The organism is Aeromonas sp. 5HA1 (genome assembly GCF_029237245.1).
Classification (GTDB): Bacteria; Pseudomonadota; Gammaproteobacteria; order Enterobacterales; family Aeromonadaceae; genus Aeromonas; species Aeromonas salmonicida.
On the sequence record NZ_JAACFW010000008.1, the window covers coordinates 1 to 57,671 of the forward strand.

Here is a 57,671-nt window from a genome sequence, read left to right on the forward strand (position 1 = left end):
CTCGCCGGCAAAAGTAGCAAGCTACTTTCCCGCTGCCGCTCGACTTGCATGTGTTAGGCCTGCCGCCAGCGTTCAATCTGAGCCATGATCAAACTCTTCAATTTAAGTTTGGTTTGCGTTCATTCATTACCGAGGCAATGAACTTCAGCGGCTCAATGAATTGCTGAAATAAACTGTTCGGCTTGTTATTGCTAACAAGTCGTTTTGGTCACTTCACCAGACATTGAAAATCAACAAAATTGTTTGATGTTCGATGCTGTGAGTGCCCACACAGATTGCTTGATTCAAATTGTTAAAGAGCGACGCAACAGTGTGTTGCTGCGGGAGTGGAATTCTACTCAACCGCCTTCTCGAGTCAAGCCTTATTTTCAAAGGCTTTTCGAGGTTATCGACTTGGCTTTCTGCGTTGCCGCTTGCCCTGTCGATGTGGCGCATTATAGGGATCTGGATCACGCTTGCAAGGGGCGTTTCGAATTAAATTCGAATTATTATCTCAACAGCTCATCAATTCACCAAAAAGACTGTTTATCCCGCAACAACACACTCATATGACGACATATGCCTATCTTCAATGATGTCTTGGCAGCGATAGATCAAACTTGTAGCGAATTGGCACCGCCCACTTCTATATGCATGGTGATCGAGGTCACGCCTTCGGGTAACATAGCGCCCCTTTGCGATTCACACACTCTTGGGCTTTGGAGAGTTTAATGCCTTTTGCACTTGGCCAGCGTTGGATTAGTGATACAGAGACGGATCTGGGGTTGGGGACTGTCGTTGCTGTTGAAGGACGCATGGTTACCCTGTTGTTTCCGGCTACCGGTGAAAACCGCATGTATGCCAAAGAAGAGGCGCCGGTAACCCGGGTCAGCTTCAATGTGGGCGATCAGATCGCCACTCACGAAGACTGGACCATGACGGTCGAAGAAGTGCAGGAAAAAGACGGTCTGCTTATATATGTAGGTGTACGCACCGACAATGATGAGCCCGTTGCCCTCAAGGAAGTGTTTCTCAGCAACTTTATCAAATTCAACAAGCCGCAGGATCGCCTGTTCGCCGGTCAGATTGACCGTATGTCCCGCTTTACTCTGCGTTACGAAGCGCTGATCAACCAGCATAAACGTCGCCTTAACCCGACTCGCGGTCTGGCCGGTGGCCGGGTCAGCCTGATCCCGCACCAGCTTTATATCGCCCATGAAGTGGGACACCGCTATGCTCCGCGCGTACTGCTGGCCGATGAAGTGGGCCTGGGCAAGACCATCGAAGCGGGCATGATCATCCATCAGCAACTGCTCTCCGGTCGCGCCCATCGCGTGCTCATACTGCTGCCCGAGACTCTCCAGCACCAGTGGCTGGTCGAGATGCTGCGCCGCTTCAACCTGCACTTCTCCCTGTTTGACGAGGAGCGATGCATCGAGGCCTTCGCCGACGCGGAGAACCCCTTCGAGACCGAGCAGCTGGTGATCTGCAGTCTCGACTTCCTGCGCAAGAAGCGTCGTCGTTTCGAGCAGGTGCTGGAAGCCGAGTGGGATCTGCTGGTTGTCGACGAGGCGCATCATCTTGAGTGGAGCATCGATGCCCCAAGCCGCGCCTACGAAATGGTGGAAGCGCTGGCCGAACAAGTGCCGGGTGTGCTGCTGCTGACCGCCACCCCGGATCAGTTGGGCCACCAGAGCCACTTTGCCCGTCTGCGCCTGCTCGACCCGGAGCGCTTCTACGATTACGAGGCCTTCCTCGCCGAGGAGCAAGCTTACGGCAAGGTCGCCAGCGCGGCGCAAGAACTGCTGGATGGCGAGACCCTGAGCGATGAAGCCAGGCAGATCCTTGCCAGCCAGCTGGAAGGGCTGGATATGAGCGATGCTGCTGCCCGCCAACAAGCGGTCGCCAAGCTGCTGGATCAGCACGGCACCGGCCGGGTGCTGTTCCGCAACAGCCGCGCCAATATTCAGGGTTTCCCCGAACGCCACCTCAATGTCTACCCCATGCCACTGCCGGAGCAGTACAAGACTGCTATCAAGGTGATGGGCATGATGGGTGGCAATGGCGGCGATCTGCAGACCCGCGCCCTGCGCTATCTCTATCCAGAGAAGATCTTCCAGCAGTTCGAAGGGGAAAACGCTACCTGGACCCAGTTCGATCCCCGCGTCGACTGGTTGCTGGAGCTGCTGCTCTCTGCTCGCCAGCAAAAGGTGCTGGTGATCTGCTCCGAAGCGGCCACCGCCATAGCACTGGAAGAGGCGCTGCGCACCCGTGAAGGGATCCGCGGCACTGTATTCCATGAAGGGATGTCCATCCTCGAGCGGGATAAGGCCTCTGCCTATTTTGCGCAAGAGGATGGTGGCGCCCAGGTGCTGCTCTGCTCCGAGATTGGTTCAGAAGGTCGCAACTTCCAGTTTGCCAGTCATCTGGTGCTGTTCGATCTGCCCCTCAATCCGGATCTGCTGGAACAGCGCATCGGTCGTCTGGACCGTATCGGTCAGCAGAATACCGTCGAGATCCACGTTCCTTATCTGGAAGGGACTGCCCAGCGCGCCCTGCAGCTCTGGTATCACGATGGTCTGGATGCGTTCGAGCAGACCTGCCCGACTGCCCGCCCGGTATTCGAAGCTGTGCGTGACGAGCTGTTCGAGCTGCTGGCCGCCAACACCGGCGAGCAGGCGACCCTCGACGCCCTGCTGATCAAGACCCGCGAGCTGCACGAGCCGCTCAAAGCCAGACTGGAGCAGGGTCGCGATCGCCTGCTGGAGATCCACTCCAGCGGTGGCGCTGCAGCCCAGCAACTGGTTGACAAGCTGGCCGCCGAAGATGATGACACAGGCATGGTCTCCTTCGCCCTCAAGATGTTCGACGAGATCGGCGTCAATCAGGATGACAGAGGCGAGAACGCGCTGGTGCTGACCCCGGGGGATCACATGCTGGTATCCAGCTTCCCGGGCCTGCCGCAGGATGGCATGACCATCACTTTCGATCGCCCGACCGCCCTGTCACGGGATGACATGGCGCTGCTCTCCTGGGATCACCCCATGATGCGCGGCGGTATAGACCTCATTCTGGGCTCCGAGATCGGCGCAACGTCTGTGGCCCTGCTCAAGAACAAGGCGCTGCCCATCGGCTCCATCCTGCTTGAGCTGATCTTCGTCGCCGAGTCTGCGGCCCATCCCCAGCTCTACCGCTTTATGCCGCCGACACCGATCCGCCTGCTGATGGACAAGAACGGTCAGAATCTGGGCGAGAAGGTGGCATTCGATGCCTTCAACCGCCAGCTGACCCCGGTCAACCGTCACCTTGGCAGCAAGCTGGTCACCGCCTCCCAGCCGGTGATCCACGGTCTGATTGGCAAGGGCCAGGTCATTGCCGAAGAGCTGAAAGCCGGGATTGTCGACAAGGCCCGTGCCCGGATGGCACAGACCCTGCAGCAGGATCTCGATCGTCTGGAAGCGCTCAAGGCAGTCAATCCGAACGTGCGTGACAGCGAACTGGATTATCTGCGCAATCTGCAGGCAGAATTGCACCACCTGATCGATCAGACCCAACTCAAGCTGGATGCAATCCGCTTTATCGTGGTCACCCATAACTGACGCGGCAATGAAGAGACATGACCTGATCCGGCTCAGGCTGGATGCCATGCACTTTATTATCGTGGTCATCCATAACTGGCGCGGCAATGAAGAGACATGACCTGATCCGGCTCAGGCTGGATGCCATGCACTTTATTGTCGTGGTCATCCATAACTGACAAGGCAGTGAAGAGGCATGACCGGCTCCGGCTCACGCGGGATCCCATGCCCTTTATGATTGTGGTTACCCATAACTGATGGGGGCTTGCCCCCACCTTTTGATGCGAGACATTTATGTTTGAATACTCACCGCCTCTGGAACCCTGGCTCGATATCCTGTTTAAGGACAAGGACATCATGGTGGTCAACAAGCCCACCGGCCTGCTGAGCGTCCCCGGGCGCGGCCCCGAGAATGAAGACAGCGTCCTGCATCGGGTGAAGCAGCAACACCCCAAGGCGGCGGCAGCCCATCGCCTCGACATGTCCACCACTGGCGTCATTGTCATACCCCTCACCCCCAATTCTCATCGGGAGCTGAGTCGGCAATTTCGCGAGCGGGAGACCGAGAAGCACTACCTCGCCTGGGTGTGGGGCGAGCCAGAAGCAGACTCGGGTCAGGTCGACCTGCCGCTCTGCGTCGACTGGCCCAACCGCCCGAAACAGAAGGTGGATTTTGAGGAGGGACGCCACGCCCTGACCCTGTGGGAAAAACTGAAGGTGGAGAACGGCAACAGCCTGATCAAGCTGACCCCCATCACGGGTCGCTCCCACCAGCTGCGCGTCCATATGCTGGAGCTGGGGCACCCCATTCTGGGTGACAACCTCTATGCCCATCCGGATGCACTGGCGGCCGCCCCCCATCTCTACCTCCATGCGGCCATGCTGACCATCAGCCACCCCCGCAGTGGCGAGCGGATGACCTTCGAGGCGCCAGCTCCCTTCCCGCTCTGATCCGAAGGGATGCGAAGCAAATCGCAGATATAAAAAAGCCCCCATCGCGAGATGGGGGCTTTTTCATTAGGGTCAGACGCGAATATCGATCTTGCTTCCCAGCGAGCCGCTGGCCGATGTCGGTGCAACCGGCGCGGATTGGGCTGCATTTTGCAACAGCTTCAGCGCAGCTTCGCCCTCTTGAGTCTGCTGTTTTTTGGCCAGACTGGCCGTCATCAACGCAGAACCAAACGACGCATTAGCAGAACTAGATATATCCATGGTGTACCTCCTGCCCTAAGACTATCGGCCATCTTGCGCCAAACATGAACTGTTTTGGCTAAATTAAATACGCCTTACCCGGCTGGCTCCGCTTTAACCACGCCTCCTCCATCTCCAGAAGAGTCTGATATATCTTCTCGGCCTGCTCGGGGCGACTGAACAGATAACCTTGTCCATACAGATGCATATCCGTGAGTGTACGCAAAACATCGAGCTGCGCCTGGGTTTCAATCCCTTCGCACACCAGACTCTTGCCCAGCATGGAACCCATACGGCAAATGTTGGCGACCAATTCAGATGCTTCTATCGAGGTATCGATCCCCTGGATAAAGGAGCGATCGATCTTTACCTTGCTGACCGGCAGTTTCTGCAGATAGCTGAGAGATGAGTAGCCGGTACCGAAATCATCCAGCGCCAACTGCACCCCTTGTTGATTCAGATCCTGCATCAGCTGCAGGGAATTCTTCACCTCGCGCATTGTGGTGTCTTCCGTCACCTCCAACACCAGGCTGGCGGCCGGGATATGGTGATCCATCAACGCCTTGGCGACCAGTTTCAACAAATTGCGCTGGTACATGCCAGGCGAGATATTCACGCACATTTGCAAGTCGACCAGCCCGAGCTGCTGCCACTGATAGAGTTGCTCACAGGCGGTGTTCAGCACCCAGCTGCCCAGTTTCTCGGCCAGCTGGAACTCTTCCGCCACCTGGATCACCTCGTTGGGTGGAATGAACCCCAACTCAGGATGCCGCCAGCGCAGCAGCGCTTCGACTGCCTCACAGCGACCGCTTTCAAGATTGACTATGGGCTGGTAATACAGTTCGAGTGCGTTGTGCTCCAGCGCCATGATCATGTCGCTTGCCAGATGCTTGCGCCGCGCCGTTTCATTGAGCAGCGAGTTGTCATAGATGACATAAGGGACATGGGTCTTGCGACTGTGGAACAGCGCCTGCTCGGCCCGACTGAGCAGCTCCTGGGTCAGTTTGCTGTCCATCGGGAAGAAGGCGATACCTATCCCCACCTCCAACCGGAAGGGGTAGTTGTCGATAATGATGTCCTGCTTGAGCGCATGAAGCAGGCGTACAACAAGCTCTCTCACCTGCCGCAGGTCACTGCTCTCGCGCTGAATAATGGCAAACTGATCTCCACCCAGACGCGCCACCCACTCACCGTTTTCACACAGGCTGCGAACCCGCTTTGCCATCTCCTGCAGCAAAAAGTCGCCGGTGTTGTAACCAAACTTGCTGTTGATATCCCGAAAATCGTTGATATCAACCAGTACCAAACCAAATGGTATCTCCTTGGTTGCGTACGATTCCATCTTCTCCAGCAACGCCAGCCGATTGACCAGTCCGGTCAGGGGGTCGACTCTTGCAGCCCGGAAATGGCGGCGCGCCTCGCGGATCAGCAGGCCACTGAGCAACATCACGGACAACACCAGACCGGAAACCATAAACAGCAAGGCGTTGCGCAGCTGGCCAAAGCGCTTGTCATTACCGGAATAGACATTGATGTTCTTTTGCATCACAGAGGCGAGGGAGTAGGAGAGAGGTTCTTGCAGAGGGGCCAATCGCATCATGATTTGCTGATACTCTGGCGTGCCCGACTTCAGATTGGTGATGTTGGACTCCATCTCGCGGATGTTGCTTTCAATCAGCTGCACCAGACGCAGGGTCTTTTGCTTGTCTTTCATGCTCTGGCGCAACTGCCCGCTGAGCAGGATTGGCGTGCGGCTCCAGAGGATGTCGTAACGCAGCATCAGAGTGTCGTGATCGATGCCACCATAATGGTAGATCTCGACGGAGTTGAGGAAGCGCCCCAACTCCAGCTGCAACTGCATCAGCGCCCAGGAGACGTCATAGGTGTACTTTTCCATCACCCGGGTCGCATTCTGTATCTGCGCGAGGCAATACAGGGTACTTCCCGTAAACAACAGGATGGATAGGTAAAGAACGACAAGTAAAGGCCACGCCTTGGTCTTTGCTTTCACTCGCACTCCCGCACGCCGTTATATCAATGTTGAACGTCAACCGCATTCAACTGCCAGATCATCATGTCAGTGAACTCTGATCGTTTCAGCTCCGGATGCTGATCAAGCGGTAGGATAAACCAAAGCGGTCCCTTATTCCGTACCCGCATGGTCACACCGTCATCTTGCCAAGCCAGAATGGGATCGTATTTGCTGACCTTGTCCCAGTTGATCCGTATCTGAAAACTGTTCAGGGCTGTCAGGGTAATGGATTTGCCATCCGCTCCGACGGCAGCCAGCACATCTGCCAGCTTGGGCCCCACATACTTGTGCGGTTTGTCGACCCAGGGATTTCCCGTCACTATTTCATGCTGGGGCAAGGCCTTGAGCATGGCCAGATCGAAAGCCACCTCCCCCTCTGTTGCCTCGGCAGGCTTTACATTGCCGGTCACAGTCAAGATAACGGGACCCTGCGGCGCCTCAAGGGCCATGACCGGCATCGCCAGAGAAAACAGTAATGGAATCAAACCCAGTGCACGCATACTCACCTCAGAAAAAGTCACCAACAATAGACTCAGTTTAGTCGCCATAAAAAAAACGGCCCGCAAAAGCGAGCCGTTTGGTAACCAGGACTGAATTACATCATGCCCATGCCGCCCATGCCGCCCATGTCAGGCATGGCAGGGGTATCTTTCTTCGGCAGCTCGGTGATCATGCACTCTGTGGTGATCATCAGGCCGGCGATGGAAGAGGCGAACTGCAGAGCAGAACGGGTGACCTTGGTCGGATCCAGGATACCCATGGCCAGCATGTCACCGTACTGTTCGGTGTAAGCGTTATAGCCGAAGTTGCCTTCACCATTTTTCACGGCGTTGGCAATGACGGAAGCTTCTTCACCAGCGTTGATGACGATTTGACGCAGCGGGGCTTCCATGGCGCGCAAGGCAACCTTGATACCCACATTCTGATCTTCGTTGTCACCACGCAGGCCGGCCAGTTTGGCAGCAACGCGTACCAGCGCCACACCACCACCAGCAACAACGCCTTCTTCTACGGCAGCGCGGGTTGCGTGCAGGGCATCGTCAACACGGGCTTTCTTCTCTTTCATCTCGACTTCGGTCGCAGCACCGACCTTGATCACGGCAACGCCACCGGCTAGTTTGGCTACGCGCTCTTGCAGCTTCTCACGGTCGTAATCGGAAGAGGTCTCTTCGATCTGCTGACGGATCTGGGCCACACGACTTTCAATCAGGGCAGCATCACCCACGCCATCGATGATGGTGGTGTTCTCTTTGGTGATGACGATACGCTTGGCACGGCCCAGATCTTCCAGAGTCGCTTTTTCCAGCTCCATGCCTACTTCTTCGGAGATCACGGTACCACCGGTCAGCATGGCGATATCCTGCAGCATGGCCTTGCGACGATCACCGAAGCCCGGCGCCTTGACGGCAGCTACTTTCACAATGCCACGCATGGTGTTGACCACCAGGGTAGCCAGCGCTTCGCCTTCCACGTCTTCGGCAACGATCAGCAGCGGCTTGCCTGCTTTGGCAACGCCTTCCAGCACCGGCAGCATTTCGCGGATGTTGGATACTTTCTTGTCCACCAGCAGGATGAAGGGATCATCCAGCTCAACGGCACCGGTTTCCGGCTTGTTGACGAAGTAGGGGGAGAGGTAGCCACGGTCGAACTGCATGCCTTCTACCACAGCCAGCTCGTCGTCCAGGCCCTGACCATCTTCAACCGTGATGACGCCATCACGGCCGACTTTGTCCATGGCTTCAGCAATCAGTCTGCCCACTTTCTCGTCGGAGTTGGCGGAGATGGTGCCTACCTGAGCGATGGCGTTGTTGTCAGCGCACGGCTGGGACAGCACTTGCAGCTCGGCAACGGCGGCGATCACTGCCTTGTCGATACCGCGCTTCAGGTCCATGGGGTTCATGCCGGCAGCAACGGCCTTCAGACCTTCGTTGACGATGGCCTGAGCCAGTACGGTTGCTGTAGTGGTACCGTCACCGGCAGCATCGTTGGCCTTGGAAGCAACTTCCTTGACCATCTGGGCGCCCATGTTCTGGAACTTGTCTTCCAGTTCGATTTCACGCGCCACGGAGACGCCATCCTTGGTGATGGTCGGTGCACCGAAGGACTTGTCCAGTACCACGTTGCGGCCTTTCGGACCCAGGGTAACCTTGACGGCATCGGCCAGGATGTTTACGCCTTCCAGCATCTTGATGCGGGCTTCGTTGCCAAATTTGACTTCTTTAGCTGCCATTTTCTTCAATCCTTCAATCAATTCGCAGGGGAAAGGGTGGATTACGCTTCGACAATCGCCAGGATGTCGGTTTCAGACAGGATCAGTACATCCTGACCATCCAGCTTCTCGGTCTTCACACCGTAGCCTTCGTTGAAGATCACCTTGTCACCAACCTTGACGGCGAGGGCTTTGACATCGCCATTATCCAGAATTCGGCCAGTCCCCACGGCAAGTACTTCACCACGGGTGGACTTCTGGGCCGCAGTACCAGTCAAGACAATGCCGCCAGCGGATTTGGCTTCAGCTTCGATGCGCTTGATGATGACGCGGTCGTGCAGTGGACGAATTTTCATCGATAACTCTCCCAAAATGAGTCTCTGTGTTGCTTTGAGGAATGGCCATTCCTGGCCAAATTAGATATGCCTCTGATGTGGGGCGTTTTTGTTAACCCTTCAAGGGCAAATACAAAAAAAATATTTTCACGTACTATGAATATCTTCGATGGATCGCCCGTGTCCCGGTCAGGAAACCGGGTTTGTGCTGCCTGCAGCCAGAACTCACTTCGCCAGATGTATAGAGACGAGCTCGTGACCCGACCCAACCCCCTGCTGACCGCCCCCATGACGTCCGTGCTGCTGCGCATGACGGGCCCCATGATCCTCGGCATCATCGCCATACTGGCATTCAATCTGGTCGATACCTTCTTCATCGGCATGCTGGGCACCGAGGCACTCGCCGCCATCAGCTTCACCTTCCCGGTCACCTTCGTGGTCACCTCGCTGGCAATGGGGCTGGGGGCCGGACTCTCCGCCGTCATCGGCCATGCCCTCGGTCAGGGCAAACATGACGAAGCCGCCCGCATCACCACCGACTGCCTGTTTCTGGCCGTGGTGCTGGTTACGCTCCTCTCGCTGCTGGGAGCATGCACCATACAGCCCCTGTTTCGGCTGCTCGGCGCCAGCGATCAGCTGATCCGCCTCATCTATGACTACATGCTTATCTGGTATCTGACCGTGCCCATGCTGGTGCTGCCCATGGTGGGCAATGCCGCCATTCGGGCCACCGGGGATACCAAAACGCCCAGCCTGGTGATGACGGTGGCGGGGCTGGTGAACGGCGTGCTGGATCCCCTGCTCATTTTTGGCATAGGCCCCTTTCCCGAATGGGGGATCCGCGGGGCGGCCATCGCCACGTCGATCTCCTGGTTGATGGCCATGCTGGTCAGCCTCTACATATTGCGCCATCGGGAAGGCTTGCTGCGATGGCGCCTGTCCCCTCGCCCACAATTGCTGGCCCACTGGCGCGCCTTGCTCCACGTGGCCGTGCCGGCCTCTTTCACCAACATGCTCAACCCCCTGGCCAATGCAGTGCTGATGATCATCTTCGCCGGTCTGGGCACCGAAGTGGTGGCCGCCTACGGCGCCGCCTCCCGGGTCGAGGCACTGCTGCTCATAGTGATGATGGCGCTCTCCTCAGTGCTGGCCCCCTTCATCTCGCAAAACTGCGGGGCTGGCAATCCGGCGCGCGCCAGGGCAGCACTGCAATTTTGCATGCGCTTCGCTTTGCTGTTCCAGCTCGGCGTATACGGGCTGACCTGGTTGCTGGCACCGCTTATCGCCAATCTGTTCAGCGATCATCCGCAGGTCATTCGCCTGATTATTCTCTATCTGCATCTGGTGCCGATCGGTTACGGTTTTCAGGGCATGGTGATGCTGCTGGCCTCGGCACTCAACGGCGTCAGGGCATCGAGCATCTCGTTTCTGTTCAACGGATTGCGGCTGTTTGTCTTCTTGTTGCCAGGGGCCTGGCTGGGGGCGGAGCTGGGAGGGGAACAGGGAGTCTATCTGGGGATACTGCTGGCAAATCTGGCAGCGGGCACTCTGGCATGGTGGTATGCCCGCCACCGTTTCGAGCGATTGTGCCATCAGGGCAAACCCTGACAGGCACAGCTTCGCTACAGAGGCTTACTCTTTACGCTCGAATTCGCCTTCGATGGTGGTCCCGCCACGATTGACCTGACTCGGTTGTTCCTCGCCTGGACGCGCCTCGAATGGGGGCTGCTGGGCATGAAAACCGCCCATCTGCATCCGTAACTGATTGCTGCCAATGAGTTTGTCAGCCAGCTTGTTGCGCAGCCATGGCTGCAGCAACAGGATACCGAAGAAGTCGGTCACAAAGCCCGGGATGATCAGCAGCAAGCCGGCCAGCGCCAGCATCATGCCCCCCATCACCTCACGACCAGGCATCTCCCCTTGCTGCATTTTTTGCTGCGCATTGAGCAGGGTCTTGATGCCTTCACTGCGAACCAGCGATGACCCGAGCACGGCGGTCAGCACCAGCAAGCCTACGGTTGGCAAGGCGCCAATCACGGAGCCCACCTCGATCATCACGGTGAGCTCGAGCAGCACCAGACCGACCAACAACAGAAATAACTTGCCCATAACAACCTCAGTGCGAGTGAATTTGGATGAACCCGTGAACTCTTGCAGCAAACGCATATTTCGCTGCCAACACGCTACAAAGCCGGTTCCTGAATATTAAAGTGGGGGTCGACACCCATTTTTCAAGTGTGAAGGGTGACAGAGCGCCAGATATTCAGAAAAACCGGCATGGCAGACTGTGATTGAAGTCCTTGTTCTGTCAAAGTTAATCGCTCAATTGCAATATCTGTTTAATGACCACAAGTTATTTGAGGTTGTCTCAAATTTAGTGATCCAGGTCTAATATCAGATACCTCAATTGAGGTAATATCGACGCTAGTAATTAAGGGAGCAAAAAACGCTCCCAACTGCCCCACTCGATGTGTGGTGCTTCAGGATGAGCCGTGCGTAAGGAACTCGCGACCACTCGGTGAGGATCGTTTCCATTTATCTGATTTCTGAGGCATTACAATGAGCGACATCAAGAACGTCCGCATTGAAGAAGACCTGCTGGGCACCAAAGAAGTTTCCAATGAACTCTACTACGGCGTGCATACCCAGCGCGCAGTCGAAAACTTCAAGCTGAGCACTCAGAAGATTTCTGACGTTCCGGAATTTGTCCGCGGCATGGTGCTGACCAAGAAGGCCGCCGCCCTGGCGAACGGCGAACTGGGCACCATCCGTCCTGAAATTGCTGACAAGATCGTAGAAGCCTGCGACCTGATGCTGAACACCGGCAAATGTTTCGACCAGTTCCCGGTCGACGTTTACCAGGGTGGTGCAGGCACCTCCGTCAACATGAACACCAACGAAGTGCTGGCCAACATCGCCCTCGAGATCATGGGGCTGGAGAAGGGCCGTTACGACGTCATCAACCCCAATGACCACGTCAACAAGTGCCAATCCACCAACGACGCCTACCCTACCGGCTTCCGCGTTGCCGTGGTAAACAGCACAGACACCACACTGCATGCCCTGGAAGCACTGATCGCCGCCTTTGATGGCAAGGCCAAGGAATTCAAAAGCATCCTGAAGATGGGTCGTACCCAGCTGCAGGATGCCGTACCTATGACACTGGGTCAGGAGTTCCACGCCTTCGCCGTTACCCTGCGTGAAGAGATCAAGTCCATCAAGCGTTGCCAGGAGCTGCTGCTGGAAGTGAACCTGGGTGCAACCGCCATCGGTACCGGCCTGAACACCCCGCCCGAGTACTCGGCGCTGGCCATCAAGCGCCTGGCCGAGATCACCGGTCGTGCTTATGTTCCGGCAGAAGACCTGATCGAAGCAACCTCCGACTGCGGCGCCTATGTGATGCTGCACGGTGCCATCAAGCGTCTGGCCATGAAAATGTCCAAGATCTGTAATGACCTGCGTCTGCTCTCCTCCGGTCCGCGCACTGCACTCAAAGAGATCAACCTGCCGGAAATGCAGGCGGGTTCTTCCATCATGCCGGCCAAGGTCAACCCGGTTATCCCGGAAGTGGTCAACCAGACCTGCTTCAAGGTATTCGGTAACGATGTCACCATCACTTTCGCCGCCGAAGCTGGTCAGCTGCAGCTGAACGTCATGGAGCCTGTGATTGGTCAGGCCATGTTCGAATCCCTGAGCCTGATGGAAAAAGCCTGTATCTCCCTGCGCGAGAAGTGTGTGGAAGGGATCACCGCCAACCCGGAAATCTGCATGAACCACGTGCTGAACTCCATCGGCATCGTGACCTACCTGAACCCCTTCATCGGCCACCACGAAGGGGATATCGTCGGCAAGATCTGCGCCCAGACAGGCAAGAACGTCCGTGAGGTCGTGCTGGAACGCGGCCTGCTGACCGCCGAACAGCTGGACGAAATCCTCTCCATCGAGAACCTGATGAACCCGCAATACAAAGCCAAGCGCTACACCCGCGAAGCCACCGTATAAGCGAGAAAATGGGCCGGGTTTATCCCGGCCCATAAAGTCAGTTCCCGATCGGTCTCACCCAGTCCCATCGGGAATTGGCTTTTCTGCCAAATAAAACCTAAAAAAACTGGAAAATGGAGTGTTCGCTATGATTGTTATCGAGTTACTTGTCGTGCTCGCCGCTATCTATCTGGGTGCCCGGATAGGCAGTATCGGTATCGGCTTTGCCGGTGGTCTGGGTGTGCTGGTGCTGACCTGGGGCCTGGGGGTACAAATTCCGAGCGACCAGCTGGTCACCTTCATCCCCTGGGACGTGATCATGATCATCGCGTCCGTCATCTGTGCCATTGCCTGTATGCAACTGGCCGGTGGCATGGACTACCTGGTGTCGCTGGCAGAAAAGGCTCTGCGCAAGAATCCCAAGTACATCACCTTCGCCGCCCCCATCGTCACCTATCTGATGACAATGCTGGCTGGTACTGGTCACACCGCCTTCTCCACCCTGCCGGTAATCGCCGAAGTGGCCAAGGAGCAGGGCATTCGTCCTTCCCGTCCGCTCTCCATCGCGGTCGTCGCCTCCCAGATTGCCATCACCGCTTCCCCGATCTCCGCGGCCGTGGTTGCCTTCTCCGGCATGCTGGAGCCGTTCGGTGTCGACTACCTGACCCTGCTGGCCATCTGCATTCCGTCCACCTTCATCGCCTGTATCCTGGGCGCCTTCATTGCCAACATGATGGGCAAACCGCTGGATCAGGATGAAGTCTATCTGGAGCGTAAAGCCAAAGGGCTGATCAAACTGCGCGGCACCACCAAGCTGGAGCTGAAGCCTTACGCCAAGGTGTCTGTCTGGATTTTCATCGCCGCCATCGTGGCCGTCATGGCCTATGCCACCGCCATCTCAGGCAAAGTGGGGCTGATCACCAACCCGCCAATTCCCCGTGACGGTGCCATCATGGGCATCATGCTGGCTGCTGCTACCATCATGACCCTGGTCTGCAAACTGGACGCCACTCAAATCACCAACATGCCGACCTTCAAGTCCGGTATGTCCGCCTGTATCTGTGTACTGGGTGTGGCCTGGCTGGGCAACGTCTTCGTGAAAGGCAACATGGACACCATTCAGCTGATCGCTGGTGATCTGCTGAACCAGTACTCCTGGCTGCTGGCCGTGGTGCTGTTCTTCGCCGCCATGTTGCTCTACTCACAAGGCGCCACCACCAAGGCCCTGATGCCGGCCGCGCTGGCACTGGGTGTCAGCCCGCTGACCGCCATCGCCTCCTTCGCCGCCGTGAGTGCCCTGTTCGTGCTGCCGACCTACCCGACCCTGCTGGCAGCGGTCGAAATGGACGACACCGGCTCGACCCGGATCGGCAAGGCCGTGTTCAACCACCCCTTCTTCATCCCCGGCACCGCGACCATAGCGTTCGCCGTAGCACTGGGCTTCTTCTTTGGCGGTATGATGCTCTAATCAGCATTTAATGCCATAAAAACTCAAACGGCCCTCATTGGGCCGTTTTTTATTCCTCGTTTTTCCCTTTCTCCGCCAATTAATCCTCGACCGCTTCAGTTCCTATCAAGGTTCACAGATCTACTCTGGGCCATCGGAACAGCAACCGATCCTGCAGGACCGAGCACAGGTCCGACATTGTTTACACAGAGGAAAAAACGATGAAGAAGACAGCATTGACTATGGCCATCTCCAGCGTGCTGCTGGCTGGCGGCGCCCAAGCCGCGACCGTCTATGACCAGAACGACACCAAACTCGAGATAGGTGGCCGTGCTCAAGGCATGTACTACGGTACCGACAACAAGGATTCCGAGGGTGATCAGAGCTACTTCCGTCTGCACATTGCCGGCGAAACCAAGATCGACAACGAGCTGACCGCCTTCGGCTTTGCCGAGTACAACCTGCCGGTATCCGGTTCTGACAACGACGAACTGCGTTATGCCTTCGCCGGTATCAAGCACGATCGTTTCGGTGCCTTCAGCTATGGTCGTCAGGATGGCCTGTTCACCAAGGCGGTGAACAACTACACGGACGTACTGCCGGAATGGGGTGGTGATGGCCTGGGTAAAGACACCGAAGTATTCGGCACCGGCCGCACCAACGGTCTGGCTCAGTACATCTACACCTATCAGGGTCTGACCCTGGGTGCCCAGTTCACCGGCAACAACGATCCGCAGAACGCTGGCCGTTCCGAGATGACCGGCCCGAACAGCACCTGGAATTCAGAAGGGTCTGCTGAAGGTTTCGCCCTGTCCGCCAACTATGACTTCGACATGGGTCTGAGTCTGGGTGCAGCCTACAACCAGGCTGGCAAGACCGACGAGCAAGCTGACAACGCTGCCTTCGGTGGCGACCGCGATGCCAAGCTGTACGGTGTGGGTGCCAAGTACGAAGCCGGTGATCTCTACCTGGCCGCTACTTACTCCCACGGTGAAGACCACCTGTTCGTCAACAACGGCTACGCCGAGAAGATGGATGGCTACGAAGCCGTGGCCCAGTACACCTTCGGCAAGTTCAAGCCGTCTCTGGCCTACCTGCGTACCGATGTGAAAGACAATGCCCGCGGCATTGACGATACCGCCACCGAATATGTTTCCATCGGTGCCTGGTACAACTTCACCGACAACTTCAATGCCTATGTTGATTACAAGATCAACCTGCTGGACAACGTCAACGGTACCCACACCAACTCGCTGGGCAAGAACACCGACGACGTGGTCGCCGTGGCCCTGCAGTACAACTTCTAAGTCTTCCCTGAATTGCCTACTGTATTTTACCGGCCGCCCTGCGGCCGGTTTTTTATTGCCTGTCAGATGTTGACCCGCGCCAGACTCGGTTCACGGTGAAAGCAGTTCACCAGCAGCAACAAGGTAGTCACGCCAACCGTTCCCAACACCAGCCAGGGTAACCAGGGCTGCCCCTGGGCATTGGCGTAGTCATGCAGGGCCCCGCCCCCCACGTATCCCGTCATGCCGCCGAGCGCCAGCCCCAGCCGGCTGAATCCCATGTAACTGCCACGTGCCCCTGGCTGTGCCAACCTGGTCATGAGCGTCTCTCGCGCCGGCTCGGCGATGACGATCCCCAGATAGAAGCAGGCCAGCAATACGAAGACGGCAGGCAGCGTGGTAGCAAACGCCACCAGCCCGATCCCGGTTGTCATCAGCAGCACACCCGCCATCAGGCGATTTTCCAGCTTGAAGTGCTTCTCCCCATAGCGGGCAAGCGGATAGAGCAGCGTCAGCGAGATGGCGGTCTCCAGGGTATACATCCAGCCCACCGCCGTGGTGGTACCCGCCATCTGTTTGACCAAGATGGGGAAAATCAGCATCACCTGCACCCAGAGCGCGTAGTAGCCGCTCAGGATCAGCACCAGCCGGCAGAAGGCTTTGTCCGCCAGCACCTGGCCCAGACCGGCCCGGATAGGCGTCGGCCGCTGCGAGAGCTTGTAGGGGGGCAGGATCAGCAGGTTGCACAGGGCCGCACAGACAAACAGACCCGCCCCAAGCAGGCAGACATACTCGAAGTCGAAGTTGAGCAGCCAACTGCCAAGCAGGGCCCCCACCACGGCGCCGGCGCTCTCCAGCATCATCAGCAAGGAGATGTAACGGCCCCGCTGACGCGGGCGGGTAAACTTGATCACCAGGGCGGCACGGGGTGGATCGAACAGGCAACCGCCCAGCCCCGAGATGATGCAGGAGAGGATCAGTTCAAGCCCGCTCTGGGCATAGGCCAGACTGGCAAACCCCGCGGCCCGCAACAGCATGCCCCCCACTATGAGTGGCCGGGCACCGAACTTGTCTGCCAGCGATCCCCCCAGCACCCCCAATCCCTGCTGGGTCAGCTGGCGCAACCCCAGCGCCAGACCTACCACACCGGCCGCCCAGCCCAGCTGATCCACGAAGCGCAGACTGATCATGGGCATCACCACGAAAAATCCCAGGATCACCAAAAGGGAATCCAACGCCAAAAACCATCGCCCCAACCGCCTTGCCCGCTCCACCATGACTGCCTGATCCCTGCTTTGCTAATGACATCCAACTCGCTCGTCTCATCGCCCGGATGACACCGTCGTCAAATCGGGCAAAGGGTAACTGCAACCCTCTGACCCGACATGGCAATATGCCAATTCGCAACAATTGATACTGCTATTCTGGAAGGGCGCCAGATATAGTGGTAGCCGACAACTGGCTATATTTCATATTGGATTACGTTATGGCTATGACCCTGGATGACTTGCAATTACTACTGGATGTGGTCAATCGTGGCAGCTTCAGCAAGGCGGCAGCCATTCGTGGCTGGTCGCAACCCATGGTCAGCCAGCGGATCGCCGTACTGGAGCAGGCGCTGGGGCAGCCCCTGTTTCGCCGCCACAGACGCGGAGCTACGCCCACTCCGGCTTGCGAGCAGTTTTTGCCTGCGGCGGCAGCCGCCCTGAGTGCACTGGAAGGGGGACGCTTGGCGATGCAGGGAGCACCGGCCCTGCCGCGCATCAAGCTTTCCTGCCTGCCCTCCCTGACCACAGTGGTATTTGGCCCCCTGCTGCTGGCATTGGTAGACGAAGCGTTCGAGATCCGCTGCAACACGGATCACTCCGGCATCATAATGCAGGAACTGCTGACCGGGGAAACCGACGTCGGCTTCATCCTCAAGTGCCCCGCCATAGCCGGTATCCAGCTCGAGCTGCTCTACCGCTCCCCCATCATAGCGGTGGCCTGCGCCACCCATCCGCTGGCAGGAAGACAAGGTTTGACCCTGCAGGATATCGCCAACGAGCGGCTGGCTCCCCAGCAGTGGGGCATCGGCTGTGACGAGCTGATCCTGCAACTGCGGCTGCTGCGCCAGGTAACAAGCCCGCTGCACGCCATTCAGCCCGCCAGCGCGGCGCGGGAACTGGCGCTGGAGCACGGCTTCATCACACTGATGCCGGCACTCGCCATCAGCCGGGATCTGGAGTTTGGCCGCCTGGTCCAGCTGGATGTGGTGGACCTGCCGCCGGATCACTGGGACGTGATGATGGCCTGGCGTAGCGGCAAGCGGCCCAATCCGGCCAAGGAGCGGGTGCTGGAGGCAGCCAGAGCCCTTGCCCGGCGCTGGTCGGGCAAATCTGCATAAAAAAGCGCCGGACAAGTCCGGCGCCAAACACTCGGTCACATAGCTCAGGATCAGTAGCTTGCCTTGAGGGTCACTCCCGAGAAGGCGCTGTAACCACTCAGCTGTACATGCCAGGTACCCGCCTGGGGCGAGCTCAGGGTGCAGGTCTCTGCATTACCCCCCTTGTAAGGACGGCAGTCATAGCTGGTGCTGGTCGGAGCCGAGCCAAACTTGACGTAGAGATCCGCATCCCCGGTGCCACCACTGCTGGCGACCACCAGTTGGCTCTTGCCGGCCGGCACGTCGATAGTGAAGTTCACCTTGCCACCCTTGGCGGCGGAGAGCCCGGTCACAGGCACCCCGTTTTGCAGCACGCTGCCGCTCGGCGGCGTGGTACCGCAGGAGGCATTGACCCCGACAGTAGTAAAGGCTGCCGCCACGTCAGTCAGGCTGTAGCCCAGGTCTGTGGCCGCCCTGGTCACGCCACAGGCGCCTTGATCGAAGGTGGTATTGGCGCCCCAGTAAAGCCGGTTGGCCAGCACGAACACTTCGAATGCCTTGCGGGTGTTCCAGCCACTGGTGTTGGCCAGCAGGTAGAAGGCGCGGTTGTAGACACCCGAGCTGTGGTGAACATCCATTCCTGCCCGGTAGTCGGCAGCATGACCGATGGAGCGGCCATCCCGGGTCGGATCCTCGAAGTAGCGCAAGGAGCCGTTGCCCTTGAAGATCTGGGCGCCTACCAGCCAGTCATTGCTGCCCTTCATGAAGTTCTCGGCCGCCTCCCCCGCCATGTCGGAGAAAGCCTCGTTGATGCCACCCGACTGACCGGAATAGACCAGCCCGGAGTTCTGCTCGGTAAAACCGTGACTCACCTCATGGGCCGCCACGTCCAGACTCACCAGCGGGTAGAAGGTGGTGGCACCATCCCCGAAGGTCATCTGGCTGCCGTCCCAGAAGGCATTCTCATAGTTGCGACTGTAGTGCACCCGCATCTTCAGCTTGAAGTTGAGCGGCGCCGTGTTGTACCAGTTGCGATACATGTTGAACACTACGTTACCGAAGTAGTGGGCATCGTTGAGCGGCGAATAGGCGCCATTGATCTCCTTGACCGTATTCTCCGGGCAGGTGAACTGGTGCACGGCGCCACCCGAGGTAGCGTGATTGAGGTTGATGGTATCCACGTTCGGGCTGGTCATGCGGCAGTTGTCATCCACCAGCAGGGGGCCGAAGTCCGCGCCATAGAAGTACTTGCCGGTCTTGATGTTGCCACCCGGACCTGTGGCATCCTTGTGGTTGATCCCCTCCCAACGCTTGAGCTCGGCGCCGCTCTGGGCATCGATCATCACGAAGGGGCGGCTCGGCTCTTCACTTGCCGCCAGCCAGGAGACCAGATAGACCAGACGGGCCTGACCTGCCTCATCCTGCATCACGAACAGCTTGACCCGCTCGTTGCTGCCCTTGGCCCCGGCACGGGCCTTGCCAGCAGCGTCAGCCGGCGACAGGGCGGCGGTAGGGCTGGCCACGTCGGCATCAATCTGGCGCAACATCTGGCCGGAAACCTGGCTTATCTGCCCACCGAGAGACTGTTCGGCCACCAGCACCTGACCCCACACCGGAATGCCGCGCCAGGTTTGCTCATAGCGGACCCGCTGCTGGCCATTGGGTAACTTGACGACCCGTACCTGACGAAACTCGCCATCCCCGGCCAGAGCGCTGACACCGGCAGCGCCGCTCGGTGCCCCCTGAATACCCGCGACCTGATGCACTTCTACCTGTTCTGCAGCCAAGGCTGCGCTTCCCCAGCAGGCCAATACCACGGCCAAATACACTTTGTTCATCTCGTCTTTCCTTAGGTCGATGAAGGTTACACGCCGGATCCGTTGCCCGGCGTTCCTACACTAGTTGTCGAGATCAAAATTGCTGCCTGTCATATGTGACAGAGCAGCATGAACCCGCAGCAGGATCTGCTGTTACACCTGTTCAGTAGCGAAAACAAAACCAGAAGTAGTGAATCGCGCTGAAAAAGGGCGGAGAATGGCAAGGCCTCGAACAACCCCGCATATGGGCCCCTCCATATGGGGATAGCGGACGCAAGTGAGAGGATGAAAGTCCTTGGCGAACAAGGGGTTGATTGGCTACATTGGCTGTTTGGCGGCCAGCAAAGGCCTATTTTCGGGTGGGAGGTAAGGATGTTTTCATGGCAACTGGACGACGAGTTGGCACTGCTGTTTTTGCAGCCCGACATGGCCAGCGAACTTTTCGGCCTGTGCCGGGAGAACCGCGACTACCTCACCCAGTGGCTGCCCTGGCCCCCCTACATACAGCAGCCGGCTGACAGCGCCACCTTCATCCGCCACGCCATCGAGAAATTTGCCCGGGGCGAGGGGCTGACCACCGCCATCGAATATCAGGGGGAAGTGGTTGGCGTCATCGGCTACAACCAGATCGATCAGGCGCTGGCCAAGGTCACCATAGGCTACTGGCTGGCGGAGCGCTGGCAGGGCAACGGCATCATCACCCGCGCCTGTCAGGCATTGATCCATCACGCCTTTGAAGAGATGGGGATGGAGAAGGTCGAGATAAGCGCGGCGGTGGAGAACGAGCCGAGCCGGGCGGTGTGCGAGCGACTAGGCATGCAGCAGGAGGGGATCACACGGCGGGCCGAGCGGCTGGCAGATCGGGTGGTGGATCACGTCCACTACGGTCTGCTGCGCGATGACTGGCTAAGACAACGGGATCACTGATGGTCGCAGGTGCCCTGTCCCCAGCGGCCGGCACCAGGCTCATGAATCCACAGAGGGAACCTTGATGGCACTACCACACCTCAGCACGGCCCGCACCCGAGTCACTGTTCTGCCGCCCGAACGGGCCGACCTGATGCTGGATTTCTATCTGCGCAACCGCGCTCACCTCACCCCCTGGGAACCCAGCCGTGACGAGAGCTTCTATACCCTGAGTCACTGGCATGGTCGATTGCGCGACAGCTATGGCCAGTTCTTCAACGGCAGCGCCGTCCATCTGGTGGCGCTCGACCCCAAGGGCGAGCAGGTGATCGCCACCTGCAACTTCACCAACATCATGATGGGCATGTTCAAGGCCTGTCACCTCGGTTATGCCGTCGATAAAGCCCATGAGGGTCAGGGTCTGATGCAAGAGGTGGTCGGTGCCGGAATAGCCTATCTGTTTCGGGAACATGGCCTGCACCGCGTCATGGCAAGCTATATGCCAGCCAATCTGCGCAGCGCCGCCCTGCTCGAGCGCCTTGGCTTTGAGCGGGAGGGCTATGCCCGGGACTATCTGATGATCAATGGCCGCTGGGAGGATCATGTTCTCACCGCCCGGCTCAACCCCTCGGTCTAGCGTCATAAAGCGAGCCATATGCCAGTCAATCACCCTGCGCAGCGCCGCCCTGCTCGAGCGCCTTGGCTTTGAGCGGGAAGGCTATGCCCGGGATTACCTGATGATCAATGGCAGCTGGGAGGATCATGTTCTCACCGCCCGGCTCAACCCCTCGGTCTAGCGTCAGCGAGCCATATGCCAGTCAATCACCCTGCTCGAGCGCCTTGGCTTTGAGCGGCAAGGCTATGCCCGGGATTACCTGATGATCAATGGCCGCTGGGAGGACCACATCCTCACTTCGCGTATCAATACGGCCTGCGATCACGCATAAAAACGGGCCCGGAGTTGCCTCCGGGCCCGTCTTCAGATGAGGTGCAGGCTTAGTTGGCCTTGGCATCGCTCACTGCGGCTTCAGCCTTGGTGGCTACGTCAGCAGCAGCTTTCTCAACAGTTGCAGTCGCTTCGGAAGCAGCCTTCTCTACAGTAGCAGTGGCTTCGCTAGCGGCTTTCTCAACAGTTGCAGCAACGTCGGCGGCCGGAGTCGCAGCCGGAGCAGCGGCTTCTTCTTTCTGACCACAGGCGGTCAACATCAGACCCAGGATACCGGCTACCAGTACTTTGTTCATGTGCATACCCTCAAAAAAATATGGAGAGATGGTTCATTCAACCATCACAGTGCGTCCTTTCACCCGGTTAGAAACCCATTAGGCCGGGAGCCAAGAGGCGCGCGAAATATATCCCCATACGCGGCCAATGGAAACGAGTATCACAATGATATTTTCTCGTTGGCTAGATGAAAAGAACTACTACAACTAAAAACATTAACACAAAACACTCACCAAACTGCCGCTTCGTATAATAAATCACCAAAAATGGCACATTCACTGGCAGCAAGTGGTGATTGCATCTGGCCGAATGATACCCACGACAGAAGTATCAATCAGACAAAACCTGACAAACCAGCCGTTTCCCCTGCTGGTGGCTGTCACGGGCCAGATCCAGCAGCGCCATCACGGCCAGTGCCTCGCGGGCCGGGACGGGATTCTCTCCCTCCCCCAGGATGGCAGCGCAAACACCGCGATAGTAGGCACCGTAATCCCCTGCCTCACCGGCCACTGTCTCTTGCTGCAACTGGCCCTCCCGGATACGGCTGAGCTGACCGGGCTCATCATCCAGCCCCCAGTCGGCCGCCGGGGGCCGCTTGCCAAGTTTGAGCTGATCTTCCTGCACGTCCATGCCGAATTTGATGAAGGATCCTTCACTGCCGTGAATGACGAAGCGAGGCATGGTGGCCGACACCAGACAGCTGCCGTGCAATATCACTCTCAATTCGCCATAGCCCAGCGTCACGTGGAAGTAGTCATCGCTCAATGCACCCGGCCGCTGCAGGGCCAAGTCCGCCTGCAACCAGTCGGGCTGGCCAAACAGTTGCAGCGCCTGATCCAGAATATGAGGACCAAGATCGAACCACAGACCCGAGCCGGGGCCGCCAGCTTCGCGCCAGCGCTGGCGCACTTCGGGGCGATAGCGGTCGAAGTGGGATTCGAACTGGGCAATTTGCCCCAGGGCCCCCTCTGCCAGCAGACGGCGCACAGTAAGAAAATCCCCGTCCCAGCGCCGATTGTGGAAGATGCTGAGCAGCCGCTGCTGCTCCCCGGCCAGCTCAACCAGCGCCTTCGCCTCGGCCAGATCCAGCGCAAACGGCTTGTCGATCACCACGTGCTTGCCGGCCAGCAGCGCCTGGCGGGCAATGGGGGCATGGGTGTCGTTGGGGGTGGCGATCACCACCAGATCCACAGCGCTGTCGGCCAACACTTCTTCCAGCGAGCCAACCCGGCAACCGGGCAGATCGGCCTGCACCTTGGCCGCATCGCGGCTCACGACCCAACTGAGGGAGAGGCCCGGAGTACTGGTCAGGAAGGGGGCGTGAAAGGTCTTGCCTGCGAAGCCATAGCCCACCAGGGCGGCGTTGAGAGTCTGGCTCATCCGGTTTTCTCCACGGGTCTGTGTGTCATGAGAGTCAGGCGAGATGTCGCCTGCAAAAAGAACAGGGGGCTCATGGCCCCCTGAGTGTGCCCATCAGAGCACAGGATTTATTGCAAACACAAGCGCCGGCCCTGACGAGTCAGCAGCAACAGCAATGGCGGCAACAGCAGCCACATGTGCAGCGCCAGCTGGTTGAGCGGATCCGGCATCAACCAGCCCGTGATCCCAACCAGGGCGCCGGAGCCACTCATCTGGAACAGGCCGAGCAGGGCCGCTGCCGTACCGGCACAGTGGCCGAACGGTGCCAGTGCCATGCCGGCCGCGGCCCCCAGCACCATGGCAAAACCGATGCTGGAGAAGAACACGGGCCCCATCATGGCCAGCGGGTGGTCGATATGCTGCACCAGGGTCAGCGCCATGGCTGACAGTGTGATCACCAGCAGACCGATGCGCAGTGTGCGTCTCGGCCCGACTCTGGCGATGAAACGGGGCGCCAGGAAGCAGGCGAGGATGTTCAGCGCCGCATTGGCCGTGAACCAGTAGCTGAAACCGCTCATGTCCAGCCCCAGTTTCACCATCAACTGCACAGGGGCGGCCGTGACATAGGCCAGGATCACCGCCATCGCCAACATGCACAGACAGGCGTTGAACAGGAAGCTCGGGGAGCGCAGCACAGGGCTGTAGCGGGACCAGCTGATGAGCGGACCACTGCTGCTGGTCTCGCCCGGGCGGGTCTCCGGCATCCGCCACAGCAGCCAGCTGCCAACGATGGCCGCGTAACCTGCCATGAACCAGAAGTTGGCAGACCAGCCCGCCTTGGCGGTGAGCCAGCCACCCAGCAGCGGCGCCAGCGCAGGAATAAAGCAGATGGCGCCATTGAGATAGGAGATCATCTGGCCGCTCTTCTTGGGACCATAGCTGTCACGCACCACAGAAAAAGCGGCGACCGAGGTGGCACAAGCGCCGAAGCCTTGCAGCACCCGTGCCAGCATCAGCTCACCCAGGCTGGCGGCAAAGCCGGCCGCCAGGGCGCTCAGGCCATAGAGCAGCACACCGCCCAGGGCGATGGGCTTGCGGCCATAACGGTCGGCGAGCGGCCCCACCAGCAGCTGACCCAGCCCCATGCTGAACAGGAACCAGGTGATGGTGCCCTGCATCAGTGTCACTTCGGCACCTAGCTGCTCGGCCATCTGCGGAATGGCCGGCAGGTAGATGTCGATGGCCAGCGGACTGAACAGCACCAGTAGTACAAGCAGAAGAATCAATGGCATCAGTCACCTCATGGCTTACGGAAAATCGATTGGGGCGCGAGTCTACTGACTCACAGTAATGAATTGAAATGGTATTTAATCACTTTGGTTATTCCTATACGGAAACATGTATGTTATTCGCACCTCCACCGGGGTCAAAGTAGTGGCCAGCCTCGGAGGTATTGAGGGCAATTGGCGCTTTTACTCAAGGCGTGCCCCGCATAGAATGCGCAGATTATTTTGCGGAGGTGCTCGATGAACAAGCTTGTCCTGGCAACAGGGAACCAGAAAAAGGTGAAGGAATTGGCCACCATGCTGGCCGATATGAAGATCCAGGTGATCCCACAGAGCGAGTTTGCTGTGCCTGATGCCGACGAGACCGGCACCACCTTCGTCGAGAATGCCATCATCAAGGCCCGTCACGCCGCCCGCATCACAGGTCTGCCCGCCGTCGCCGACGACTCGGGACTGGAAGTGGATCTGCTGCACGGTCGCCCCGGCGTCTACTCCGCCCGCTTTGCCGGTGCAGGTGCCAGCGACAAGGAGAACATCGACAAGCTGCTGGCCGAGCTCAAGGGTGCCCCCGACTATCTCAAGAGTGCCCGCTTCTGGTGCGTGCTGGTCTACATGCGTCACGCCGACGATCCCACCCCCATCATCTGCCAGGCAAGCTGGGAGGGGATGATCATCGACGAGCCCCGCGGCCAGCACGGCTTTGGCTATGATCCCGTGTTCTTTGTCCCCGACCATGACTGCACCTCGGCCCAGATGCCGGGCGAGCTGAAAAACCAGCTGAGTCATCGCGGCCAGGCGCTGGCCAAGCTGAAAGCCGCTCTGGCTGCGACTCACTGAGTTCGCCGCCTCTCGCCAATCAAGCATTGTCATCTACAATGGGGGCCGTCAGCCCCCGTTTTTATTTTTGATTATTGGAAGCCCCATGCTGCAACTGCCGCCCCTCTCCCTCTATATCCATGTGCCCTGGTGCGTCCAGAAGTGCCCTTACTGCGACTTCAACTCCCACGCCCAGAAAGGGGAGCTGCCCCACCTCGAGTATGTGGCCGCTCTGCTGGAGGATCTGGATCTGGATCTGAAGTGGGCCCAGGGGCGTCCGCTCTCCTCCATCTTTATCGGCGGTGGCACCCCCAGCCTGCTGACGGTAGAGGCCATGCAGACCCTGCTGGACGGGGTACGTGCCCGCATCCCCCTGACGCCGGATTGCGAGATCACTATGGAGGCCAACCCGGGCACTGTGGAGGCGGACAAGTTCGCCGGCTTCAAGCAGGCGGGCATCAACCGCATCTCCATCGGGGTACAGAGCTTCCAGCAAGAAAAATTGACCCGGCTCGGTCGCATCCACGGCCCCGAAGAGGCTCGCAAGGCCGCAGCGCTGGCCCACGCCATCGCGCTTCCCACCTTCAACCTGGACCTGATGCACGGCCTGCCGGATCAGAGCCTGGACGACGCCCTCTATGATCTGCAGCAGGCCATCGACTGCGCGCCGCCGCATCTGTCCTGGTATCAGCTCACCATAGAGCCGAACACGGCGTTCGCCTCCAAGCCGCCACGGCTGCCGGAGGATGACACCCTGTGGGACATCTACGAGCAGGGGCACGCCATGCTCACCGCCCGGGGCTATCAGCAGTACGAGATCTCGGCCTATGCCAAAGCGGGCTACCAGTGCCGCCACAATCTCAACTACTGGCGTTTCGGCGATTATCTCGGGATAGGTTGCGGCGCCCACGGCAAGATGACGGACCTTGCCAGCGGCCAGATACTGCGCAGCGCCAAGGTGAAGCACCCGAAAGGCTATCTGGATCCCGCCCGCCCCTACCTGGACAAGCAGTGGCAGGTGACCGAGGACGAACTGCCGCTGGAGTACTTCATGAACCGGTTCAGATTATTCGAGCCGGCCCCCAAGGCGGAGTTCGAGGCTTACACCGGCTTGGGCCTGGAGCGGGTGGAGACTATGCTCGCGATTGCCCAGACCAAGGAGCTGATCGAAGACCTGGGGGATTGCTGGCAGCTCACCTCCCTCGGCCATCGCTACCTGAATGTGCTGCTGGAACTCTTTATGGACGAGTAAAAACTTGTTCACGATCTTGCTGCGAAACCGTGATCAAGGCTCATGCGCTGCTCGGAATCCTCACGTATGCCTATACGCTCCGGTTCCTGCGCTGCTCTTCACCTTGTTGACCGTTTCTCGCGACAGGTCGTGAGCCAAGTATTGGCGAGCCGTTTTCGCCATAAAACAATCAGGGCGCCATTGGCGCCCTGATTGTTTTGAATCCTGCCTATGGCAGAAACCCGCTCAGCAACAGACGCGTCCCATCTGCTGTTGGCCGGGCTCCCACCGCTTGCCATATTTGGCCTTGCGCTGGTAACTCCCCTTGCCCTTTTTGTTTTGCTCGACCCGGCTGCGAAACAGCGGATCCGTGAGCAGGGCTTGCAAGTGGTTATCCTTTATCTCCCCGCGCCTGTGGGCATAGCCTGCCTGAGCGGCGATATCCTGCACGATGACGGGCTCATCAACCCTTCTCTTGACCATAGTGGCTCCTTCTCTTCTCTCTCGTTATTGGCTGGATGGCGGTTTTCTCTGCAGGCCCTGTGGCCCAGGTCAAAAACGCAGCGATTTTGTCACCAAATCGCCGCCGTCACAATGGCATCCTGGCAAACTGATCAGCCCTTTTGCTCTCGCTGGTAACTCACCTGAACAATCCCGCTTGGCAGCGTCTTCACCTGAGCTGGATGCCAATGACTCACCGGGATATCAGTTCCGAACAGCGGAATGCCTTTGCCAAGCAGCACTGGGACGCTGGACAGCGTCAGCGTATCGACCAGGTCGGCCTGCAGAGCCTGGCGCACCAGGTTGCCGCCATCCAGATAGACATGACGGGCCCCTTCATCCCATAGCCTAGCCAGTATCTGCCTCAGTTCACCACTGACAAATTGTTCCTGATAGCGAGGCTCGACGGGATTGTGCGTCATCACCCTGACTCTCAATCCGTCATAGGGCCAGACGCCGAACCCCATGATGGCATCATAGGTATTGCGCCCCATCAGCAGCGTATCGCTATGCTCCATCAGCGCATTGAACCCGGTTTCATCGGGGGGATCGGAAGAATAAGGCGTCAACCAGTCGAGTGAGTGGGCCTCCCCCGCGATGAAGCCATCAAGGGAAAGCGCCAGGAAGACGGTGACTTCGGGTCTTGTCATCATGATGTTTGTCTCTGTGCGCAAACGGCTGATAGGGCGCTATCTGGATGCTCGCCACCAGCAACCGCTGTCGGGTCAATGGGTTTATTCATGAGCGTGGGCATGATGCTCATGCTGGGCGGGGGCGCCGGATTCGAGCACCTCCAGGATGGCACAGTGCTCCGCCGAGCGAGGACCGCCGCAGCAGATGTTGGAGAGCTCGCGCAGATTCTCGCGAAAGCGGGTCAGCTCCACGATTTTCTGCTCCACCTGGGCCAGCTTGGTGTCGGCCACCGCCTTCACCTCCTGACAGGTCACCTTGGCCTTGTGGGTGTCGAGATCGAGCAGCTCACCTATGTCGGCAAGGGAGAAGCCCACCGACTTGGCACGAATGATGAACTCCAGTCGCCGCCTGTCCTGCTCGCCGTAGAGGCGGTAGCCGGACTCGTTGCGGATCCCCGGCGAGATGAGGCCGTTCTTCTCGTAAAAGCGCAGGGTATCCGCCTTTACCCCGCACGCCTTGGCCAGTTCACCGATCCGATACATGCCCTGCCTCCCTTCTGGTTTGCCACTCGAAAAAACCGGAACCTACTATCGCCCCTTTGCCCCTTGATTGCCAGCCAAGGGCAGGAAAGGGGCAAGCAAAAGGTGAGTCCGCCGCTTTTTTTCATCAAAACACTGAAAAGACAAACGTTTCACAAAAAACAACCAGAAAACGTTTAACACCGCACCAGACAAGGCTTTGTCACTTTAAAAAATCCACCACAGGTCACATTTTTTGTGTAGAATACGCGCCCACAAGAGAGCGTCGCGTCAAGCGGGTATTTCCTAAAACGCTTTTGCCAGAAACGGGTCTTTCAGGCGAGAGTGGTTTGCGAAATCCCCCACTTACATTTATTTGGGGACTCTCTGTGTTTGGTGCGACCCAGTGCGCTTGCCTGCCATAGAAGTTCCCGCATGCTGAGGACGATAGTGTGATGGAACAAGCTCGACCCATTCGCCGTGCACTGCTGAGTGTGTCTGACAAGACTGGCATCCTGGAATTTGCCAAGGCACTCAACGAACGTGGCGTGGCCCTGCTCTCCACTGGCGGCACCGCCAAGCTGCTCGGCGACGCGGGTCTGCCGGTGACCGAGGTCTCCGACTACACGGGTTTCCCTGAAATGATGGATGGTCGGGTCAAGACCCTGCATCCCAAGGTTCATGGCGGCATTCTCGGCCGTCGGGATCAGGATGACGCCATCATGGCCCAGCACAATATCTCCCCCATCGACATGGTTGTCGTCAACCTCTACCCCTTTGCCGCTACCGTGGCCAAAGCCGGTTGTACCCTGGCCGATGCAGTCGAAAACATCGACATCGGCGGCCCGACCATGGTGCGCTCCGCCGCCAAGAACCACAAAGACGTGGCAATTGTGGTCAAGGCAGCCGACTACGCACGCGTGATCGCCGAGATGGATGCCAACGGCAACAGCCTGAAACTGGCTACTCGTTTTGACCTTGCCATCGCCGCCTTCGAGCACACAGCCGCCTATGACGGCATGATCACCAACTACTTCGGTACCATGGTGCCCTCGTATGGTGACAACAAGGAAGGCGACGCCGAGTCCCGTTTTCCGCGCACCTTCAACAGCCAGTTCATCAAGAAGCAGGACATGCGCTACGGCGAGAACAGCCATCAGGCTGCCGCCTTCTATGCCGAGGAGCATGCCACCCCGGGTTCTGTCGCAAGCAGCCAACAGCTGCAGGGCAAGGCGCTCTCCTACAACAACATCGCCGATACCGACGCGGCGCTGGAGTGCGTGAAAGAGTTCAGTGAGCCCGCCTGCGTCATCGTCAAGCACGCCAACCCCTGTGGCGTGGCCATCGGCGATGACCTGCTGACTGCCTACGATCGCGCCTACCAGACCGACCCCACTTCCGCCTTTGGCGGCATCATCGCCTTCAACCGCGAACTGGACGGGGCCACCGCAGCCGCCATAGTCGCGCGCCAGTTCGTGGAAGTGATCATTGCCCCGAGCGTGAGCCAGGAGGCTCGCGATGTAGTCGCCGCCAAGCAGAACGTTCGTCTGCTCGAGTGCGGCCAGTGGACTGCACTGGCTCAGGGGTTTGACCTCAAACGGGTCAACGGCGGCCTGCTGGTGCAAGAGCGGGATCTCGGCATGGTGACCCAGGGCGACCTGAAAGTGGTCAGCAAGCGCCAGCCAACCGAAGCCGAACTGAAAGATCTGCTGTTTTGCTGGAAAGTGGCCAAGTTCGTCAAATCCAACGCCATCGTCTACGCCAAAGAGGGCCAGACCATAGGCGTCGGCGCCGGCCAGATGAGCCGGGTCTACTCCGCCAAGATCGCCGGCATCAAAGCCGAGGATGAAGGGCTGACAGTCGCGGGCTCCGTCATGGCGTCCGATGCCTTCTTCCCGTTCCGTGACGGCATCGATGCCGCCGCGGCCGCCGGTATCGCCTGCGTCATCCAGCCAGGTGGCTCGATGCGCGATCAGGAGGTGATCGACGCCGCCGACGAACATGGCATGACAATGGTGTTCACCAACATGCGCCATTTCCGTCACTGATGAGTCAGGGTCGCCGCTGGCGACCCTTTTGTTGTCTCTTTTCAACTGACTATTTTCAACCGGAGACACGCCATCTGCGGCCGAGCCGGTTACCACAAATAGAAGCGAGCGATACGATGAAAGTACTGATCATTGGCAACGGCGGTCGTGAACACGCCCTGGCCTGGAAGGCCAAACACTCTCCACTGGTGCACCACGTCTTCGTCGCACCAGGCAATGCGGGCACCCAGCTGGAGCCTGGCGTCGAGAACGTCGCCATCGAGGCGACCGACATCGAAGGGCTGCTGGCCTTTGCCAAAGAGAAACAGGTCGGTCTCACCATAGTCGGGCCTGAAGCCCCGCTGGTGAAGGGGGTGGTCGATGCCTTCCGCGCCGCCGGTCAGCCCATCTTTGGCCCAACCGCCGCCGCCGCCCAGCTGGAAGGCTCCAAGGCCTTCACCAAGGATTTCCTGGCACGTCACGCCATTCCGACCGCCGACTACCAGAACTTCACCGAGGTGGAACCTGCGCTCGCCTATCTGCGTGAGAAGGGTGCTCCCATCGTCATCAAGGCCGATGGTCTGGCGGCAGGTAAAGGCGTGATCGTCGCCATGACCCTGCAAGAAGCGGAAGACGCCGTGCGTGACATGCTCTCCGGCAATGCATTTGGCGATGCCGGTGCCCGTGTGGTGATCGAAGAGTTTCTGGATGGGGAAGAGGCGAGCTTCATCGTCATGGTGGATGGCGAGCATGTGCTGCCCATGGCCACCAGTCAGGATCACAAGCGGGTCGGCGACGGCGACACAGGCCCCAACACCGGCGGCATGGGCGCATACTCCCCGGCACCCGTGGTCACCGATGCGGTGCACAAGAAGGTGATGGAGCAGGTGATCATGCCAACCGTGTGTGGCATGGCGGCCGAAGGCAATGTCTACACCGGCTTCCTCTACGCCGGCTTGATGATAGATGGCCAGGGCAACCCCAAGGTGATCGAGTTCAACTGCCGCTTCGGCGACCCCGAGACCCAGCCCATCATGCTGCGAATGCAGTCCGATCTGGTGGAGCTCTGCCTGGCCGCCTGCGAAGGCAAGCTGGATCAGAAAGAGGCCATCTATGATCCTCGCGCCGCCATCGGTGTTGTGCTGGCAGCGGGTGGTTATCCTGGCGACTACAGCAGCAATCACCCCATCAGCGGCTTGCCGGTGGATGAAGTGGCCGGTGAGAAGGTGTTCCATGCCGGTACCCGACTGGAAGGGGATACCAGCCTGACCCAGGGTGGCCGCGTGCTGTGCGCCACCGCGCTGGGCTACACGGTTGCCGAGGCGCAGCAACGCGCCTATCAGCTGGCTGGTCGCATCAAGTGGGATGGCATCTTCTACCGCAAGGACATCGGCTGGCGTGCCATAGAGCGCGAGCAGGAGCAGTAATTCCCGCCTTCGCCACCATCTTGATCATCAGGGCCTGCGGGCCCTTTTTTCTGCCTGGCACCGCCCGATTACCAGCAACGGGGTTGTGATGTCGCTATTCCTCCCCTCGCCAACGTCCATCGTCTGACAAACCAGGTGCCATTCGGCGTGCTACATGTGATCAGCACAATGGACACACTTGGTCACAATTGGTCGTACTTTCTTCATACAATTGCCCAATCTTCATGGCATCATGTTAAATTAACCGCACTCAAAAGAGTGCCATAAGAAACCGCAATGTCGTCCAATAAGGAAATTCCATGTTGAAAACTGTTCGCCCCCTGTTGCTGCCCCTGATGTTTGGCCTGATGACCCTGCCTGCCATGGCGGGTGATCTGGAACAGCCGATGAAGAAGATCGGCTTCAACTACAAGCAGGCTGTCAAAGCTGACGATGCAGCCACCATGGAGAAGCACATCAACGAGATGAAGGCTCAGCTCGACGTCGCCAAGCAGAAGAACATGCCAACAGCCAAGAAAGAGAAGTTCCTGGAAGGCATGAACGAGGTGCAGAGCGAGCTGGATGCCAGCCTGGCCGCCCTCAAGGCAGGTGACGAGGCCAAGGCGCGCGAGCACCTGGCCAAGGTCAATGACCTGAAGAAGGAGTACCACAAATATGCCAAGCAAAAAGGCTGATCCCTTTCACTGGGATAGTCTGGTCCGCCTCACCCATTGGGGTGTGGCGGCTGCCTGTATCGGCAATCTCTGGCTCAACGAAGCCGGGGAGGAGTGGCATGAATGGCTGGGGTACGCAGCCATGGCACTGATTGTCCTGCGCCTGCTGTGGGGACTCTCTTTCGCCAAAGACCATGCCCGGTTGCGATCCCTGATCCCGAGCCGGGAAGATTTTCGCCAGCAGGCCGTGGAGCTGCGGGAACGTGCTCCGGCCGCCCCCGGTCATCATGGCAGCGGCAAACTGGCAGTATGGGCGCTCTGGCTGACCGTACTGGCCACCGCAGGTAGCGGCTGGTTCCAGAACACGGAGACGGGGTTTGAGCTGGGTGCCGATGACTGGCACGTCTGGTGCACCTGGGCGTTGCAGGGGCTGATTGCTCTGCACCTGACGGCCCTGGCGTTCACCTCCTGGCGTCAGCGCAGCAACCTGGTAGCTCGCATGTTGCCGATGCGCCAGCGGACCGCAACAGCCCGGCAAGAGCCGCACTCTTGACCCAGACGGGCATCCTCCCCGGGTGCCCGTATCCCGACACAATTTAGGTGCAGCCATGCTGCATCGGCAAACCCGCACCTGCTACCCAGTCATCCTTCCCCTGCTTAACGCCAGCATCTATACCGAATGACTCCGGCGTTGGAAAGCCCCATACCTTGTCATCGATAACCGTTCAAATAGCGCATGAAAGCATTTTCATTCACAATTATTAACTAAATATAATTGTTTGATTTTCAACCAGATCGATTTCATTGATGCTATTGAGCCGAACGAGGATTGTTCGTTGTCCGTTCGAAATTCCGACAGTGACACATCAATAACAGCAAAATCGAAGGGAAAATCGTCATGCACAACACACTGTTTCGAACTGCCATGCTCGCTGCGGTGCTGAGCTCATTCAGCCACACAACCGCCGCCGAAGGCGTCATGGTTCACCTGTTCCAATGGAAGTTCAACGACATCGCCAACGAGTGCGAGAATGTCCTCGGCCCCAAAGGATTCGGAAGCGTTCAGATCACGCCGCCAGCCGAGCACAAGCAAGGAAGTCAGGTCTGGTGGACCGTCTATCAACCTGTCAGCTTCAAAAATTTCAACAGCTTCGGCGGCAGCGAGGCTGAGCTCAAGAGCATGATCGCCCGCTGTAACGCCGCCGGGGTCAAGATCTACGCCGATGCCGTCTTCAACCAGCTGGCATCGGGCACGGGAACCGCCACCGGCGGCGGCAGCTACAACTCGGGGCAATATCAGTATCCCCAGTTCGGCTACAACGACTTTCACCATAGCGGTGACATCACCAACTACGGCGACAGCAACAACGTCTGGAATGGCGCGCTCTACGGGATGCCGGACCTGAAAACCGAGTCGCCCTATGTGCAGGATCAGATTGCCACCTATATGAAGACCCTGCTCGGTTGGGGAGTTGCAGGTTTTCGGGTTGACGCGGCCAAACACATGCCCCCTGCCGATGTGAAGGCAATCCTCGTCAAGGCCGGCTCCCCAAAAGCCTATCTGGAAGTGATCGGCGCAGGTGGTGAATCCGCCGAGATCCAGCCCAATCGCTACACCCATGTCGACACAGTCACCGAGTTCAAGTACGGCACCGATCTTGCCGCCAACTTCAACGGCAAGATCAAAAATCTCAAGACCCTGGGAGAAAGCTGGGGCCTGCTCCCTTCCGACAAATCCTTCATCTTCGTGGTCAACCACGACCGCGAGCGCGGTCACGGTGGCGGCGGCATGCTCACTTTCATGAACGGTGCCCGCTATGAGCTGGCCAACGTCTTCATGATGGCCTGGCCCTATGGCTGGAAACAGGTAATGTCGGGATATCGCTTCGAGAACATGGGTGCCTACGAAACCGACAAGGGCGCCCCCGGCAGCACACCTTGCTCCGATACCCAGTGGAACTGTGAACAACGCCGTCCACAGATCATGAACATGGCCATGTTCCACAACCAGACCAAGGATCTGCCGGTCAACAACTGGTGGGATAACGGCAACAACCAGATTGCCTTCGGTCGGGGGGACAAAGGTTTCGTCGCCATCAACAACGAAAGCGGCAACCTGATAGCCTCGATCCAGACCGGACTGCCCGCTGGTGAGTACTGCAACATCCTGAGTGGCAATGATTACTGCAGCGGCGCCTACATCAAGGTCGACGGCAGCGGCAAGGCCAGCCTGAACCTCGCCGGCATGAAGGCCGCCGCCATCCTGGCCGGCTGTACCAAGGCAGCCCCTTGCGGTGGCGTCATACCGGGTAACCGATTCAGCAGCCTGAACCTGCGCGGTACTCATAATGCCTGGGGCAACACGGCAATGCAGGTGGATGACAACCGCATCTGGTCGGCCATCGTCAACTTCACCGGCGCCGGTGACACCAGCGGTGCCCAGCGTTTCAAGTTCGATGTGTTTGGCAACTGGACCGAGAACTACGGTGACAACGAAGGGGACGGCATTGCCGACAAGGGCAGCACCAGGGATATCTACTTCAATGGTGCAGGCCAGTATCGCATCGCTCTCAAGGAGAGCGATCTCAGCTACACGGTCACGGCGTTGAACAACAACCAGGCACCAGTTGCGGTCATCTCGCCCAAAAACCCCAGCGTCAAGCTGAGTGAGAGCCTGGTGTTTGACGCCTCAGGTTCCACCGATGATGCCGGTGTTGCGAGTTACAGCTGGTCCACAGGTGGCAGCGGCAAGACAGAGACTGTCCAGTTCGATACCCCGGGTTCCCGCACAGTGACAGTCACTGTCACCGATACAGAAGGGCTGACAGCCAGTGCCAGCGCGACAGTGAACGTGACCGACGGCAGTGACGCCTACACCAGCGAGCTGCCGACCCTGCACTTTCGCGGTACCCCGAACGGCTGGGGTGTTCTTGCCATGACCCTGGTCGCCGACAATCAGTGGGAAGCACGAGTCACCTTCGATGGCCAGACCAACCAGCGCTTCAAGTTCGATGTAAAGGGCGACTGGAGCCAGAACTACGGGGATACCAACAAGGATGGCGTCGCCGAGCTGACCGGTGCCGACATCACTACCCCGGTGGTGGGAGCCTATGTGGTCCGCTTCAACGATCAAACCCTGACCTACAGCCTGAACGCCCAGTAAACCCCAAGGGGTTGCGACGCTTTCAGGTTGCGACCAACCAGCAGGGCCTCCTTCCCATCCGGGCAGGAGGCCCTGCTCATTTGGGGCCATCTCAACTGCCCCTTGCACCCACACGATAGCGCGCCCTCTGTCATTTCCCGGTCGCCGACTCGCAGGCATACTGAATCGACATTCCCAGCAGGAGCGCATATGGAACAGCTACAAAATCTGAAAGCCGAGGGACGGATCGAAGAGGCTCGTCAACACGGCCTGCTTCAGCTCGCAGAGCGTCCGCAAGACGCCAAGCTGCATTATGAAGTGGCTGGCCTGCACGATAACCTGGGGCGAGAGGCACAAGCGATCCCCCTCTATCAGCGGGCCATCGCACTGGGATTAACGGGTGATGCGCTGCGCGGAGCCTGGCTCGGCCTTGGCAGCTCTTATCGCACCACAAGGCAGTACCTGGAGGCGCTGGCGGCCTTAGAGCAGGGTCTGGTCTGCTTCCCGAATGCCAATGAGTTGAAGGTATTTCGTGCCATGGTTTGCTACAACATGGGGCGCCACAAGGAGGGAATGGAGAGCCTGCTGGCGGTGCTGGCAGAGACGACAACCGCTCCCGATCTGATCCCTTATCGACGCGCCATGGCGCTCTACGCCACGGATCTGGATCGGAGATGGTAAGCGCCAGAAACGACAACGCCGCTCATGATGAGCGGCGTTGTCTGGATTTGGTGGCCCCTGCCCGACTTGAACGGGCGACCAATCGATTATGAGCGTGGGAAAATGGCTTTTTACTGTATTTACGTACAGTATATGATGTTATATAAATCAATACCTTAGACTGACATGCTTATTTTATGACCTTCCCCACTCTTCCCCCATATTCTCCCTCTGACGTATCCTATACGTATCCTTTTTCGACCAATCGATTTCTAGGATACCCGGATCGATTGGTCGGCCAAGAGCAGGCTAGCCAGGGAAAGGAGCAGCAAACGCCACTCCCCCCTTGGGCCAAAAAAGGTCGCATAGGGTTTAAATATTGAGGTTACAGAGGTTACAAGGTTACAACCCCCTACAAGCCACGGTTTAGCTGGGTTTGTTTGTAACCTCACCATAAATAGTCAGAGGTTACAGAGGTTACAAGACCTGTCTTGCCTGCCCTTCCTCTGGCTAGCCTGTTTTGTGGGAGGAAGATGAAAGCGTTCAAATTCACCAAGGCCACGATCGATGCACTGCCCCCCGCACCAGAGGGGAAGCAGGTCGAGTACTGTGATGCCATGGTGCAGGGGCTGAGGCTCCGGGTCGGGGCCACTGGGAGCAAGTCGTTTAGCGTGGCCAAGAGCAAAGAGGGACGCTTTATCAGGGCGACCTTGGGGCGCTACCCGGCACTGACCATCGACATGGCCCGCGCCAAGGCGTTGGAGATCCTGGGCGATGTGGCCATGACTGGCCAGAACCCTAACGTGATCCGGCGTGAGCAGGACAAGTTGAAGGTCACCCTGGGCGAAGCCATTGATGCCTACCTTGCCAGCCGAGGGGATCGGATCAGGTCGGAGACAGCCAAGCACTACCGCGCCGATCTCAACAACTACTCCGGCGACTGGATGACGATCTCCTTGCTCAAACTCACCAGGGAAAAGATCGAGGTACGGCACAAGGCCATCACCGAGGGCTTGCCCGGCTCTTGGCATGGCGCGGCCCGTGAGTTTCGCAAGGCGGGGACCGGCAAGGGCAGCAAGGCACAGGCCGACCGCTGGGCGCGTACCCTGCGGGCCGTGTGGCGCTTTGCCCGCGACCATTACCGGGACGCCAATGATCGGGTGATGCTGCCTGAGCCACCCACCGAAGTCTTGAGCAGCAAGCGCCTCTGGCACAATAACCCCAGACGCAATGACCGGATCCGCACTCACGAACTCCGGCGCTGGCTGGATGCGGTGGAACAGGTCAGGCAATACGCCATCGACTGGCGAGACGACACCACCGCCACCGTCTGCGATGCCATCGACATGGCACTGTTTACCGGCTTGCGCCGTTCCGAAGTGTTCCAGCTCACCTGGGATCGCGTCAGTATGAGCGGTGGTTACTTCTGGATTGATAAGACCAAGAACGGCGACCCGCTGGAACTGCCGATCACCGAAACCCTGCTCACCATCTTCCGCCGCCGCTGGCACTGGAACCTAAAACAGAGCCTGTTCGTATTTCCTGGCCGTAATCCTGATCGTCCCATTCATGAGCCGCGCCGGGTCATTGCCAAGATATGCGCCGCCACCGTCCCCCACCCAAACCCGGACGGCCTGCCGCCGCTCGAGTTCAAATGCCACGATGCCCGCCGCACCTTTGGCACCGTGGCCGAACTGGCCGAGGTCGGCCAGTACACCATCAAGCGGCTGATGAACCACCGCACTCTGCGCAGTGCTGACGTGACGCAAGGCTATATCCATTTCACAGCGGACGAGCTGCGTAAACCGGCGACCAGGATCGAGCGGGATATTTTGGAATATGCAGGCCGCCTGGACAGTACAAATAATGCCAATAGCAATCTAATGACTATTTTTGCAACGTTATCAGAGCAGGAGCAAAGACGCTTATTGCTAAGCCTGCATGAAGCCCCGAATAATAGAGGAGAGAACGGTGTTTAAAGCTGATTACATGGAAAATGAAGAGTTCAAACTCTCTCTAAAAAATGGTGTGATGCACACTAAAATAATCACTGCCTTTCAAAATGAAAAATATAAAAACATTAGTGAATCAACCACTCAAGAGGTAATTGAACAACTTCACTTGCGGGCTAATATCCATGACCTACTAGTAAATAATGACCCAGCCGCAGGCCACTATATCGAGCCATGGCTGAAAATGTATCTATCCGACAGCCTTACTATTCATCGACCAGATGACATACAAATAAATATATTCGACTTTATGAAAGGACGGTGCGACGCAACAAAGATTAGAGAAATAATAAAATCAACTGGAATTTCAGAAATAACTACGTTAAGAGAGATCCGGGCCAAGGCATACGAACTACAAGTTTTTATGAACGACATTATATTGGATGAGCCAAAGGTACTTTCATACCTGAACAGTGTGACACCACTATCCGTCGAAAAGGTCTATGAAATGGCTCGGGTTGCAGAGTCTAAAGAACTAAGTCCTGTCGACTCGTTCAGTGCACATCATACCATTGAAGCTAACATTGATGTTTTTGCGCCAAAACTCCAATATTCTCCAGGTGAAAACATTGTTGTGGCAATCAACTTAAGTCACTACACAAACAAAGAAATCCTCGAGGATATAAGTCGTCTGCTGGACACATGGCGTCAGGAGTGCGCCATCGAATTAAGACAAGACAGCATGAAGGTAAGTAATAACTCACTGAGGAAAATCATTACCAATAAATACATTATGCTGCTAGATACGATGATCGCCAATCAGCTTTACCCTGGTGTTATTAGTGATGAGTTAATTCTTTCACTAGTATACCCACACTTAAATATAGAGCCTGAGTCATTGCGAAAAACATATAGGAAGAATGCACTGGCTTTTGCTGACGTACAATGTTTAAGGACCTGGGAAAGGACACTGACTCATGCTGGGGTATGGGATATGCCAATTCAGCAAGCAATAACAGAAGACTTCTAACAGCACAAGTAAAAAAACCAAGACCACTTTTATCCCTCCCGTTTTCATGGCACCCCAGAGAAAATCAGCTGCATTAAATCAATGCAGGGGGTGCCAATATGAAATCCGCAATTAACCAAAGTACGCCAGACCGTCTCACCCGTCGTGAGGCTGCCGCCTACCTTGGGTTGTCAGAGAAGACCCTCGGGGTGTGGGCCAGTAATGGCCGCTATGAACTCCCTTACTACAAACTGGGTAACCGCACCCTCTACGAACGCGCCGATCTCGATGCGTTCCTGGCAGCACGAAAGATGCTGCATTCCAGCAAACCAGCGAATCCCATCCAATAACCTTGGAGGTACTCACTATGCGTGTGATGTGCACCGAGTGCGGCCAGTTGGGCCGCATCACCAAAACCAACCGCATAACAGCGGGGGTCGCCAACCTCTATTGCCAATGCACAGATGTTAATTGTGGGCACTCCTGGGTATCCACCCTGGCCTATAGCCACACCCTGAGCCCATCCGCCAAAAGTGCCAGCGACATGGCAATAAGCCTGGTGCGTGGCCTGTCGCCAGAAGCACATGGCACCTTGAGCCAAAGCGTGACAGCGCACCAACAGCAATTAGATATGCAGGCTGCACTGGAGCAGACCAATTCACTGACGAAACCACTTGTAACCCGGAGAGCCGCACAATGACAAGCCAAGTAAAAACCGGCTGGATTTGCATCGCCAGCACGGGGCGAACACTGGATGGCCGCATCATCACGCCCGAGTGTCTGCGCCAGTTGGCCGAGACATACGACCCGAACTTTTACGTGGCCAACCTCTGGCCGGATGGGGTACGGGGTCGCCCGCTGGGGCACGTCCACGCCGTGAAGCTGCAAGAGCAAGGCGACCAGCTCAAGCTGCTGGCCGAGCTGTGCCCCACCCTGGAACTGATAGACCTCAACACCAGCGGCGCCCATGCCTTTTGCGCCATTGAGGCCAGCGAGAATTTCGCGGGCACTGGCAAGTGGTATCTGTCCGGCGTGACTGTCACTGACCAGCCCACCTTGACGGGGCTCACCCAGTTGCAATTTAGCGCCAAGCCGCCGAGCAGGCGCCCCCTGCTGGTGCCTGTGTCTGCGCCCGTTGTGCCTGCAAAACCCACTTTCCGGACATCAAAACCCGAGCAGATGTTTAGCCAGATAGAGGCCCTGTCGGCGAGGTTGACGGCCCTTTGCCAAAAGCTCGACAGCCTCACCCCGTATCGACCCAACCAGCCGAGCGCCCCCGCTGCTGACCGCAGTGACGACCCCACCCACGCCAACCATTACCGCATTTACTAAGGAGTCCCACTCAATGAGCTTATCTGACCTGCTGCGCGATGTGCGTCTGAGCTTTATCCCTGCGCCTCAACCCAGCTTTGGCAACCTCGACAACGCCGCCAGCATGGCACTGACAGCGGCCATGCTACAGGCCGCCCCGTTTCTGTGGATGGTCTCTATCCAGGGCGTGGATGACCCCCACGCGCTGCGCTTTGACCCGCTCAAGCCAGCCCTGCGCAGTGGCCGCAAGGCACAAGGGCGCTTTCTGGTGCGGGCCGAGCCAAGCAAGCGTGAACACGAATACGAAGAGCTGGACAGCAGCGCTATCTGGACGTGGCAACAGCTGGCCCAGATGCTGGCAGGGCTCGACCAGCGCCAAGTCAACAACCTGCTCGAAGAGCTGGCGCTGGCCGCCTTTGCGGATGACCTGATACGGGTCGGCTTCCATGGCCAGACCGCCGCCGTCAACACCGACCCCGAGGCCAACCCGAACGGGGAAGATGTGATGATGGGCTGGCCTACGCTGGCCAAGGCCGCCGACCCCGAGGGGCTGCGGGTGCTGCGCGATGCCGTGACGTTCGACCCCAGCGGCAAAGGCGATTTCACCGACCTGGACGCGATGGTGTATGCCCTGATTGAGAAGTTGCCCGAAGCGTACCGCCAAGACCCGCGCTTGGTGGTGATGGTCGGCGGCGACCTGCTACGCGCCCACCAGAAAGCCCACCTCAAAGCCGGACAGGTACGGGACAAGACCCAGCGCATGAAGATTGCCGACCTGGGCTTTGTCTCGCACCAGCACATGCCGAGCACCTATCTGGCTATTACCCTGGTCGAGAACCTGCAAGTGCTCACCGTCAACCACACCCACCGCCTCAACGCGGGGGACATTGACGACCTCGCCAGCTGGGGCATTCGCTACAACCGCGCCCAGTCCTACGCCCTGGGCGAGCCCACCGCTTACGCCGCCTTTGATGCCATCACCCTTGCCACCGAGGAGTAACCCCATGCAACAACCGACTTTGCAGGCCGTGCCGACTATTCAGCTCCCTAATGCCCCAGTGGGCACCCGCGCCAGCCGACTGGATGAACACGTGGCCTTGTTCCAAAGCGAGCATCAAAAGCTGATGGAGCTGGACAGCGAAATTCAGGTACTGCGTGCACAACGCAAAGCCCTGTTGGCCCAAATCCCAACCGCCAAGGAGCGCCGCGAAGAGCTGCGCCAGGGGCGCATTAACCAACTGATGGGCGGGGAAGTGTCACTGGAAGCGGCGCGGGAATACCGCGAGCTGGGGGAGCTGCTGGAGGATGCCAAGGCGGCGGCCATCTTGTCGGAGTCTCAGGAAAAGCGCTTGGCCATGCCGCTCTATCAGTCCCAGCTGGCGGTCAACAGCGCCCAGAGCATGGTGGCCGGAGGCTATGAAAGCTATCTCGACCACAAGGTGATGCCGTCCATCCTCAACGGGCTCAAGGGGCGACTGGCCGAGCTGGCCGCCCTGACCCACGCCAAGGCCACCATTATGGGGCAGGAAGGGGCGCGCAAGTGGGCACAGAACGAGCTGGCCCACGCCCTCAAAGAGGCAATGAGCGGTGAGCCGGTGGCACTGGATGGCGACAAGCCCGCCGCCCGTGAAGTGCTGGTCACCTCGACCCGCCCGCAAGCGGCTGACCTGCTGGCGCTGTGCAATAGCCCAGGCAAGCGCCAGTGCTTGCAGCGGGAGCTTGGGGAGTAACACAAACCGGAAATACAAAAGGGAGCCTGCCAGGGCTCCCTATTTGCTTACCCCACCCCCAATTCCAGAGGAGCAAGCCCATGCACCATAGCAAAGCCCCTGATCCCCGGCAAGAGTTGCATCCATGGATCAATTCGGATAGCCTTTCCTATGTCGCCTTAAGCAAGCGACAAGGCTGGCGGATTAAGCACCCGCAAGCAGCGACTCACGTAGGAAAATTTGTATCCCTTTCCCCCATTTCTGGCACCTTGCCGGAGATCTATCCTGTTTTGGGGGCATGGGTCGGGAGCCAAAGAAAACGCCCCCACTGTGCCTGCCTACGTGAGCACTGCTTTGCGGCTACCCGATCCGCCCTGCGTCAACTTCACGTAGGGATAACCCCAATGATATTTACCTTCCTGATCGCCACTCGTGGCCGGGTCTCAGACCTGCACCGTATACGCACCATTTCTGCTGTCGCTGATACCGAAGCCCAAGCGCGCGCCAATCTTCCTGGCTTGCCACTCGTGTTTGTTGCCCGTATTCCCAATGCGAAAAGGGGGCAAGCATGAATCAACACCCTCACCCCTCAAAAGAACTTACTCGTGTCACCGCTGATCTTGATGTATCTGCCTGCGCCCTGAATACCCTTTCCCGGTTGCTGACTGCCAGCGTGGATTGGGAGCGTAAAGACCGTATCGAACACGAAGAGTTTACCTATGGCCTATCTGGCCTGTTGCGTGGACTAGCCAAAGAGGTAGAAACCAACTCTTGCCGGATCAGTGAACTGAATGACCGGTTACCGGGAGGTGAATCATGATCTCCCCTCGTATTGTCTCTGATGTCTCCCTGGCAGCCCGTGGTCAATGGCCAGCAATCCTGGCAGAGCTGGGGCTTTCTATTCCCAAACGTGGCCAGCATGGCCCCTGCCCTGCCTGTGGTGGGAAAGACCGGTTTCGCCTGGATGACAAGGAAGGGCGAGGAACCTGGATTTGCACACAATGCGGAGCCGGTGATGGTCTAACCCTACTGGCCAAGGCCACCCACAAAAGCACCAAGGAGGCCGCCCAAGAGGTGGCCGCCCTACTCGGGCTATCCGCATCGGGTCTGGATGAGCAAGAGTTAGCGGCCCGCCGTCAAAATGCGGAGCAGATAGCGGCCAAGGCCCGACAGGACGAGGAAAAAGCCAAGCGCAAAGCCTGCACCAGGGCGGCCTCAATCATGCGAGATTGCATCAAAGGACGTAGCCCCTATCTGGCCCTTAAACATTTGCCAGATTGGCTGGCAGACACCAATCAGACCTTGATCCGCGAGGCCCGGCACAACTTCCCCCAAGGCTCCCTGGTAATACCGCTAACAGATGAAAATGATCTGCTGGTCAACGTCCAGCTAATCGACGATCAAGGCGAGAAACGCTATTTGGCCGGCGGCCAGAAAGCAGGGGCATTTCATCGGTTAACCGGTGGCCTGCAAGTCGCCATCTGTGAAGGCTACGCAACGGGCGTATCCGTCCACTTGGCAACAGGCGCAACCATCTATTGCGCCATGGATACGGGCAACCTGCTGGCAGTCGCAGAGATAGCCAAGCGCCGCGAAGGAGCAGAGCCGATCCTGATTGCGGGGGATAACGATGCCCAGATTGATGGCAACCCAGGCCAAGCCAAAGCCCAACAAGCCGCTGCAGTGGTAGGAGGGCTAGTTTGCCTTCCTCATGAGGCCGGTGATTGGAACGATTACCACCAAGCCCATGGGCTGCTCGATACCAAGAAGGCGATCATGACCTCTTACGCAAAGACTCAGACACCGGCACAACTGCCCCCCAAGACCCCAGAACTGCCAGACAATTACAGCATGAGCAAAGAGCAGCTCTTTGCCATGGAGTGGCGCGGCAAGGGAGAAGAGGCTGAACGGGTGCCAGTGCCTATCTGCTCACCCCTGCACGTCACCGCGATCACCCATACCGAGCAGGGCCAGGGCTTTGGACGATTGCTGGAATGGCGGGATACCAACGGCAAGACCCGCCGTTGGGCAATGCCCATGCGAATGCTGGTTCACAAAGGCGGTGAGGAGGTGTTCGGCCAGCTGGCAGAAAGCGGACTCAGTTATATCAACATGAGCAAAAAGAACTTGCTGCGTGATTACCTGATGAGCTGCCAACCGCAAGCCCGGATCACCTGTGTTGATCGCACCGGCTGGCACAAGCAAGCCTATGTGCTGCCAAACGGCAACCTGGGGCCGGATGCTAACGAGGTGATCCTGCAAACCACTGGCTATGTGAACAACGACTTCACTACATCCGGCACCTTGGCTGAATGGCAAGCCCAGGTGGCAGCCCTGGCGGTAGGCAACAGCCGGTTGGCCTTTTCCCTGTCCTGTGCCTTTGCGGCACCCTTGCTAACGCTGATAGGGGTCGAAGGTGGTGGTTTCCACCTGAAAGGCGAGAGCACCGACGGCAAAACCACCGTCATGATGGCCGCTGCCAGCGTGTATGGCCCCGAGGCATTCGCTCACACATGGCGGGCCACTGGTAACGCCATAGAAGGGATCGCCAGTCGCCGCAACGATGCCCTGCTCTGTCTGGATGAAATCAAGGAGGTAGATGGCCGGGAGGCGGGTCTGGTGGCCTACATGCTGGCCAATGGCCAGGGCAAGGGAAGAAGCCGCCAGGATGGGGAACTACGTGAGCGAAAACAGTGGCGCTTGTTGTTCCTCTCCACTGGCGAGCTTTCCCTGGAAGACCACGCCGAGCAAGCAGGCCAGCGCACCTTTGCCGGTATGGAGATCCGCACCATCCAGATCCCGAGTGATACCGGCAAGCACGGCGCGTTTGAAGAACTGCACGGCATGGCCGATGGCCGCCAGTTCGCCGATACCATGCGCGAGCGCCTGCAAGGCCAACACGGCACCGCCTTTCGGGCCTATGTCGAGGCATTGGCCAACGACTTGAACGAGCACAGCGCCTGGATGAAGGCCGAAATTCGCCGACTGATCACCACCATGACCCCAGAGGGCGCCGGTAATCAGGTAGGTCGAGCCATTAACCGCTTTGCCCTGGTAGCCGCAGCCGGTGAGCTGGCCACACGCTTGGGCATCACTGGATGGCAATCGGGAGAAGCCACCAAAGCCGCGAGAATTTGCCTTGATGCGTGGCTGGCCGACCGTGGCCACTTGGGCAACCAGGAAGACGCCGCAACCCTGCGCCAGATCCGCCAGTTCTTTACCGCTTACCAGTACAGCCGGTTTGCGGATTGGGATGATCCTAACCACCGACCGACTCAGATGGTGGGGTATCGGAAAAATCCCAAAGTGGGAGAAGAGGAGGGAGTGTTGTTTTTCATCCTTCCAGAAGGCTGGAAGGAAATAACGAAAGGAAGAGATTATAGAAAAGCTGCAAAGCTTTCCGTGCAAGTAGGGTGGATTGTAAAAAACCAACAGGGTAAAAGCCAAGCGACGGTTCGATTACCAAGTATGGCTAACAGACCCGCCAAGGTATACATTTTTGGCAACTCTGTATTAACAGATATGTGATTTACAAGGGCAGCAGATCGCTGCCCTTGTAGCCCTAAAGATGCTATATGTGCTAGCAGTCACAAACGGAGACGATTAACGATTGACCTATTTGGCTCTTCTTGGCACTCTGCTGCATTATTGACAAACTTCACTTCATTGTAGGTTCAGCAGATATGGCAAAGGAAAAAAAGAACAAAACGATTCATTATAAAAGAGCTGTAATAAGTCATACCAGCTCATCATTGCAAGAATTACTAGAAGCTGCATTACTAGAAAAAGAAAGTGATGTTTTTAATGCCACAAAAAGGAAAGAGTATATAAATTCAGACTCTGACTATTGCCGTTTAATCAACAGAAAACAAAAATTTAACGGAATATTTTTTGGACAACTTGTTCTTTGGGAACCAGGAAAAAGCCAAACGTATATAAAGTTAGATGAGAGTAGTGAGTCTTATGATATTGAACCAATGTCTTCAGATGATATTAAAGATGCAAAAGAAAGTGAGATAGCTCAAAAAATACAAAAGGAATTTATAAATTCAATTTTATATTTTGGTGTTTTCGATAATCATGTTGTTGTATTGCAATCAGCATCACTACGAGTTAGAGAGCTAGAAACACACCTTTCTTGGTTCCTTGGTACATGCTGTAAATCTATCAGCGCAGAGAGCGTGTTAATTCTCAAAGATAAACCTACAGCGGAAACGATTAAAAAAATAGAGGCTCAACCTGTTAAAACGGTGAAGTTAGGGGCACCGGTTGGTACTTACGAAGAGCTAAAAGAAAGAGCTCCAGATGAAAAATCTGAGGGTGCTCTTATTGAAAAAACAACATTTCAACCCAAAAATATAAAATGGGTTCCTAAAGGTATTGGTGTTGATGTTGTTAGAGCACTGATGAATGCAGGGATATTCGAGAAGGTAAGCCTAGAAGATGCCCTGGATGACGCTAACCTCAAGGTTAGCCTTGAAATATCATACTTGCGCAAGACAACAGCCAGTGGCCAAAAAATGCTTGATAACCTTGCGACATCTCTGCGACATATGGAAGATAGCGATGTTCGCATAGAGCTGCTAGGTGGTGGTACACTAAGAGGAGAAGACCTAAAACTCTCTGGGAGCATAAATGTCCAGACATTCAATGGGTTAGTGGATGAAAATGATCTCTATCGACAAATGCATGCATGGATTATGAGTAAAATAGATACAGAGATCGAGGTGGAACTGATAGAGGTAAAGTAAATGGGGAAAATGCATCATGTCAGTGAGGGGCGCATTTAATGGGCTCCATATGGTTCGCTCTCTACTCTCTCTTGGGGGGAGGAGTAACCTATGGGCTTCTGCAGTTGGCTCAACAACTGCCATCATCACCCCCATATGCAATATCATCAATATTGCTTGTACCCATCACTATATTAACAAGCTCTATAATAAAACTCTCTGATTTGAAAGAAATTGGCAACGCCAAGAATGGATTAAACAGAGATGAGGTTCGCCGATTAAACAACATCATAGATATTAAACTATTTCGAGCAAAACTCGTCATGGCTATTATTTTATTATCTATAGCCGTTGTATTTTTTACTTTTTATGTATTTTCATCTGACAATCAAATTTATTTCAGAAAGACAATTATTTTTTCCGGAGCACTTACGGGGTTCTCTTTATATTCTGTTTTCTGGGCTTGGAATGGTATAAAAGAAATTGCATCTTTTAAACAAAAAATCCAAGCAAGAGCCGATGCAAAAAAAGCGAAGGCAAGCGCTCTAAAAAGACTAAAAGAAAATACTGACAATTAAACATAAAACGGCACCGACTAGGTGCCGTTTTACAAACTGGCCAATCCCACCTCTTAAACTCAATCTAATATGTAGAGCCTCTTATCCATAGGCGCGAAGAAAGCACAGAGCATTTGCATATCCGCATCCAGCTTTAGATATGGAAAAGATCTCACAGACAGAGCTGCATCACGGAATCTGCGCTCTTCCGCTCCCGCCTACGTGCTGTGTGTATCATCCATTTTGCAAAGGCCTAGGGTTTGAAAAACAAGACTGCTTGAACGTGCCAAGCAGCAAGGACAGTATCATCAACAGCACCTTGTAGGGATACTCAGAAGCCCCACAGGTAAACCCAGAGCATACCTACACCCACACAAGCAAAAAAGAGCCACGGACAGGGCTGCGTCACGGAATCCGCGCTCATCCGCTCCCGCCTGCGGGCCGCGCCAAGAAAATTTTTTGCAAAACTGGATTACCGCAGTTTCCTAGCTCTAGGGCGCGCCGTGCTTGGGGTTTAGGTGCCAGGATGGAATTTCAAGAAGTGAAAGGAATTTCAGCTTTTGGAAAAAACACGCCCCATTTTGGGACTATACAAAAAACGTAACTATCTGATATTTATATAAAAATCATACTTTCCGTGGCGATTTCACTTGTAGTGTGCAATCCTTCAATCGTCGACGTTGGTGATATTTTCCCTTAATAAACATAAGGTTGGATAAAAACGGACTGCATGAAGAACTGCACGTTTGCAATTCTTCATGGGTGAGCATGGCATGACTACCAAGGACTTTTAGCACAGTAGGAAACTACCGCCATTTCTTTGGATAGCTCCTGGTGTGGGGACGAACGTAAGTCCCATTCTTGCGGTAGTAGCCTTTAACTTTCACAGGGCCACAGTAAGACGTTACACATGGGCTCTTGCTGTATCCGCTACCCAAACCGCTGTAAGAACTGCTGCTGTACCCTGGTGGGGCGAGATTGTATTTACATCTCGTATGGCCAATGACGTAAGTCCCATCTTTTCTGAGATATCCATTTACCCATGAGCATTCATTGAGAGCATAGGTTGCTCGAGGACTCGCTTCAGGACAGGCATAGGCGGTTGGTACAAACATGCCGTTGGAGTCGTAATGTGCAGGCTCAGCATTGCAGGGGATGTCTTCAGGGAGAGACGCACACGCCGATAGAGAGAGCGCCATAAACATGGCTAAAAAAAGTCTAATCATCGTTACACCACCATGAGTTCATTCAGTATCAAACCCCATGGTTACACACTATCAAGTGAAAGGGTTTGATATGAATCCACATTTAATCAAGATAGAAATAACTGGTTCATGGGGAGTTTTGTAACCTCTCGGGGTTACAGGTTACACCGTGGACGAAAATGGCTCTAGCCCAAGCCAGACAAGGGCTAGGGGCTTGTAACCTCACACCGTTTCCACAATGTGTAACCTCTATCAGCTTTTCAGGCCACGATAGAGGTTACAGCGCAAAGCCGCGCCAGTATTGGGCTAGAGCTGAGTTGTAACCTCGTAACCCGTGTAACCCCGGTTTTTTCTACATATAGAGATAAAAAGGAAAATGCTTGGTCATGTGAAAGAGAACCTGCAGCCAGCCTCAATGGTGTCTCTTTGAAGGGGGCCGGAGCTTTTTTTCTACATGAGGGGGAAAATTTTTTAGGAGGGATGAGAGCTTTTTTAGAGTGGATGCTCTACAGGCTGAAATATCCTATAGGTATCCTAACGAAAAGAGGGTTGGCGAGTACTAACTCGCCAACCCTCTGGAATTGGTGGCCCCTGCCCGACTTGAACGGGCGACCAATCGATTATGAGTCGACTGCTCTAACCAACTGAGCTAAGGGGCCAGAATGTTGGTTTGCGGCGTGGATTATAGGGGATGTCTGCTAGTCAGTCCATAGGCAGATCAATCACTTGGCGACATTTTGTCCACTCGGCTATCAATATGTCTGTTCCCCCGGTCTCTTCGTCAAACCCGCATAAAACAAAGCCCCGCATGGCGGGGCTTTTGAGACGGCAACTCGGGCAGATACCTATGGACTATTCGTCCAGGAAGCTGCGCAGCACTTCCGAGCGGCTCGGATGACGCAGTTTGCGCAGCGCCTTGGCTTCGATCTGGCGAATACGCTCGCGGGTAACGTCGAACTGTTTGCCCACTTCCTCAAGGGTGTGGTCAGTGTTCATGTCGATCCCGAAACGCATCCGCAGCACCTTGGCTTCGCGTGCGGTCAGACCGGCCAGCACTTCGCGGGTAGCGTTGCGCAGACTCTCGCTGGTCGCAGCGTCAGCTGGCAAAGCAAGCGTATTATCTTCGATGAAGTCGCCCAGGTGGGAATCTTCATCATCACCAATGGGCGTCTCCATGGAGATGGGCTCTTTGGCAATTTTCAGTACCTTGCGGATCTTGTCTTCCGGCATGCCCATGCGCATGGCCAGCTCTTCCGGATTCGGTTCACGACCCATCTCCTGCAGCATCTGACGGGAGATACGGTTGAGCTTGTTGATGGTCTCGATCATGTGCACCGGGATACGGATGGTACGGGCCTGATCCGCGATGGAGCGGGTAATGGCCTGACGGATCCACCAAGTGGCATAGGTCGAGAACTTGTAGCCGCGACGGTATTCAAACTTGTCTACCGCTTTCATCAAACCTATGTTGCCTTCCTGGATCAGATCCAGGAACTGCAGACCACGGTTGGTGTACTTCTTGGCGATAGAGATAACCAGACGCAAGTTGGCCTCAACCATCTCTTTCTTCGCACGGCGGGCCTTGGCCTCACCAATGCTCATGCGACGGTTGATATCTTTGATCTGGGCGATGGACAGCCCCGTCTCTTCTTCAATCTGCTGCAGTTTGCCGATGGAACGCAGTACTTCTTCGTCCATCTCAAGCAGACGTGGAGACCAAGCCTTGCCGGCCTGTTTCTGGTATTCAAACCAGGCAGTTTCACACTCATTGTTGGTGAAGGCCGCAACGAAGGTTTTCTTCGGCATTTTGGCCTGCTCAACGCAGAGTTTCATGATGATGCGTTCCTGCACGCGGACACGCTCCATCATTTCGCGCATGTTGTTGACCAGGCGATCGAACTGCTTGGGCATCAGGCGGAATTGACGGAACACATCGGCCAGCTGGGCAATCGCAGCCTGGGTATCTTCGTGAGCACGGCCATTCTTCTGAATGGAGAGGCGAGTTACCTCATACTGGGCACGCAGATCACCAAACTTCTCGCGAGCAACTTCCGGATCAGGGCCACCGTCACCTTCGTCATCCGAGCTGTCACCATCGTCGTCTTCATCTTCGTCTTCGTCTTCGTCTTCGTCGGCCAGATCGTCTTCGCCGAGTTCGGAACCGATATGGGTAGCAGTCGGTGCTACATCATCGGCCTCGTTGGGATCGATAAAACCTGAGATGATGTCGGACAGACGCAGCTGTTCGGCTTCGTATTTATCATACTGCTCGAGCAGATAGGTAATCGCTTCCGGGTACTCTGCAACGGAGCTTTGTACCTGGTTGATACCGTCTTCTATCCGCTTGGCGATGTCGATTTCGCCTTCGCGGGTCAACAGTTCGACGGTACCCATTTCCCGCATGTACATGCGGACGGGATCGGTCGTTCGACCAATCTCAGATTCAACAGATGCCAGTGCCTGGGCAGCTGCTTCGGCAGCGTCCTCATCGGCGGTACCACCTTCAGCCATGATAAGGTCATCGGCATCCGGGGCGTTTTCAACCACCTGAATACCCATGTCGTTGATCATCTGGATGATGTCTTCGATCTGGTCAGAGTCGACAATGTCTTGCGGGAGGTGATCGTTCACCTCGGCATAGGTCAGGTAGCCCTGTTCTTTACCTTTGGCAACGAGGAGTTTAAGCTGAGACTGCGGGGTTTGCTCCATAGAACTCATCCGGTTGGTGATGCTAGGTTGCGCGTACAGTGCGCTGCTGCGCAAATAGCCAATTCTAATAGAAAACCGCCAGACATGCTATGTCTGGTTGCGGCGTCGGTCGTGAGAAACCCCTGCCCGCAGTATTGTCGGGGCCAGGCGGTCATAAAGTGTTTGCTTTTAATCCCGTCGATTCGGGCAACGCTATTTATATTGGGACTAATCACTCAATTATCAAGCCCCACTCTCATTTCTTTTCTCAATCTGTACTTCTCTGATCAGCATCATCAGCTCCTGTGTTTCCTCAGAGCTTAGCCCTTCCTGAGCCACCTTGGCCTGCAATTCTTCAATTCGTTGCTTCAGAAACTGGTTGATAAAGCCGACGAAGGTATCCTGCAATTCTCCCAGAATATCCGGCTCCTGGTCGAGCTTTACCTCTTCAAACAAGTCGTGCATTGCCAGCTGGGCCAGGATCTCGCCTTCTTTGGTGCCACGCCAGTGTTCCAGCAAGATACCGGTAGTAATGCCGGATTGCGCCAAGATCTGCTGATGCAGCTGCAGCAGAAACTTGATGCCTTGTACCCGCAATCCAGCCAGCTCAGGCATGGCCGGCAGTTCGGCGGTGACCGACGGATACTGCACCATCAGCGCCAGTGCTCGGCGCAACGGCGTCAGCTTGGCAGCTTTGGGTTTGGTGAGTTCTGCCTTCGGCTGGCTATTGCGGGCGAACAATTCGGCAATACGTTGTTTATTCTCCCCCCAGCGCATCATGCTGGAGAGGCGGGTGATCAACCCTTCGCGGGTAAACCCTTCCGGTACGCGGCGAATAAGCTCGGCTGCCTTGTTGGCCACCTCGAACTTGCCCGCCTCACCGGAGAGGGCCGCATCCCGCCCCAGACGCTCGAACATGAAGTCGGCGAAGGGTTGAGCTTGATCCAGCAAGGCCTCAAAACCTTCCTTGCCAATCTGACGCACCAGCGAATCCGGATCTTCTCCATCGGGCAGGAACACGAACTTGAGTTCACGTCCATCCTGCAGATGGGGCAGTGCATTATCCAGCGCTCGCCAGGCCGCTTCACGACCGGCATTGTCACCGTCGTAGCAGCAAACCACCTCTGCCGTGGTGCGAAACAGGGTGTGGATATGGTCAGTTGTGGTGGCGGTTCCCAAGGCAGCAACGGCATAGTCGATGTCGTATTGACCAAGCGCCACCACATCCATGTAGCCTTCGACTACCAGGATCCGGCGCGGATCTTTGTGTGCCTGTTTCACTTCGTAGAGACCGAACAGCTCCCGCCCCTTGTGAAAGATCGGGGTTTCCGGCGAGTTCAGGTACTTGGGCGTGCCATCACCCAGCACCCGGCCACCGAAACCTATGACTCGGCCGCGCTTGTCACGGATCGGGAACATGATGCGATCGCGGAAGCGATCATAGCTGCCGGCACCGCTGTCACGAGTGATCAACATGCCACCCGAGATGAGCAACTGCTCGTGATCGCGGCTGGCGCCAAAACGGCGTCTCACCTGATCCCAATCTGCAGGGGCATAACCAATATTGAAACGCTTGACCACTTCCCCGGTCAGCCCGCGCCCCTTCAAGTATTCCACCGCCTGGGGGGCACTCTTCAGGTTACTTTCATAGAAGCGGGCGATCTGGCTCATCAGCTCATAGAGATCCTTGCTGACGGCGGGTTGGGAACTGGCGGAGCCACCCATGCTCTGCTCGCGAGGTACCTGCATGCCCTGCATGCTGGCGAGCTCTTCGATTGCATCGGGAAATTCGAGACCGTCGTACTCCATGACAAAACCGATGGCATTGCCGTGGGCACCACAACCGAAACAGTGATAGAACTGTTTTTCCTGGCTGACGGTAAAAGAAGGGCTTTTTTCGTTATGAAAAGGGCAGCAAGCCTGGTAGTTCTTACCGGCTTTTTTCAGCCGCACTCGCGAGTCGATCAGCTCGACTATGTCTGTGCGTACGAGCAGATCATCGATAAAGGATTGTGGGATCCTGCCTGCCATAACCGTCCTGTTTCACTGCGTAGAAAATAAAAAAGCCGCGCATTCCTAGGGAAGCACGGCTTCTTCGACCAAACAAGAGAGTTGCCTGTTACGCCAAGCGGGTTTTCACCTGAGCACTGACGGCGCCGACATCGGCACGCCCCTGAATTTTCGGCTTCAAGACAGCCATGACCTTGCCCATATCAGCCATGACGGCAGCACCACTTTCAGTGATGGCTTGCTCAATCAGTGCGGCAATTTCGTCTGCGGTCAGCTGTTGTGGCAGGAATTCCTGCAGCACAACGATCTCGGCGGACTCTTTGTCGGCGAGATCCTGGCGACCGGCAGCTTCAAATTGGCTGATGGAATCGCGGCGCTGTTTGACCATTTTGGTCACGACAGCGAGGATATCCTCATCATTGAGCTCGATACGGGAATCAACTTCACGTTGCTTGATTTCTGCCATCAACAAACGGATCGCCCCCAAGCGAGCCTTATCTCTGGCAAGCATGGCAAGTTTTTGTTGATCCTTGAGTTGATCCTTCAGAGACACGGCATTATCTCCCGATTAGTACAGGCGGATACGACGTGCGTTTTCGCGAGACAGCTTCTTGGCGTGACGCTTTACAGCAGACGCTTTGGCGCGCTTACGAATGGTAGTCGGCTTCTCGTAGAACTCACGGCTACGAACTTCAGACAGGATACCGGCCTTTTCGCAAGAACGCTTGAAGCGACGCAGAGCAACGTCAAACGGCTCATTTTCACGGACTTTGATTACTGGCATGTGCCTTTCACCTCAGTGATATATTGTTAGCTGACCATCAGTCGATCAGCATGTCTTAAAATGGTGCGAAATTATACTCTGGACAGGGAATGAAAGTAAACCCGCAGAGATCGCTCTGGTTTAAAAAACCCGCGAAGGTTACCATAGCCGTCTCATTTTAGCAGTGAAATTTTTTAGCAATGCGTGTATTGGGCATAGAGACATCCTGTGACGAAACCGGGATCGCGATCTTCGACGATCAAAAAGGGATCCTTTCCCATCAGTTGTACAGCCAGGTCAAGCTGCATGCGGACTACGGTGGCGTTGTCCCCGAGCTCGCCAGCCGGGATCACGTTCGCAAGACGATCCCCTTGATCCAGGCCGCATTGCAAGAGGCGGGACTGGGTAAAGATGACATCGACGGCATCGCGTATACAGCAGGGCCGGGTCTGGTTGGCGCCATTCTGGTGGGGGCCACCATAGGCCGCTCGCTGGCCATGGCGTGGAACAAACCGGCCATCGCCGTACATCATATGGAAGGCCACCTGCTGGCTCCCATGCTGGAAGAGAGAGCGCCCGAGTTCCCCTTCGTGGCACTGCTGGTCTCCGGTGGTCACTCCATGCTGGTGCGGGTTGACGGTATCGGCAGCTATCAGCTGCTGGGCGAGTCCATCGATGATGCCGCCGGCGAGGCGTTCGACAAGACTGCCAAGCTGATGGGACTGGACTACCCGGGTGGCCCACTGCTTTCCAGGTTGGCAGAAAAGGGCATCACCGGACGTTTCCACTTCCCCCGCCCCATGACTGACCGCCCGGGGCTCGACATGAGCTTTTCCGGTCTCAAGACCTTTGCCGCCAACACCATAGCTGCCAACGGTGATGATGAGCAGACCCGTGCCGATATCGCCCGTGCGTTTGAAGATGCGGTGGTCGATACCCTGGCCATCAAGTGCCGCCGCGCGCTGAAAGAGACTGGCCTAAAACGGCTGGTGGTGGCCGGTGGCGTCAGTGCCAACCGTCACCTGCGTGCCCAGCTGGCCGAGCTGATGGAGAGCCTCAAGGGTGAGGTGTTCTATCCACGCACCGAATATTGCACCGATAACGGCGCCATGATCGCCTATGCCGGCATGCAGCGCCTGAAGGCAGGGGTGTTCGAGCCGCTGGCGGTCAAAGCAGTGCCACGCTGGCCACTGGACACTCTGGATCCGGTGTGATCCTGCGGATCCAGTTGCAATAGAAGAAGGGGCCCATGGCCCCTTCTTCATTTCTATCAGCAGTATCAGACTGCCTTGGTACTAACTAATTGGTACGAAACAGTGCCTCGATGGAGAGCCCCTGCCCCAGCAGGATCTCCCGCAGGCGACGCAGTCCTTCCACCTGGATCTGGCGTACCCGCTCCCGAGTCAAGCCTATCTCGGATCCTACATCTTCCAGCGTGGCCGGTTCATAACCGAGCAGACCGAAACGACGTGCCAGTACCTCGCGCTGCTTGGGATTAAGCTCCTCCAGCCAGTGCACTATGCTGGCACGCATGTCGTCATCCTGCGACTCCAGCTCGGGCCCCATGCCACGTTCGTCAGAGAGCACATCCAGCAGCGCCTTGTCACGATCGCCACCGATAGGGGTATCCACCGAGGTGATCTTCTCGTTGAGCTTGAGCATACGATTTACGTCGTCTACCGAGCGATCCAGTGCAAAAGCGATGTCCTCTGCTGTCGGTTCATGATCGAGACGATGGGAGAGTTCACGAGCAGTACGCAGATAAACGTTCAGCTCTTTGACCACATGGATGGGCAGACGGATGGTGCGGGTCTGGTTCATGATGGCGCGCTCTATGGTCTGGCGGATCCACCAGGTGGCATAGGTGGAAAAACGAAAGCCGCGTTCCGGGTCGAATTTCTCTACCGCGCGGATGAGGCCAAGGTTGCCCTCTTCGATGAGATCCAGCAGCACCAGGCCGCGGTTGTTGTAGCGACGGGCGATCTTGACCACCAATCTCAGGTTGGACTCAATCATGCGCTTGCGGGCGGCTTTGTCGCCTCGCAACGCACGACGAGCGTAATAGACTTCTTCTTCGGCGGTGAGCAAGGGGGAGAAGCCAATCTCCCCCAAATAGAGCTGGGTAGCATCCATCACCTTGTTGACTTCCGGAGCCATCAGTTCATCGGAAATAGTCTCTTCAACTTCAGCGGCTACTTCCTGAACCTCTTCCTCCTCACGGGTCTCCAGCTCTTCGTCGAACTCTAACTCGGCATCCTGCATAACCAGTTGTTCTTGGCTCATGGTGTGTCTCCCTGACCTGAACCAGAGTAAGACTTAACTCTCTGGGGTTAACGCTTTGGCAAATAGCTCATCGGGTTTATCGACTTGCCTCGATACCGGATTTCAAAGTGCAAACGCACATCCGGCGCGTCCGTGCTACCCATGTTGGCAATGACCGCTCCGCCTTTGACGCTATCCCCTTCCTTCACTCGCAACTCGTCGTTGTGAGCATAAGCCGAGAGGTAGTCATCATCATGCTTGAGGATGATCAGCTTGCCATAACCCCTTAGTGCGCTACCCGCATAGACGACTTTTCCGCCACTCGCTGCGTAGACGGGTTGCCCCTTCTGGCCAGCGATATCTATGCCTTTGTTTCCCTGTTCTGCAACGGAGAAACCCTCAACTATCCGGCCTTGCGTCGGCCAGTGCCAAGAAAGTCTCGACTGAGGTTTATTGTTGTTTTTTTGTTCTCTTATCTGAGCGTATTCTTTTGAAGATGGCTGAGCAATCGTTTTCTGTTTGATAAATGGTGTGGTCGTACCTGATGGTGCCATTGCAAGCGGTTTGGGGCCGCTACTTTGCGGTGTGACAGGACGCGTCACGGCAACCATCTGGCCACCGCCCATAGCGGCAGACTGTACGTTCAGCACCTGACCAACATGGAGCCCATAGGGTGCCTGCAGGTTGTTGCGCTGTGCAAGTGTTTGATTCGACATGCCAAACTGACGGCCAATACTGCTTAACGTGTCGCCACGACGCACTTGATAGGTGCTGGCGCTGCGATTGGCAGTCAGGGTATTGCTACCGGATGCATCGAGCCTGAGTTGCTGTCCCGGGTAGATGTTATAGGGAGGGCTGATACCGTTGAGGCTGG

49 protein-coding genes, 1 tRNA gene, 1 rRNA gene and 3 pseudogenes (1 of these 54 running past the window's edge) are annotated in these 57,671 nt (G+C 56.8%); 32 read left to right on the plus strand and 22 right to left on the minus strand.

Annotated elements, in window-relative coordinates; translation table 11 throughout:
- Positions 1–104: ribosomal RNA gene (locus tag GWQ27_RS08915) — 16S ribosomal RNA — on the minus strand; the annotation flags it as partial.
- Between the two features lie 606 nt (positions 105–710).
- On the opposite strand from GWQ27_RS08915, the gene rapA reads away from it, so the two are divergent.
- Both rapA and rluA read left to right on the plus strand, forming a co-directional pair.
- On the plus strand, positions 711–3,578 hold the full coding sequence (rapA, locus tag GWQ27_RS08920; protein ID WP_256687436.1) for an RNA polymerase-associated protein RapA: 2,868 nt from the start codon (positions 711–713) through the stop codon (positions 3,576–3,578).
- 273 nt (positions 3,579–3,851) lie between these two features.
- On the plus strand, positions 3,852–4,508 hold the full coding sequence (gene rluA, locus GWQ27_RS08925) for a bifunctional tRNA pseudouridine(32) synthase/23S rRNA pseudouridine(746) synthase RluA (protein ID WP_159165457.1): 657 nt from the start codon (positions 3,852–3,854) through the stop codon (positions 4,506–4,508).
- Between the two features lie 72 nt (positions 4,509–4,580).
- Here rluA and GWQ27_RS08930 read toward each other — a convergent pair whose 3' ends face one another.
- The 5 genes from GWQ27_RS08930 to GWQ27_RS08950 all read right to left on the minus strand — a co-directional run bounded on the left by GWQ27_RS08930 (position 4,581) and on the right by GWQ27_RS08950 (position 9,345).
- Complete coding sequence (locus GWQ27_RS08930; protein ID WP_021140099.1) at positions 4,581–4,769, minus strand: hypothetical protein; 189 nt, start codon at positions 4,767–4,769, stop codon at positions 4,581–4,583.
- Between the two features lie 58 nt (positions 4,770–4,827).
- Positions 4,828–6,759 carry a GGDEF domain-containing phosphodiesterase gene (locus GWQ27_RS08935; RefSeq protein ID WP_275907170.1) on the minus strand — a complete coding sequence of 644 codons (1,932 nt, stop codon included), beginning with the start codon at positions 6,757–6,759 and terminating at the stop codon, positions 4,828–4,830.
- 23 nt (positions 6,760–6,782) lie between these two features.
- Positions 6,783–7,280 (minus strand): hypothetical protein, encoded by a 498-nt coding sequence (locus GWQ27_RS08940; RefSeq protein ID WP_005318977.1) that lies wholly within the window; start codon positions 7,278–7,280, stop codon positions 6,783–6,785.
- 95 nt (positions 7,281–7,375) lie between these two features.
- On the minus strand, positions 7,376–9,010 hold the full coding sequence (gene groL / locus GWQ27_RS08945; RefSeq protein WP_005318975.1) for a chaperonin GroEL: 1,635 nt from the start codon (positions 9,008–9,010) through the stop codon (positions 7,376–7,378).
- A gap of 41 nt (positions 9,011–9,051) precedes the next feature.
- Positions 9,052–9,345, minus strand: a complete 294-nt coding sequence (locus tag GWQ27_RS08950) for a co-chaperone GroES (RefSeq protein WP_005318973.1) — start codon at positions 9,343–9,345, stop codon at positions 9,052–9,054.
- A 216-nt stretch (positions 9,346–9,561) separates the two neighbouring features.
- Between GWQ27_RS08950 and GWQ27_RS08955 the strand changes: the two genes are divergently transcribed.
- Positions 9,562–10,932: an MATE family efflux transporter gene (locus GWQ27_RS08955; RefSeq protein WP_219592962.1), complete on the plus strand. Its 1,371-nt coding sequence runs from the start codon at positions 9,562–9,564 to the stop codon at positions 10,930–10,932.
- Positions 10,933–10,956: 24 nt separating this feature from the next.
- On the opposite strand, the gene GWQ27_RS08960 is transcribed toward GWQ27_RS08955, so the two are convergent.
- The gene (locus GWQ27_RS08960) at positions 10,957–11,433 is read right to left on the minus strand and encodes an FxsA family protein (protein ID WP_219592963.1); all 477 of its coding nucleotides are present in this window, start codon (positions 11,431–11,433) and stop codon (positions 10,957–10,959) included.
- A 450-nt stretch (positions 11,434–11,883) separates the two neighbouring features.
- On the opposite strand from GWQ27_RS08960, the gene aspA reads away from it, so the two are divergent.
- The 3 genes from aspA to GWQ27_RS08975 all read left to right on the plus strand — a co-directional run bounded on the left by aspA (position 11,884) and on the right by GWQ27_RS08975 (position 16,059).
- The gene (gene aspA, locus GWQ27_RS08965) at positions 11,884–13,326 is read left to right on the plus strand and encodes an aspartate ammonia-lyase (protein ID WP_021140094.1); all 1,443 of its coding nucleotides are present in this window, start codon (positions 11,884–11,886) and stop codon (positions 13,324–13,326) included.
- Positions 13,327–13,453: 127 nt separating this feature from the next.
- Complete coding sequence (locus tag GWQ27_RS08970) at positions 13,454–14,773, plus strand: anaerobic C4-dicarboxylate transporter (RefSeq protein WP_021140093.1); 1,320 nt, start codon at positions 13,454–13,456, stop codon at positions 14,771–14,773.
- Positions 14,774–14,973: 200 nt separating this feature from the next.
- Positions 14,974–16,059, plus strand: coding sequence for a porin (locus GWQ27_RS08975; RefSeq protein WP_058395192.1), 1,086 nt, complete (start codon positions 14,974–14,976; stop codon positions 16,057–16,059).
- A gap of 62 nt (positions 16,060–16,121) precedes the next feature.
- On the opposite strand, the gene mdtH is transcribed toward GWQ27_RS08975, so the two are convergent.
- Positions 16,122–17,315, minus strand: coding sequence for a multidrug efflux MFS transporter MdtH (mdtH, locus tag GWQ27_RS08980; RefSeq protein WP_059113493.1), 1,194 nt, complete (start codon positions 17,313–17,315; stop codon positions 16,122–16,124).
- A 209-nt stretch (positions 17,316–17,524) separates the two neighbouring features.
- Here mdtH and GWQ27_RS08985 point away from each other — a divergent pair, with 209 nt between their 5' ends.
- Positions 17,525–18,424 (plus strand): LysR family transcriptional regulator, encoded by a 900-nt coding sequence (locus tag GWQ27_RS08985; protein ID WP_021140090.1) that lies wholly within the window; start codon positions 17,525–17,527, stop codon positions 18,422–18,424.
- A 50-nt stretch (positions 18,425–18,474) separates the two neighbouring features.
- Here the strand turns inward: GWQ27_RS08985 and GWQ27_RS08990 are convergent, their stop codons facing one another.
- Complete coding sequence (locus tag GWQ27_RS08990) at positions 18,475–20,241, minus strand: M4 family metallopeptidase (protein WP_275907171.1); 1,767 nt, start codon at positions 20,239–20,241, stop codon at positions 18,475–18,477.
- 351 nt (positions 20,242–20,592) lie between these two features.
- Between GWQ27_RS08990 and GWQ27_RS08995 the strand changes: the two genes are divergently transcribed.
- The 4 genes and pseudogenes from GWQ27_RS08995 to GWQ27_RS09010 all read left to right on the plus strand — a co-directional run.
- The gene (locus GWQ27_RS08995; RefSeq protein ID WP_005318955.1) at positions 20,593–21,147 is read left to right on the plus strand and encodes a GNAT family protein; all 555 of its coding nucleotides are present in this window, start codon (positions 20,593–20,595) and stop codon (positions 21,145–21,147) included.
- A 64-nt stretch (positions 21,148–21,211) separates the two neighbouring features.
- Positions 21,212–21,763, plus strand: a complete 552-nt coding sequence (locus GWQ27_RS09000; protein WP_099994269.1) for a GNAT family N-acetyltransferase — start codon at positions 21,212–21,214, stop codon at positions 21,761–21,763.
- A gap of 37 nt (positions 21,764–21,800) precedes the next feature.
- Positions 21,801–21,923 (plus strand): annotated as a pseudogene (locus GWQ27_RS09005) (30S ribosomal protein S5 alanine N-acetyltransferase); the annotation flags it as partial.
- Positions 21,924–21,941: 18 nt separating this feature from the next.
- Positions 21,942–22,073, plus strand: a pseudogene (locus tag GWQ27_RS09010) (30S ribosomal protein S5 alanine N-acetyltransferase); the annotation flags it as partial.
- 49 nt (positions 22,074–22,122) lie between these two features.
- On the opposite strand, the gene GWQ27_RS09015 reads toward GWQ27_RS09010, so the two are convergent.
- From GWQ27_RS09015 to GWQ27_RS09025, 3 genes are all read right to left on the minus strand, one after another.
- Positions 22,123–22,368, minus strand: a complete 246-nt coding sequence (locus tag GWQ27_RS09015; RefSeq protein ID WP_005318949.1) for a hypothetical protein — start codon at positions 22,366–22,368, stop codon at positions 22,123–22,125.
- 310 nt (positions 22,369–22,678) lie between these two features.
- Positions 22,679–23,728 carry an oxidoreductase gene (locus GWQ27_RS09020; RefSeq protein WP_219597784.1) on the minus strand — a complete coding sequence of 350 codons (1,050 nt, stop codon included), beginning with the start codon at positions 23,726–23,728 and terminating at the stop codon, positions 22,679–22,681.
- Positions 23,729–23,835: 107 nt separating this feature from the next.
- The gene (locus GWQ27_RS09025; RefSeq protein ID WP_021140085.1) at positions 23,836–24,999 is read right to left on the minus strand and encodes a multidrug effflux MFS transporter; all 1,164 of its coding nucleotides are present in this window, start codon (positions 24,997–24,999) and stop codon (positions 23,836–23,838) included.
- 234 nt (positions 25,000–25,233) lie between these two features.
- Between GWQ27_RS09025 and rdgB the strand changes: the two genes are divergently transcribed.
- Positions 25,234–25,830 (plus strand): RdgB/HAM1 family non-canonical purine NTP pyrophosphatase, encoded by a 597-nt coding sequence (gene rdgB, locus GWQ27_RS09030; RefSeq protein ID WP_275907172.1) that lies wholly within the window; start codon positions 25,234–25,236, stop codon positions 25,828–25,830.
- An 85-nt stretch (positions 25,831–25,915) separates the two neighbouring features.
- Positions 25,916–27,061 (plus strand): radical SAM family heme chaperone HemW, encoded by a 1,146-nt coding sequence (gene hemW, locus GWQ27_RS09035; protein WP_159165448.1) that lies wholly within the window; start codon positions 25,916–25,918, stop codon positions 27,059–27,061.
- Positions 27,062–27,286: 225 nt separating this feature from the next.
- Here hemW and GWQ27_RS09040 read toward each other — a convergent pair whose 3' ends face one another.
- From GWQ27_RS09040 to zntR, 3 genes are all read right to left on the minus strand, one after another.
- Positions 27,287–27,523: a ribosome alternative rescue factor ArfA gene (locus GWQ27_RS09040; protein ID WP_159165447.1), complete on the minus strand. Its 237-nt coding sequence runs from the start codon at positions 27,521–27,523 to the stop codon at positions 27,287–27,289.
- A gap of 131 nt (positions 27,524–27,654) precedes the next feature.
- Positions 27,655–28,194, minus strand: a complete 540-nt coding sequence (locus GWQ27_RS09045) for a dihydrofolate reductase family protein (RefSeq protein ID WP_275907173.1) — start codon at positions 28,192–28,194, stop codon at positions 27,655–27,657.
- An 81-nt stretch (positions 28,195–28,275) separates the two neighbouring features.
- Positions 28,276–28,716, minus strand: a complete 441-nt coding sequence (zntR, locus tag GWQ27_RS09050; RefSeq protein ID WP_059113499.1) for a Zn(2+)-responsive transcriptional regulator — start codon at positions 28,714–28,716, stop codon at positions 28,276–28,278.
- 431 nt (positions 28,717–29,147) lie between these two features.
- On the opposite strand from zntR, the gene purH reads away from it, so the two are divergent.
- The 18 genes and pseudogenes from purH to GWQ27_RS09140 all read left to right on the plus strand — a co-directional run bounded on the left by purH (position 29,148) and on the right by GWQ27_RS09140 (position 47,890).
- The gene (gene purH, locus GWQ27_RS09055; RefSeq protein ID WP_275907174.1) at positions 29,148–30,740 is read left to right on the plus strand and encodes a bifunctional phosphoribosylaminoimidazolecarboxamide formyltransferase/IMP cyclohydrolase; all 1,593 of its coding nucleotides are present in this window, start codon (positions 29,148–29,150) and stop codon (positions 30,738–30,740) included.
- A 116-nt stretch (positions 30,741–30,856) separates the two neighbouring features.
- Positions 30,857–32,146: a phosphoribosylamine--glycine ligase gene (purD, locus tag GWQ27_RS09060; RefSeq protein WP_275907175.1), complete on the plus strand. Its 1,290-nt coding sequence runs from the start codon at positions 30,857–30,859 to the stop codon at positions 32,144–32,146.
- A 299-nt stretch (positions 32,147–32,445) separates the two neighbouring features.
- Entirely contained in the window at positions 32,446–32,820 is a 375-nt protein-coding gene (locus tag GWQ27_RS09065; protein ID WP_005318930.1) for a cytochrome b562, read from the plus strand.
- A complete protein-coding gene (locus GWQ27_RS09070; RefSeq protein ID WP_111589071.1) occupies positions 32,801–33,352 on the plus strand; it encodes a cytochrome b/b6 domain-containing protein in 552 nt (183 codons plus the stop codon). Before GWQ27_RS09065 ends, GWQ27_RS09070 begins: the two co-directional genes overlap by 20 nt.
- 345 nt (positions 33,353–33,697) lie before the next feature.
- On the plus strand, positions 33,698–35,962 hold the full coding sequence (locus tag GWQ27_RS09075) for an alpha amylase C-terminal domain-containing protein (RefSeq protein WP_275907176.1): 2,265 nt from the start codon (positions 33,698–33,700) through the stop codon (positions 35,960–35,962).
- A 189-nt stretch (positions 35,963–36,151) separates the two neighbouring features.
- Positions 36,152–36,622, plus strand: a complete 471-nt coding sequence (locus tag GWQ27_RS09080) for a tetratricopeptide repeat protein (RefSeq protein ID WP_275907177.1) — start codon at positions 36,152–36,154, stop codon at positions 36,620–36,622.
- Positions 36,623–37,134: 512 nt separating this feature from the next.
- Positions 37,135–38,580 carry a site-specific integrase gene (locus tag GWQ27_RS09085; RefSeq protein ID WP_275907178.1) on the plus strand — a complete coding sequence of 482 codons (1,446 nt, stop codon included), beginning with the start codon at positions 37,135–37,137 and terminating at the stop codon, positions 38,578–38,580.
- Positions 38,573–39,583 carry a DUF6387 family protein gene (locus GWQ27_RS09090; protein ID WP_275907179.1) on the plus strand — a complete coding sequence of 337 codons (1,011 nt, stop codon included), beginning with the start codon at positions 38,573–38,575 and terminating at the stop codon, positions 39,581–39,583. Before GWQ27_RS09085 ends, GWQ27_RS09090 begins: the two co-directional genes overlap by 8 nt.
- 98 nt (positions 39,584–39,681) lie before the next feature.
- A complete protein-coding gene (locus GWQ27_RS09095; protein ID WP_212540074.1) occupies positions 39,682–39,912 on the plus strand; it encodes a helix-turn-helix domain-containing protein in 231 nt (76 codons plus the stop codon).
- 17 nt (positions 39,913–39,929) lie between these two features.
- Positions 39,930–40,142 (plus strand): annotated as a pseudogene (locus tag GWQ27_RS09100) (ogr/Delta-like zinc finger family protein); the annotation flags it as partial.
- Positions 40,143–40,258: 116 nt separating this feature from the next.
- Positions 40,259–40,894, plus strand: a complete 636-nt coding sequence (locus GWQ27_RS09105) for a GPO family capsid scaffolding protein (RefSeq protein WP_275907180.1) — start codon at positions 40,259–40,261, stop codon at positions 40,892–40,894.
- A gap of 13 nt (positions 40,895–40,907) precedes the next feature.
- Positions 40,908–41,873, plus strand: a complete 966-nt coding sequence (locus GWQ27_RS09110) for a P2 family phage major capsid protein (protein ID WP_275907181.1) — start codon at positions 40,908–40,910, stop codon at positions 41,871–41,873.
- Positions 41,874–41,877: 4 nt separating this feature from the next.
- On the plus strand, positions 41,878–42,603 hold the full coding sequence (locus tag GWQ27_RS09115) for a hypothetical protein (protein WP_275907182.1): 726 nt from the start codon (positions 41,878–41,880) through the stop codon (positions 42,601–42,603).
- Positions 42,604–42,683: 80 nt separating this feature from the next.
- On the plus strand, positions 42,684–43,154 hold the full coding sequence (locus tag GWQ27_RS09120) for a host cell division inhibitor Icd-like protein (RefSeq protein WP_275907183.1): 471 nt from the start codon (positions 42,684–42,686) through the stop codon (positions 43,152–43,154).
- Complete coding sequence (locus GWQ27_RS09125; RefSeq protein ID WP_125601595.1) at positions 43,151–43,402, plus strand: hypothetical protein; 252 nt, start codon at positions 43,151–43,153, stop codon at positions 43,400–43,402. The genes GWQ27_RS09120 and GWQ27_RS09125 overlap by 4 nt, the downstream gene beginning before the upstream one ends.
- A complete protein-coding gene (locus GWQ27_RS09130) occupies positions 43,399–46,110 on the plus strand; it encodes a DUF927 domain-containing protein (RefSeq protein WP_275907184.1) in 2,712 nt (903 codons plus the stop codon). The genes GWQ27_RS09125 and GWQ27_RS09130 overlap by 4 nt, the downstream gene beginning before the upstream one ends.
- A 155-nt stretch (positions 46,111–46,265) precedes the next feature.
- Positions 46,266–47,333 (plus strand): hypothetical protein, encoded by a 1,068-nt coding sequence (locus GWQ27_RS09135; protein ID WP_275907185.1) that lies wholly within the window; start codon positions 46,266–46,268, stop codon positions 47,331–47,333.
- Positions 47,334–47,437: 104 nt separating this feature from the next.
- Positions 47,438–47,890, plus strand: coding sequence for a hypothetical protein (locus tag GWQ27_RS09140; protein WP_275907186.1), 453 nt, complete (start codon positions 47,438–47,440; stop codon positions 47,888–47,890).
- 1,766 nt (positions 47,891–49,656) lie between these two features.
- Here the strand turns inward: GWQ27_RS09140 and GWQ27_RS09145 are convergent.
- The 5 genes from GWQ27_RS09145 to rpsU form a co-directional block, all read right to left on the minus strand.
- Positions 49,657–49,733 (minus strand) — tRNA-Ile (locus tag GWQ27_RS09145).
- A gap of 193 nt (positions 49,734–49,926) precedes the next feature.
- Positions 49,927–51,792, minus strand: coding sequence for an RNA polymerase sigma factor RpoD (gene rpoD / locus GWQ27_RS09150; protein ID WP_081100716.1), 1,866 nt, complete (start codon positions 51,790–51,792; stop codon positions 49,927–49,929).
- A gap of 213 nt (positions 51,793–52,005) precedes the next feature.
- Complete coding sequence (dnaG, locus tag GWQ27_RS09155; RefSeq protein ID WP_275907187.1) at positions 52,006–53,793, minus strand: DNA primase; 1,788 nt, start codon at positions 53,791–53,793, stop codon at positions 52,006–52,008.
- Between the two features lie 88 nt (positions 53,794–53,881).
- The gene (locus GWQ27_RS09160) at positions 53,882–54,325 is read right to left on the minus strand and encodes a GatB/YqeY domain-containing protein (RefSeq protein WP_021139213.1); all 444 of its coding nucleotides are present in this window, start codon (positions 54,323–54,325) and stop codon (positions 53,882–53,884) included.
- 15 nt (positions 54,326–54,340) lie between these two features.
- On the minus strand, positions 54,341–54,556 hold the full coding sequence (rpsU, locus tag GWQ27_RS09165; protein WP_005309452.1) for a 30S ribosomal protein S21: 216 nt from the start codon (positions 54,554–54,556) through the stop codon (positions 54,341–54,343).
- Positions 54,557–54,735: 179 nt separating this feature from the next.
- On the opposite strand from rpsU, the gene tsaD reads away from it, so the two are divergent.
- Positions 54,736–55,749, plus strand: a complete 1,014-nt coding sequence (tsaD, locus tag GWQ27_RS09170; RefSeq protein ID WP_275907188.1) for a tRNA (adenosine(37)-N6)-threonylcarbamoyltransferase complex transferase subunit TsaD — start codon at positions 54,736–54,738, stop codon at positions 55,747–55,749.
- Between the two features lie 85 nt (positions 55,750–55,834).
- Here the strand turns inward: tsaD and rpoS are convergent, their stop codons facing one another.
- Together rpoS and GWQ27_RS09180 are read right to left on the minus strand one after the other, a co-directional pair.
- Positions 55,835–56,818 (minus strand): RNA polymerase sigma factor RpoS, encoded by a 984-nt coding sequence (gene rpoS / locus GWQ27_RS09175; protein ID WP_017411567.1) that lies wholly within the window; start codon positions 56,816–56,818, stop codon positions 55,835–55,837.
- Between the two features lie 47 nt (positions 56,819–56,865).
- On the minus strand, positions 56,866–57,671 hold the 3' portion of the coding sequence (locus GWQ27_RS09180; RefSeq protein WP_058395211.1) for a LysM peptidoglycan-binding domain-containing protein. The gene runs 241 nt beyond the window's last position; only the last 806 of its 1,047 coding nucleotides appear in the window; its start codon lies beyond the right edge, outside the window; it ends in the stop codon at positions 56,866–56,868.

Coding starts and splice junctions, on each gene's coding strand:
- rapA (WP_256687436.1), top strand. CDS start 711: ATGCCTTTTGCACTTGGCCAGCGTTGGATTAGTGATACAGAGACGGAT.
- rluA (WP_159165457.1), top strand. CDS start 3,852: ATGTTTGAATACTCACCGCCTCTGGAACCCTGGCTCGATATCCTGTTT.
- GWQ27_RS08930 (WP_021140099.1), bottom strand. CDS start 4,769: ATGGATATATCTAGTTCTGCTAATGCGTCGTTTGGTTCTGCGTTGATG.
- GWQ27_RS08940 (WP_005318977.1), bottom strand. CDS start 7,280: ATGCGTGCACTGGGTTTGATTCCATTACTGTTTTCTCTGGCGATGCCG.
- groL (WP_005318975.1), bottom strand. CDS start 9,010: ATGGCAGCTAAAGAAGTCAAATTTGGCAACGAAGCCCGCATCAAGATG.
- GWQ27_RS08950 (WP_005318973.1), bottom strand. CDS start 9,345: ATGAAAATTCGTCCACTGCACGACCGCGTCATCATCAAGCGCATCGAA.
- GWQ27_RS08955 (WP_219592962.1), top strand. CDS start 9,562: ATGTATAGAGACGAGCTCGTGACCCGACCCAACCCCCTGCTGACCGCC.
- GWQ27_RS08960 (WP_219592963.1), bottom strand. CDS start 11,433: ATGGGCAAGTTATTTCTGTTGTTGGTCGGTCTGGTGCTGCTCGAGCTC.
- aspA (WP_021140094.1), top strand. CDS start 11,884: ATGAGCGACATCAAGAACGTCCGCATTGAAGAAGACCTGCTGGGCACC.
- GWQ27_RS08970 (WP_021140093.1), top strand. CDS start 13,454: ATGATTGTTATCGAGTTACTTGTCGTGCTCGCCGCTATCTATCTGGGT.
- GWQ27_RS08975 (WP_058395192.1), top strand. CDS start 14,974: ATGAAGAAGACAGCATTGACTATGGCCATCTCCAGCGTGCTGCTGGCT.
- mdtH (WP_059113493.1), bottom strand. CDS start 17,315: ATGGTGGAGCGGGCAAGGCGGTTGGGGCGATGGTTTTTGGCGTTGGAT.
- GWQ27_RS08985 (WP_021140090.1), top strand. CDS start 17,525: ATGGCTATGACCCTGGATGACTTGCAATTACTACTGGATGTGGTCAAT.
- GWQ27_RS08990 (WP_275907171.1), bottom strand. CDS start 20,241: ATGAACAAAGTGTATTTGGCCGTGGTATTGGCCTGCTGGGGAAGCGCA.
- GWQ27_RS08995 (WP_005318955.1), top strand. CDS start 20,593: ATGTTTTCATGGCAACTGGACGACGAGTTGGCACTGCTGTTTTTGCAG.
- GWQ27_RS09000 (WP_099994269.1), top strand. CDS start 21,212: ATGGCACTACCACACCTCAGCACGGCCCGCACCCGAGTCACTGTTCTG.
- GWQ27_RS09015 (WP_005318949.1), bottom strand. CDS start 22,368: ATGAACAAAGTACTGGTAGCCGGTATCCTGGGTCTGATGTTGACCGCC.
- GWQ27_RS09020 (WP_219597784.1), bottom strand. CDS start 23,728: ATGAGCCAGACTCTCAACGCCGCCCTGGTGGGCTATGGCTTCGCAGGC.
- GWQ27_RS09025 (WP_021140085.1), bottom strand. CDS start 24,999: ATGCCATTGATTCTTCTGCTTGTACTACTGGTGCTGTTCAGTCCGCTG.
- rdgB (WP_275907172.1), top strand. CDS start 25,234: ATGAACAAGCTTGTCCTGGCAACAGGGAACCAGAAAAAGGTGAAGGAA.
- hemW (WP_159165448.1), top strand. CDS start 25,916: ATGCTGCAACTGCCGCCCCTCTCCCTCTATATCCATGTGCCCTGGTGC.
- GWQ27_RS09040 (WP_159165447.1), bottom strand. CDS start 27,523: ATGGTCAAGAGAAGGGTTGATGAGCCCGTCATCGTGCAGGATATCGCC.
- GWQ27_RS09045 (WP_275907173.1), bottom strand. CDS start 28,194: ATGATGACAAGACCCGAAGTCACCGTCTTCCTGGCGCTTTCCCTTGAT.
- zntR (WP_059113499.1), bottom strand. CDS start 28,716: ATGTATCGGATCGGTGAACTGGCCAAGGCGTGCGGGGTAAAGGCGGAT.
- purH (WP_275907174.1), top strand. CDS start 29,148: ATGGAACAAGCTCGACCCATTCGCCGTGCACTGCTGAGTGTGTCTGAC.
- purD (WP_275907175.1), top strand. CDS start 30,857: ATGAAAGTACTGATCATTGGCAACGGCGGTCGTGAACACGCCCTGGCC.
- GWQ27_RS09065 (WP_005318930.1), top strand. CDS start 32,446: ATGTTGAAAACTGTTCGCCCCCTGTTGCTGCCCCTGATGTTTGGCCTG.
- GWQ27_RS09070 (WP_111589071.1), top strand. CDS start 32,801: ATGCCAAGCAAAAAGGCTGATCCCTTTCACTGGGATAGTCTGGTCCGC.
- GWQ27_RS09075 (WP_275907176.1), top strand. CDS start 33,698: ATGCACAACACACTGTTTCGAACTGCCATGCTCGCTGCGGTGCTGAGC.
- GWQ27_RS09080 (WP_275907177.1), top strand. CDS start 36,152: ATGGAACAGCTACAAAATCTGAAAGCCGAGGGACGGATCGAAGAGGCT.
- GWQ27_RS09085 (WP_275907178.1), top strand. CDS start 37,135: ATGAAAGCGTTCAAATTCACCAAGGCCACGATCGATGCACTGCCCCCC.
- GWQ27_RS09095 (WP_212540074.1), top strand. CDS start 39,682: ATGAAATCCGCAATTAACCAAAGTACGCCAGACCGTCTCACCCGTCGT.
- GWQ27_RS09105 (WP_275907180.1), top strand. CDS start 40,259: ATGACAAGCCAAGTAAAAACCGGCTGGATTTGCATCGCCAGCACGGGG.
- GWQ27_RS09110 (WP_275907181.1), top strand. CDS start 40,908: ATGAGCTTATCTGACCTGCTGCGCGATGTGCGTCTGAGCTTTATCCCT.
- GWQ27_RS09115 (WP_275907182.1), top strand. CDS start 41,878: ATGCAACAACCGACTTTGCAGGCCGTGCCGACTATTCAGCTCCCTAAT.
- GWQ27_RS09120 (WP_275907183.1), top strand. CDS start 42,684: ATGCACCATAGCAAAGCCCCTGATCCCCGGCAAGAGTTGCATCCATGG.
- GWQ27_RS09125 (WP_125601595.1), top strand. CDS start 43,151: ATGAATCAACACCCTCACCCCTCAAAAGAACTTACTCGTGTCACCGCT.
- GWQ27_RS09130 (WP_275907184.1), top strand. CDS start 43,399: ATGATCTCCCCTCGTATTGTCTCTGATGTCTCCCTGGCAGCCCGTGGT.
- GWQ27_RS09135 (WP_275907185.1), top strand. CDS start 46,266: ATGGCAAAGGAAAAAAAGAACAAAACGATTCATTATAAAAGAGCTGTA.
- rpoD (WP_081100716.1), bottom strand. CDS start 51,792: ATGAGTTCTATGGAGCAAACCCCGCAGTCTCAGCTTAAACTCCTCGTT.
- dnaG (WP_275907187.1), bottom strand. CDS start 53,793: ATGGCAGGCAGGATCCCACAATCCTTTATCGATGATCTGCTCGTACGC.
- rpsU (WP_005309452.1), bottom strand. CDS start 54,556: ATGCCAGTAATCAAAGTCCGTGAAAATGAGCCGTTTGACGTTGCTCTG.
- tsaD (WP_275907188.1), top strand. CDS start 54,736: ATGCGTGTATTGGGCATAGAGACATCCTGTGACGAAACCGGGATCGCG.
- rpoS (WP_017411567.1), bottom strand. CDS start 56,818: ATGAGCCAAGAACAACTGGTTATGCAGGATGCCGAGTTAGAGTTCGAC.